Source organism: Paenibacillus sp. JSM ZJ436, from assembly GCF_044383795.1.
Taxonomy (GTDB): Bacteria; Bacillota; Bacilli; order Paenibacillales; family Paenibacillaceae; genus Paenibacillus_AQ; species Paenibacillus_AQ algicola.
In genome coordinates this window covers 1-48,428 of sequence record NZ_JBISEO010000022.1, presented here as the reverse complement: position 1 = coordinate 48,428, position 48,428 = coordinate 1, and the positions used below count along the sequence as shown (strand labels likewise).

44 protein-coding genes and 3 pseudogenes are annotated in these 48,428 nt (G+C 50.1%); 30 read left to right on the top strand and 17 right to left on the bottom strand.

Translation table 11 applies throughout. The annotated features are described in order from the left end of the window. The first annotated feature begins 923 nt into the window (after nucleotides 1–923). Nucleotides 924–1,820: a serine hydrolase domain-containing protein gene (locus ACH6EH_RS18755; RefSeq protein WP_397333393.1), complete on the top strand. Its 897-nt coding sequence runs from the start codon at nucleotides 924–926 to the stop codon at nucleotides 1,818–1,820. 197 nt (nucleotides 1,821–2,017) lie between these two features. Here ACH6EH_RS18755 and ACH6EH_RS18750 read toward each other — a convergent pair. Next, nucleotides 2,018–2,741: pseudogene (locus ACH6EH_RS18750) on the bottom strand (IS256 family transposase); the annotation flags it as partial. Between the two features lie 605 nt (nucleotides 2,742–3,346). Beyond that, the gene (locus tag ACH6EH_RS18745; RefSeq protein WP_397333389.1) at nucleotides 3,347–3,661 is read right to left on the bottom strand and encodes a hypothetical protein; all 315 of its coding nucleotides are present in this window, start codon (nucleotides 3,659–3,661) and stop codon (nucleotides 3,347–3,349) included. 549 nt (nucleotides 3,662–4,210) lie between these two features. Here ACH6EH_RS18745 and ACH6EH_RS18740 point away from each other — a divergent pair. Beyond that, nucleotides 4,211–4,375, top strand: coding sequence for a hypothetical protein (locus ACH6EH_RS18740; RefSeq protein ID WP_397333388.1), 165 nt, complete (start codon nucleotides 4,211–4,213; stop codon nucleotides 4,373–4,375). 112 nt (nucleotides 4,376–4,487) lie between these two features. Here ACH6EH_RS18740 and ACH6EH_RS18735 read toward each other — a convergent pair whose 3' ends face one another. Next, the gene (locus tag ACH6EH_RS18735; protein WP_397333387.1) at nucleotides 4,488–5,444 is read right to left on the bottom strand and encodes an SDR family oxidoreductase; all 957 of its coding nucleotides are present in this window, start codon (nucleotides 5,442–5,444) and stop codon (nucleotides 4,488–4,490) included. A 142-nt stretch (nucleotides 5,445–5,586) separates the two neighbouring features. Between ACH6EH_RS18735 and ACH6EH_RS18730 the strand changes: the two genes are divergently transcribed. From ACH6EH_RS18730 to ACH6EH_RS18720, 3 genes are all read left to right on the top strand, one after another. Continuing rightward, a complete protein-coding gene (locus ACH6EH_RS18730) occupies nucleotides 5,587–6,525 on the top strand; it encodes an AraC family transcriptional regulator (protein WP_397333386.1) in 939 nt (312 codons plus the stop codon). Nucleotides 6,526–6,620: 95 nt separating this feature from the next. Next, entirely contained in the window at nucleotides 6,621–6,923 is a 303-nt protein-coding gene (locus ACH6EH_RS18725; RefSeq protein ID WP_397333385.1) for a hypothetical protein, read from the top strand. 88 nt (nucleotides 6,924–7,011) lie between these two features. Then, entirely contained in the window at nucleotides 7,012–7,980 is a 969-nt protein-coding gene (locus ACH6EH_RS18720) for a Gfo/Idh/MocA family protein (protein WP_397333384.1), read from the top strand. 32 nt (nucleotides 7,981–8,012) lie between these two features. On the opposite strand, the gene ACH6EH_RS18715 is transcribed toward ACH6EH_RS18720, so the two are convergent. The 3 genes from ACH6EH_RS18715 to ACH6EH_RS18705 all read right to left on the bottom strand — a co-directional run bounded on the left by ACH6EH_RS18715 (nucleotide 8,013) and on the right by ACH6EH_RS18705 (nucleotide 10,473). Further along, complete coding sequence (locus tag ACH6EH_RS18715; protein WP_397333383.1) at nucleotides 8,013–8,435, bottom strand: YhjD family protein; 423 nt, start codon at nucleotides 8,433–8,435, stop codon at nucleotides 8,013–8,015. 95 nt (nucleotides 8,436–8,530) lie between these two features. Then, a complete protein-coding gene (locus ACH6EH_RS18710; RefSeq protein WP_397333382.1) occupies nucleotides 8,531–9,031 on the bottom strand; it encodes a FixH family protein in 501 nt (166 codons plus the stop codon). Nucleotides 9,032–9,057: 26 nt separating this feature from the next. Continuing rightward, nucleotides 9,058–10,473: a PepSY-associated TM helix domain-containing protein gene (locus tag ACH6EH_RS18705; protein WP_397333392.1), complete on the bottom strand. Its 1,416-nt coding sequence runs from the start codon at nucleotides 10,471–10,473 to the stop codon at nucleotides 9,058–9,060. 216 nt (nucleotides 10,474–10,689) lie between these two features. On the opposite strand from ACH6EH_RS18705, the gene ACH6EH_RS18700 reads away from it, so the two are divergent. The 7 genes from ACH6EH_RS18700 to ACH6EH_RS18670 all read left to right on the top strand — a co-directional run bounded on the left by ACH6EH_RS18700 (nucleotide 10,690) and on the right by ACH6EH_RS18670 (nucleotide 18,776). Continuing rightward, the gene (locus tag ACH6EH_RS18700; RefSeq protein WP_397333381.1) at nucleotides 10,690–11,442 is read left to right on the top strand and encodes a DeoR/GlpR family DNA-binding transcription regulator; all 753 of its coding nucleotides are present in this window, start codon (nucleotides 10,690–10,692) and stop codon (nucleotides 11,440–11,442) included. After that, nucleotides 11,439–12,353, top strand: coding sequence for a 1-phosphofructokinase (gene pfkB / locus ACH6EH_RS18695; RefSeq protein WP_397333380.1), 915 nt, complete (start codon nucleotides 11,439–11,441; stop codon nucleotides 12,351–12,353). Before ACH6EH_RS18700 ends, pfkB begins: the two co-directional genes overlap by 4 nt. Nucleotides 12,354–12,378: 25 nt before the next feature. Next, nucleotides 12,379–14,343, top strand: coding sequence for a PTS fructose transporter subunit IIABC (locus tag ACH6EH_RS18690; protein ID WP_397333379.1), 1,965 nt, complete (start codon nucleotides 12,379–12,381; stop codon nucleotides 14,341–14,343). 255 nt (nucleotides 14,344–14,598) lie between these two features. Further along, the gene (locus ACH6EH_RS18685) at nucleotides 14,599–15,594 is read left to right on the top strand and encodes a Gfo/Idh/MocA family protein (protein WP_397333391.1); all 996 of its coding nucleotides are present in this window, start codon (nucleotides 14,599–14,601) and stop codon (nucleotides 15,592–15,594) included. Nucleotides 15,595–15,600: 6 nt separating this feature from the next. Next, nucleotides 15,601–16,539 (top strand): helix-turn-helix domain-containing protein, encoded by a 939-nt coding sequence (locus tag ACH6EH_RS18680; protein WP_397333378.1) that lies wholly within the window; start codon nucleotides 15,601–15,603, stop codon nucleotides 16,537–16,539. A gap of 16 nt (nucleotides 16,540–16,555) precedes the next feature. Continuing rightward, nucleotides 16,556–17,644, top strand: a complete 1,089-nt coding sequence (locus ACH6EH_RS18675; RefSeq protein WP_208204010.1) for a Gfo/Idh/MocA family protein — start codon at nucleotides 16,556–16,558, stop codon at nucleotides 17,642–17,644. Nucleotides 17,645–17,693: 49 nt separating this feature from the next. Then, entirely contained in the window at nucleotides 17,694–18,776 is a 1,083-nt protein-coding gene (locus ACH6EH_RS18670; protein ID WP_397333377.1) for a Gfo/Idh/MocA family protein, read from the top strand. A gap of 109 nt (nucleotides 18,777–18,885) precedes the next feature. Here the strand turns inward: ACH6EH_RS18670 and ACH6EH_RS18665 are convergent, their stop codons facing one another. Then, a complete protein-coding gene (locus ACH6EH_RS18665; protein ID WP_397333376.1) occupies nucleotides 18,886–19,731 on the bottom strand; it encodes an IS3 family transposase in 846 nt (281 codons plus the stop codon). Nucleotides 19,732–19,753: 22 nt separating this feature from the next. On the opposite strand from ACH6EH_RS18665, the pseudogene ACH6EH_RS18660 reads away from it, so the two are divergent. Further along, a pseudogene (locus ACH6EH_RS18660) lies at nucleotides 19,754–20,642 on the top strand (transposase); the annotation flags it as partial. A 1,349-nt stretch (nucleotides 20,643–21,991) separates the two neighbouring features. Here the strand turns inward: ACH6EH_RS18660 and ACH6EH_RS18655 are convergent. Both ACH6EH_RS18655 and ACH6EH_RS18650 read right to left on the bottom strand, forming a co-directional pair. Next, nucleotides 21,992–22,861, bottom strand: coding sequence for a transposase (locus tag ACH6EH_RS18655; RefSeq protein ID WP_138225438.1), 870 nt, complete (start codon nucleotides 22,859–22,861; stop codon nucleotides 21,992–21,994). Nucleotides 22,862–23,011: 150 nt separating this feature from the next. Further along, entirely contained in the window at nucleotides 23,012–23,998 is a 987-nt protein-coding gene (locus tag ACH6EH_RS18650; protein WP_208204766.1) for a hypothetical protein, read from the bottom strand. Nucleotides 23,999–24,285: 287 nt separating this feature from the next. Between ACH6EH_RS18650 and ACH6EH_RS18645 the strand changes: the two are divergent. Next, nucleotides 24,286–25,486: pseudogene (locus ACH6EH_RS18645) on the top strand (transposase). 28 nt (nucleotides 25,487–25,514) lie between these two features. Here ACH6EH_RS18645 and ACH6EH_RS18640 read toward each other — a convergent pair. Both ACH6EH_RS18640 and ACH6EH_RS18635 read right to left on the bottom strand, forming a co-directional pair. Further along, on the bottom strand, nucleotides 25,515–25,667 hold the full coding sequence (locus ACH6EH_RS18640; protein ID WP_397333375.1) for a hypothetical protein: 153 nt from the start codon (nucleotides 25,665–25,667) through the stop codon (nucleotides 25,515–25,517). 78 nt (nucleotides 25,668–25,745) lie between these two features. Further along, on the bottom strand, nucleotides 25,746–26,231 hold the full coding sequence (locus tag ACH6EH_RS18635; RefSeq protein ID WP_138225441.1) for a class I SAM-dependent methyltransferase: 486 nt from the start codon (nucleotides 26,229–26,231) through the stop codon (nucleotides 25,746–25,748). A 261-nt stretch (nucleotides 26,232–26,492) separates the two neighbouring features. Between ACH6EH_RS18635 and ACH6EH_RS18630 the strand changes: the two genes are divergently transcribed. The 7 genes from ACH6EH_RS18630 to ACH6EH_RS18600 all read left to right on the top strand — a co-directional run bounded on the left by ACH6EH_RS18630 (nucleotide 26,493) and on the right by ACH6EH_RS18600 (nucleotide 36,396). Beyond that, nucleotides 26,493–27,512, top strand: coding sequence for a Gfo/Idh/MocA family protein (locus ACH6EH_RS18630; protein ID WP_138225442.1), 1,020 nt, complete (start codon nucleotides 26,493–26,495; stop codon nucleotides 27,510–27,512). Between the two features lie 792 nt (nucleotides 27,513–28,304). Beyond that, nucleotides 28,305–30,560, top strand: a complete 2,256-nt coding sequence (locus ACH6EH_RS18625; RefSeq protein ID WP_397333374.1) for a hypothetical protein — start codon at nucleotides 28,305–28,307, stop codon at nucleotides 30,558–30,560. Between the two features lie 18 nt (nucleotides 30,561–30,578). Continuing rightward, on the top strand, nucleotides 30,579–31,769 hold the full coding sequence (locus ACH6EH_RS18620) for a HEAT repeat domain-containing protein (protein WP_397333373.1): 1,191 nt from the start codon (nucleotides 30,579–30,581) through the stop codon (nucleotides 31,767–31,769). 43 nt (nucleotides 31,770–31,812) lie between these two features. After that, nucleotides 31,813–33,180: a glycosyltransferase family 2 protein gene (locus ACH6EH_RS18615; RefSeq protein WP_208204094.1), complete on the top strand. Its 1,368-nt coding sequence runs from the start codon at nucleotides 31,813–31,815 to the stop codon at nucleotides 33,178–33,180. Nucleotides 33,181–33,234: 54 nt separating this feature from the next. Then, entirely contained in the window at nucleotides 33,235–34,032 is a 798-nt protein-coding gene (locus ACH6EH_RS18610) for a response regulator transcription factor (protein ID WP_347880758.1), read from the top strand. A gap of 70 nt (nucleotides 34,033–34,102) precedes the next feature. Beyond that, a complete protein-coding gene (locus ACH6EH_RS18605) occupies nucleotides 34,103–35,464 on the top strand; it encodes a nucleotide sugar dehydrogenase (RefSeq protein ID WP_397333390.1) in 1,362 nt (453 codons plus the stop codon). A 14-nt stretch (nucleotides 35,465–35,478) separates the two neighbouring features. Next, nucleotides 35,479–36,396, top strand: coding sequence for a hypothetical protein (locus tag ACH6EH_RS18600; protein WP_397333372.1), 918 nt, complete (start codon nucleotides 35,479–35,481; stop codon nucleotides 36,394–36,396). 109 nt (nucleotides 36,397–36,505) lie between these two features. Here the strand turns inward: ACH6EH_RS18600 and ACH6EH_RS20255 are convergent, their stop codons facing one another. Continuing rightward, nucleotides 36,506–36,889: a YhjD family protein gene (locus ACH6EH_RS20255; RefSeq protein WP_483875086.1), complete on the bottom strand. Its 384-nt coding sequence runs from the start codon at nucleotides 36,887–36,889 to the stop codon at nucleotides 36,506–36,508. Nucleotides 36,890–37,411: 522 nt separating this feature from the next. Here ACH6EH_RS20255 and ACH6EH_RS18590 point away from each other — a divergent pair. Beyond that, nucleotides 37,412–38,083: a YitT family protein gene (locus tag ACH6EH_RS18590; RefSeq protein WP_138225446.1), complete on the top strand. Its 672-nt coding sequence runs from the start codon at nucleotides 37,412–37,414 to the stop codon at nucleotides 38,081–38,083. Nucleotides 38,084–38,181: 98 nt separating this feature from the next. On the opposite strand, the gene ACH6EH_RS18585 is transcribed toward ACH6EH_RS18590, so the two are convergent. The 3 genes from ACH6EH_RS18585 to ACH6EH_RS18575 all read right to left on the bottom strand — a co-directional run bounded on the left by ACH6EH_RS18585 (nucleotide 38,182) and on the right by ACH6EH_RS18575 (nucleotide 40,203). Then, entirely contained in the window at nucleotides 38,182–38,364 is a 183-nt protein-coding gene (locus tag ACH6EH_RS18585) for a DUF2188 domain-containing protein (protein ID WP_138225447.1), read from the bottom strand. Nucleotides 38,365–38,532: 168 nt separating this feature from the next. After that, the gene (msrA, locus tag ACH6EH_RS18580) at nucleotides 38,533–39,501 is read right to left on the bottom strand and encodes a peptide-methionine (S)-S-oxide reductase MsrA (protein ID WP_138225448.1); all 969 of its coding nucleotides are present in this window, start codon (nucleotides 39,499–39,501) and stop codon (nucleotides 38,533–38,535) included. A gap of 96 nt (nucleotides 39,502–39,597) precedes the next feature. Continuing rightward, nucleotides 39,598–40,203, bottom strand: a complete 606-nt coding sequence (locus ACH6EH_RS18575; protein ID WP_397333370.1) for a TVP38/TMEM64 family protein — start codon at nucleotides 40,201–40,203, stop codon at nucleotides 39,598–39,600. Nucleotides 40,204–40,384: 181 nt separating this feature from the next. Between ACH6EH_RS18575 and ACH6EH_RS18570 the strand changes: the two genes are divergently transcribed. The 3 genes from ACH6EH_RS18570 to ACH6EH_RS18560 all read left to right on the top strand — a co-directional run bounded on the left by ACH6EH_RS18570 (nucleotide 40,385) and on the right by ACH6EH_RS18560 (nucleotide 42,341). After that, entirely contained in the window at nucleotides 40,385–40,972 is a 588-nt protein-coding gene (locus tag ACH6EH_RS18570; protein ID WP_397333369.1) for a SurA N-terminal domain-containing protein, read from the top strand. A 305-nt stretch (nucleotides 40,973–41,277) separates the two neighbouring features. Next, nucleotides 41,278–41,979 carry a TerC family protein gene (locus ACH6EH_RS18565; protein WP_397333368.1) on the top strand — a complete coding sequence of 234 codons (702 nt, stop codon included), beginning with the start codon at nucleotides 41,278–41,280 and terminating at the stop codon, nucleotides 41,977–41,979. Between the two features lie 44 nt (nucleotides 41,980–42,023). After that, nucleotides 42,024–42,341 carry a hypothetical protein gene (locus ACH6EH_RS18560; protein ID WP_397333367.1) on the top strand — a complete coding sequence of 106 codons (318 nt, stop codon included), beginning with the start codon at nucleotides 42,024–42,026 and terminating at the stop codon, nucleotides 42,339–42,341. A gap of 78 nt (nucleotides 42,342–42,419) precedes the next feature. Here the strand turns inward: ACH6EH_RS18560 and ACH6EH_RS18555 are convergent, their stop codons facing one another. Continuing rightward, complete coding sequence (locus ACH6EH_RS18555; RefSeq protein ID WP_397333366.1) at nucleotides 42,420–43,238, bottom strand: AraC family transcriptional regulator; 819 nt, start codon at nucleotides 43,236–43,238, stop codon at nucleotides 42,420–42,422. Between the two features lie 138 nt (nucleotides 43,239–43,376). On the opposite strand from ACH6EH_RS18555, the gene ACH6EH_RS18550 reads away from it, so the two are divergent. The 5 genes from ACH6EH_RS18550 to ACH6EH_RS18530 all read left to right on the top strand — a co-directional run bounded on the left by ACH6EH_RS18550 (nucleotide 43,377) and on the right by ACH6EH_RS18530 (nucleotide 47,799). Further along, nucleotides 43,377–44,474, top strand: coding sequence for a Gfo/Idh/MocA family protein (locus ACH6EH_RS18550; protein ID WP_397333365.1), 1,098 nt, complete (start codon nucleotides 43,377–43,379; stop codon nucleotides 44,472–44,474). Nucleotides 44,475–44,669: 195 nt separating this feature from the next. Further along, entirely contained in the window at nucleotides 44,670–45,638 is a 969-nt protein-coding gene (locus ACH6EH_RS18545; RefSeq protein WP_138225454.1) for a sugar phosphate isomerase/epimerase family protein, read from the top strand. A 41-nt stretch (nucleotides 45,639–45,679) separates the two neighbouring features. After that, nucleotides 45,680–46,408 (top strand): ThuA domain-containing protein, encoded by a 729-nt coding sequence (locus tag ACH6EH_RS18540; RefSeq protein WP_208204081.1) that lies wholly within the window; start codon nucleotides 45,680–45,682, stop codon nucleotides 46,406–46,408. Between the two features lie 197 nt (nucleotides 46,409–46,605). Beyond that, the gene (locus ACH6EH_RS18535) at nucleotides 46,606–46,938 is read left to right on the top strand and encodes a winged helix-turn-helix transcriptional regulator (RefSeq protein WP_138225456.1); all 333 of its coding nucleotides are present in this window, start codon (nucleotides 46,606–46,608) and stop codon (nucleotides 46,936–46,938) included. 123 nt (nucleotides 46,939–47,061) lie between these two features. Further along, nucleotides 47,062–47,799 (top strand): hypothetical protein, encoded by a 738-nt coding sequence (locus ACH6EH_RS18530; protein ID WP_397333364.1) that lies wholly within the window; start codon nucleotides 47,062–47,064, stop codon nucleotides 47,797–47,799. Between the two features lie 34 nt (nucleotides 47,800–47,833). Here ACH6EH_RS18530 and ACH6EH_RS18525 read toward each other — a convergent pair. Beyond that, a partial coding sequence (locus tag ACH6EH_RS18525) for an IS4 family transposase (RefSeq protein ID WP_397333363.1) occupies nucleotides 47,834–48,428 on the bottom strand: 595 nt, incomplete at its 5' end.

Sequence of the window (48,428 nt, the reverse complement as noted above, 5' to 3'; positions counted from 1 at the left end):
CAGATCCTGCTTCAATTATCCGTCTTTTATCCTGAACGGATTGGCCAGCATCTGCCTTAAAGAGCATCTTCTTCTCTTAACAGGGGAACTCTTGATTTAGAGTTTACACAAACTTATTGACAGACCCGCTTGTTCCTGGTTTTAATCCCTTAACATATGTGCCAAATTCAATAACGATTGCATTCTGCGGATTATTAAGCATGAAGACAGCACCGTTAACATTGTAAACTTCACCTACGCGCAGAATCAAATTTTGGTTTGCATAAGGAGAAACGGAGTCGGTACTAACAGGGGAAGCACTCGCACTAATAGAGCCGAATATCATTGACACTCCCAACAATGTACCAATAGTTAAAGATTTGATTCTCACAAATTGAATCCCTACCTAAATTTGGTATATATTTACAACAACATATTATGGGGATAGCCTCCTGAGTATTGAGTATTGTTCTCTTACTGGGATTTCTTGTTTATTTCTGTAGAAATATGTTTAAATGGAAGAAAGCCCAAATGGTAGTTTCTCTTCTACTATAAAGTAGGCTCTTCGCTCTACTTCGTGGGAAGCATGCAGAATGTTAGTTTCATAACCCCTTCGGATTTCAGGAATCTGGAAACGTTCATACCACGTCAGAAATATCAGGTACTAGAAAGTGATTTTCTTCTGCTTCACGGCGACAAAGAAAAAATCCCTGTTCCAGCGGTGGAAGCGTGGGGCAGATATACATCCCGCTCTTATCGAATTGAGGTGTTCTCCGGTGGGCATTTCTTCATAAACGATTATACTGAGCAGATAACCAACACGATAAAGGATGCATTAGCTTGTATTGGTAGGTAGCGGTGGAACAAGCTTTCTAAGCTTGAAGAGTTAAAAATGCGGTGTACTGGTTCTGGACTTTAATTCTAAGCTGATTGGGATGTAAAATATTCTAGAAAGGGAGGTAGTTAGTATTAAGTTAGATCATTTATCTAAAGCAATTAAGAAGGATAAAATTTCAAGCTGTATTATATATAAAGATGACTTTACTGTCTTTGAGTATTATAGGAATCGAAAAATAAAGGACAAGCAGCATAAGGTGTATTCTATAACAAAAAGCATTATTTCTGCACTGTGTGGAATTGCAATTCAGCAGGGGTATGTTGAAAGTGAAAATGTTTCCGTCTCGAACTTTTTTTCAGATATTGAGGATTCAAAGAAAGATATTAAGATTAAGCACTTACTGATGATGGCTTCGGGGTTGAGCTGGCCAGGTAATGAAGCTATGATGTCAACAAAAAATTGGGTGAAATTCATTTTAGAACAACCCGTTGAATTAGAACCGGGAGTAGAAATGAAATATAGTTGTGGTAATTCCCATTTGGTAAGCGCTATCTTGCAGCAAACTACGAAAATGGATACTGTATCTTTTGCGACTAAATATTTGTTTTCACCTTTAGGAATTAAAGATTATCATTGGCATCGAGATGCGCAAGGGATTCCAATAGGTGGCTTTAGTATGACAATGAAGATAGAAGATATGCTGAAATTCGGGATATTGTATTTAAATCAAGGAAAGTGGAAAGGCAAACAACTTATTCCTGCAGAGTGGATTAAAGAATCAACGGATAGTAAGATCATTCTATCAGAAGACATTTCATATGGGTATCATTGGTGGATATTGAACAAAGACGACGAAAAGAGAAAAACATACTACGCAATGGGGATGAGAGGACAATATATTTTTGTTAATGAAGAAAATCGTTTAGTTACTGTTATTACAAGTAGTATGGAAGAGGATGCTTCAAGTCCAATTGAGTATTTTCGGAATTATATTTTGTGTTAATGGATCCCTTATTATTGGAGGCCAGTCATCGCAAAGGATAAGAATAGGAATGTGGAAATGGAATAACGTTACCTTTATTGTCTCAAGCCTGACATTAAGGCATCAGCAGCTGCAAGAGCATTTGTTGACTCGGGTCTGTCAATATGTTTGTGTAAACTCCAAATCAAGAGTACCCCCTGTTAAGAGAAGGTGGCTCTTTAAGGCAAGTGCTGACCAATCCGTTCAGGATAAAACACGGATCGTTGAAGCAGGTCTGGCCCCAGTTTTGGACACGACCTGTCCACTTGCGGGTAACATCGACCGTCACTAAATAGAGCATGTTGAGAAGAGATTCATCCGTAGAGAAGATGCTTTTCCCTTTCGTCACTTTACGGAGTTGGCGGTGGTAGCTCTCAATCATATTGGTCGTATAAATAAGCTTGCGAAGCTCAGGCGGGTACTTAAAGAACGTGGCAAGTTCTCCCCAATTATTGCGCCATGAACGGATAATAAATGGGTACTTGGTTCCCCAGATCTCCTCAAACCGGTCCAACTCCAGCAGAGCCATCTCCTCCGTCGTCGCCTTGTAGATCGGTTTTAAATCCGAGGTCACCTTCTTGAGATCTTTATAGGATACATAACGGGTGGAGTTGCGGATTGGGTGAATGATACATTTTTGGATTTCCGTGCTGGGATAGCAAGCTGAAATCGCTTGTGAGAAGCCTGTAAGGTTATCTACACAAGTAATGAGAATGTCCTGAACGCCGCGATTTTTCAATTCATTGAGCACACTGAGCCAGAACTTTGCAGACTCATTCTCACCAATCCACATGCCCAGGACGTCTTTGTTTCCATCGTCTGCCATTCTTTCACGAGAGGGATAATCTTGTTGGTCACGTTAGAGATGAAGGTCGGAGAGACATCGAGGCCGTATAGCTGCTGAGCATTATATCTCGCCTTCTCAAGATCAGTCCTCATCGGCCATATCTACGATTCAAGACACTGAATCACAACTACCATTTTCAAAATCAGTAGAGTCTACTGAGCCCGTAACTGGCACTCCTAAGAAACCATCTAGTTCTGTTAAGGACAACCCTTCAAGCACAGAAAATTTTTGTTACGATGAAGCAACACAAAAAACTCAACGAACAAATACATCAATTGAACCACTGAGAACATGTACTGGTACGAGTGGTACAGTGCGTATAGTATACACCGCTGGAGATCAATGGGACGATGGAACAATGCTTTGGTCGGTAAATCCTGGTCTAAGTTTCTTCTATTATTTTAACGGGAATATTGAGATCACAAATGCAAACACCGGCGCATACGTGAGCAACTGAGACATTTCCGCTTCGAACTTTGCTGGGATAACTAGTAGTGATACCTTCAATCCTAATTTGAGACCAAGTAGATATGAAGCATTAATAACAGGTTGGTGCTTTGATACGAATGGTACTATATCCCGAGTGTTGCCTGACTGTGATATCACCTTCACTGTATACTAAAGAAAAAGCATTCTGCTTTACAGCAGAATGCTTTTTCTTTTATCCATCTAAATCAAAATCAACATTCACTACTTCAAAGAACTTTTTTAATCCATTGTTGGGCCAAGTAAAGCCTATGCCTGTACGTTCTAAATGTTCTGATTTTTCAGGATCAAATATTTCAAATGCTTGGAGGTCACTGCATTCAAATACTCTTCCATTTATTATAAATTCTTCTATACTTGAAAAAGGACGTGGCAACAACCTGAAAGAATGAACATATCCTTTTTTATGAGGCGTAGGCTCAAAATAAACATATAAGTATTCTTCGTCTTTTCGATATTTAAACCCATTGTACTCCTTAACCGTCCTCAACTTTCACAACTCCTTTCGTTTCGATTCGATAGTTTCGATGTTAGCGATTAACTAGCGAGGGCTCGAATCTGATTTTTTCTACGCTGTTTCCTCAAAGTTACGACCAACAAAGCAACAAAAATTAACACAAAAAGTCCTAACTCAGAAAACGGAACTGAATCCACAATCATCACCACTTTCCCTATATTTATTATAATGCTCCCATAGATCCTCTTCCATGAAAGCTTCGTAAGCCGAGCGCCATCCGAGGTGTGACGGAAACCTCGTCCTACCTTACACGGCATGAACATCTACTTACCTAGTGTCTGCACGCTCTATTTCCCATTGTAGACGCTAAGGTAGGTATTCTATGCCCGTTTCCCGATCCAAACCATGCCAGGATTTGAATTTAACGCTTTCAAGTCAAGAGAAAATTAATTACAGGGCGGTGTGGTTTTGTAGGTAGATCACATAGCTGCCGAGCGAACCGAGGGGGGCAACCTGGTTTTGGTTGTCCACACCCTGAGACTTCACTCCAAACCAGCACCTACAGCCAAAGGAGTTGAAGTAATGAATATTAATGCGAGCAAACCAGATGTAGCAGCGACACCATTCACTGCAGCTTCAATTCGGGATGCAGTGGAATTGTTTTTCGCTTCCTGCCAAGCTACCCGAACCAATTCAGTTGCTTTGTTCAATTCTAGTTTTTATAGTAGTATGGATGTAAGACGATGATTCCTGCGCTGCAGGGATCATTTTTTATATTTACGGTACAGGCACGAGCAGGAAGATGCCTATGCACAATTAACATAAATATATTCTGCGATAGCAGAACCAACCTCGCCTGCTACAACGGCCAATGCAAAGAGGTGTTCTCCTCGGAGAGTGTCCATAATCGTTCTGCCATTTCGTGATCTAGGGCAAACGTCTCTAGCGAGCATTCACCGACCGGACCAACCATCTCAAACCTTGTCGGGCCATAATATTTGGCTTGCTCCAGTCCGTCTTCCGTTGCGCACATCACCTCAGGCCAAGCTCCTTTTTCTGCAGATTGGGCAAAAATAGATAGTACGGACCAAAGTGATTTCTGAAAGGTGCCGGCCGTATCCTGTAATAAATTTGTACGTGAGGCTCCTGGGTGACAAACATATACCTTGACATGCTTACCTGAAGCCTGAATTCGGCGCTGCAACTCGTAGGCAAACATCATTTGCGCCAGCTTGCTTTGAGCGTAGGAAGCCCAGGGAGAGTAATTTCTATCAAAATTGAGGTCTTCGAACAAAATCCTCTTTTCGCCCATCTTATAGCCATTGCTGCCTACGACAACAATTCGTCCCTCGGATTGTTCAATGCGTTCAAATAGCAAGCCGCATAACAGGAAGTGAGCAAAATGATTAACACCAAGCTGGCTTTCAAAACCATCCACAGTAAGCTCTTGTTTAGCGACTTGTGCAATAGCGGCGTTACAGATCAGAGCGTCGATGTGTGGGACCCTCTTCATGACCTCTGCAGCGGCTTTCCGCACAGAGTCTTGCACCGCCAAGTCCATCTGTATCAACGTCACATCAGCATGCTTGCCGAACTCCTGCTTTAAGGAGGTAATGATCTCCTTCGATTTTTTTGCATTCCTGTTCAGCATGACGACCTTTGCACCCTTGGAAAGAAACAATCGCGTTGCTTCGAGTCCCGTACCGCTGGAAGCGCCGGTGATGACATAGGTTTTCCCTGCCAGTGATCCTATCCGATCTGGTGTCCAGCCTTGAGCTCCAAATCGTTGTTTGTTCCCTTTTATATGATTGGCCATGAGATAAGCTCCTTTATTTGTGTCTGTTCTAAACTGATTATAAATCTCATAGAAGGACAGAACCAGGCGTATTTATCTTAAAAATATGCCTGATTGTATCAGGAGTATAATATTTAAGGGTGTAGCATGTTATACTTTTCTTATGGAAAAACAACAAATTAAGCAGCTTATTGATGAGAAAATGACGGAAAATGGCATGATGGAAACAGGGATCAAAGGGGTGCAGCTCTTCCGGGTCAGCACTCCGCTTCGCTGTGCTCCTGCGGTGTACAAGCCCACAGTGGTAGCCATCGTAAGCGGAGCTAAAGAAGCGATATTGGATGGGAAATCTCATGTGTACGACAGCAGTCAATATATGTGCTGCTCCATGTCGATGCCTGTGGAGGCAGGAACACCGACGGCTTCCCAGGACAATCCTCTGCTGGGCGTCTATATCTCTTTGAACACTAAAGTGATGACTGAACTAGCTATCCAAATGGAAAGCGTCTCGGCTGCAATTGGAACAACGAAAGGCGACCCTGTTCCGCAAGGCTTGACACTGGCGCATTGGGATGATGCATTTACTGAAGCCTTATTCCGTTTGCTGCAGTTGGGCGGCAGCTCTGCAGATACAGCCGTGCTTGGTGACAGCAGACTTCGGGAGCTATACTACACTGTGTTGAAGGGAGAGGCAGGAGAATCTGTCATGCGAGCCTTCGGAATCGGTAATGAAATTTCCCGCTCTATTGCGTATCTATCCGCCCACTTGGACCAAAGTTTCACCATTGATCATATGGCCGCACAGGTAGGGATGAGCCGGGCTGTATACCACCGTAAATTCAAGCAAGCGACTACGATGTCGCCCATCCAGTTTGTGAAGTCTATGCGTCTAAACCATGCGGCTATGAAGATGGCTGGAGGGATGAATGTCAACGATGCTGCTATGGAGGTAGGGTATGTCAGTTCCTCGCAGTTTAGCCGGGAATTCAAGCGCATGTATGGCCAGTCTCCTAAACAGTGGAGTCACTCCAAACAGCTCCCTTCGGAAATGATGAGACGGACGGCTCATTTTTTTGACCAGCTTCAGCGATCGTCCTGGTAAACTTCAATCCATCCAGCCACAAAAAACCAAACTTCCCTAGAGGAGCAGTGTTATACATATATAAGCTTTGAAAAAGGGGAATGGGAGGCAGGACGATGGAGCACAAAAGCAGCTCGAGAGTTTTAAAAGGGATTTTATTGTGTCTGATTGTGATTGCATTTAAGCCGTACCCGTCAGCTCCGAGTCATTCGAGTTATACGGTTCAGGGGCATGAGGGAAGTGAGGCCGTCGTGCAGCTGGCTGAGAACAGAATCGCTGTGGTGGATACAAGCCTGAATTCCGCCTTAAGAGGCGAAATTATGGTTTTTGAGTTTAATGTGGATTTAAAGATCTTTGAGCCTATTGGAAGATATAATTATATGGACTTTTTTTGGAATCCTGATAAATACAACTTTTAATAGTCTATGAAATGAATGGGGCTATATAATGAGGGAGAGAAATGTTTAAATGTGACGCAATCATCGACAGCAGCTAAAGGAGGCAGCTATGACTTTAAAAACAGCAATCATTGGTACCGGCTGGTTTAGTAAAACACACGGAGATATTTTGACCCGGATGGACGGGGTGGAGGTAGCGGCGTTCGTAGGCACCAGCATGGAGAAAGCGGAGAAAGCCGCCGGCCGATATGCATCCGCCGCAGCTTATGATCATGTAGAGCAGATGCTCGATGCTGTAAAGCCGGATGCCGTATATATTTGTGTGCCGCCGTTTGCCCATGGGTACATTGAGCATCAGCTCATCCGCCGTGGTATTCCGTTCCTGGTTGAGAAGCCGCTCGCTGCAGAGCTGGAAACGCCGCGCCAGATTGCGCACGAGGTAAGCCAGACAGGATTAATCACTTCTGTTGGATATCATTTCCGGTACACGGATGCAGCAGCACGGGCAGCGGAGCTGCTTCGGCACCGGAAAGCCGGCATGGCGCTGGGCTACTGGATGGGCGATATGCCGCAGGTATATTGGTGGAGAAAGCAGGATGGCTCGGGAGGACAGTTTATAGAGCAGACGACACATATTGTGGATCTGCTGCGCTGCCTCATGGGAGAGGTGGACGAAGTGTATGCTGCGTTTGCCCAGCGGGCGATACAGGAGCAGTATGAGGATGTAACGGTGCATGATGTAGGCACTGTAACCATGAAGCTGCGCAGCGGCGCGGTTGCGACAATCTCCAACACCTGTATCCTGCCGGAGACAGAGCGTGTGGGCCTGACGATCTATACGGAGCAGGGCAGCCTGGAGCTGCAGCACAATCAGCTTCGAGTGCGAGAGCTGGGAGAGTGGGTAGAGTATCCTAACACAGGCAATCCGTACGAACGTGAGAATGATGCCTTTATTCATGCCGTACGAACAGGCGATGCTTCGCGGATCTTGTCTTCGTATGAAGACGCCTTGAAAACCATGGCCATCACCGATGCGGCTCTGCGCTCGGCTCACACCGGCAATTCGATAAAGCTATAACCTGCAGCGCAGCTTCCTTCGGGAAGGCTGCGCTATGTTGGTTTATTGAGCCTTTCAGCAGCAGGTGTGCTGTGTACAGGTTCGCGGGAGTCCTCCTCCAAATTGATGCGGAGCACTCCTGCCAGGCGCCGTTCGAGATCGGCCTTGACGAAGTCCCACTGCAGCTCCATCTGATGACGGTATCCCCGGCAAAGATAAGAAACGTGAAGGGAGTGCTCCCGCCGTCGAGTGTGAATAATTGCAATGCTGCGGGAGCGGCTCTCGTGCTTGAGCAGGCTCAAGCGTGTCATGATCGAGCTCTGAATCTCCTTCACGCGCTGCACGTACAGCCTGGTCAGGCCAGAGCCTTCCATGCCGGCAAGATCCCGTTCCAGAACGTCCAGCAAGACAGGCAAGACAGCAGATTCCTTGACCAGCAGCAGCTCTTCCTGCGTCTGCAGCGGTGACTGCTTCATCTCCTTATCCCCTCCTGTCCGTTCTGCACGATTTGTACATATTATATACCGAACATAGGTTCTCTATGCAAGTGGGAATTCTGCCTAATCACAGCCTAATGATGATGGCCGCCAGCAGAGTTTTCTATTACGGGTGCGGCAGTATCCTGCTCCAGCTGAATCAGCCGGGTGACTGCGGCTTCCCCGATCGCAAAGCGCTGCGTCAGGGTAGACTCCAGCGAACCGGAGGATATTCGGGAGCGTACCTGATACAAGCCATCACGGTCCGGATTAAAGGAAACGGTATATCGTCCGGCATCGGCGGAAACTGCTGGAATGGAGAGGATCGAGTCCGGCTCGTCCTCTAGCCAGAACTCAAAGGTGACCAGAGCACCTGGCAGGGGGGCGCCCCCGGCTTCAACCTTTACTTCAAAAGAATGGTCCTGGCCCTGAACCAGCTCCGCCGGCAGCTGCAGATCTGCATTGAGATGTGGAAGCAGGCCGCCTGCACCCGCAGAGGGGCTGACGGTGCATCCGCTTAGCAGCAGGATAAGCAGCAAGGGAAGCGCAGCGGTCTTGAACCACAGCGAGGGATGAGGCGATAATGACAATTTCATAGAAATCTCCTTTTTACGTTATTCGTTTAAGCTGAGAACCAGTGCTTTAATGAAGGAATGCGCCGAATGATGAGCAGATCCAGAAGCAGGACGATGATCAGAGAAAGTCCGACGAGCGGCATCAGGAGGCCCAGAAGCATCATGATCAGCAGCAGGACCCGGGTTGTTCGGCGGTCCTCCGGCCTGCCCGGTGCCCCAAGCCTGCCCTGCGGCTTGCGTTTACGCCACATGACGTAAGAGCTGACAGCAATCAGTACAATTCCGATGCAGGTTATAAGGCCGAGCAGCTGGTTCACCCAGCCGAACAACCGGCCCTCATGCAAGGCGATGCCGAGCGTAATGGCCTTGCCCAGAATTCCGTAATCCGCAAACCGAACATCCGTCAGCACCGCACCACTGTATTGATCTATATGCAGGGTGGCATTATGCACGGGCCTGGTGTGGGCAGAGGATATGGTATAGACACCAGTCTCGCCTTGAGGGAGAGAAATCGTATACGGCAGCTCGATACGCTGCTTGTCGGCGATGTCTCGCACCTCCTGTAACGCCAGCGGAAGGTAGCGGCCCGCCGCTGATGCAGGAACGGGCAAGTTCTCTGTGGCCCAGGGAACATGCTCGGCAATCTCTTTTGTAACTGTGACCGATTCCGGCTTCCCCATAAAGCTGAAGGCATAGGGCGGATAGCTGGTATGAGTCGCATTCGCAAGCTTGCTGATTTGACCGCCCAGCACGCCGGACCAGGGAAGGCCGGTTGCTATCAGGATCAGCATACATATCGAGAGCCAAAAGGCGGGCACAGCGTGAAGATCACGCCAGAACCTGCGGCTTCCCGGCTTGCTCAGTCTCGGAAGAAGGGTGCCCCACACGGCTGATTTGCTTCGCGGCCACCATAAATACAAGCCGGTAATGACCAGGATTACGGCCCAGCAGGCGGCGAGCTCGACCAGCCGGTTTGCCCAGGTGCCGCCGATGAGAAGCTGGCTGTGCAGCTTTTTGAAGTAGCTGGTGAAGGTCTTGTCATTGTCCAGAATGCCGGTAATCTCGGCTGTGTATGGATTGGCATACATCGTGGACATCGTACCGCTGCGGATTGCGCTCATCTTGACAGCGGCTTTGCTGTCATCAGAAAAGGTGAACGAGGTTATGGCGGTGCCGGGATACTCCCGCTTCACGTAGTCCAGCAACTCATCCGCAGAAAGCCTTGGGGTCGCAGGCTGCTGAACCTGAAGCAGGTCCCTGTATAGATAGCCTTCAATCTGGGGCTTGAACAAGTATACAGCTCCGCTAAATGCGAGAATGACGAGAAACGGAGCGATAAGAATGCCGGCGTAAAAATGCCATCTCCAGACCGCCTGGTACAAATAAGGCGTCCGCTTGGCAGCGGAAGAGGCAACGCTTTTAGAAGCAGGTGAAGAGGAGGAGGGCGGGGTGTTATATTCCATTCGTTTCATGGGGTTAGCTCCTTTATAAGTTCGTACACATCGTAGTTACAATGATCCATGATAAGGGAGCTCTTGAAAGGAAGCTATAGCTCTTTAGAGTTAATCGTGCAGGATTTTATGTCCGCGTTATGAGCAGATGCTTTTGGATGATAATGAATATTTGTGATTGTTTTTGAATGAATTTGTGGTAGAATAACAGTGTGGAGGCGATGAAAAATGCTGACCGAGGAACGATATCGAATAATAATACAGCGCTTACAAGAGAGCGAAGTCGTAAAGCTCCAAGAGCTTGTCACTTTGCTAGAGGCCTCGGAATCCACGATTCGCCGCGATTTGGTGGATCTGGAGGAGCGCGGGCTGCTGAAGCGGATTCATGGTGGAGCTTCTCTTCCAGGACATAAGCTTCCGGAGCAGGGTCTGGAGGAGAAATCATCCAGAAACATTCATGAGAAGAGTAAGATTGCTTCCCTTGCGGCGATGCAAGTGAAGGATGGGGAATATATTTACATTGATGCCGGAACGACGACGCTGGCGATGATTCCGTTGATCTCCGCGCGCGGGGTCACGGTGGTGACCAACGGTCTGTCCCATATCGAGGCTTTGGCTGACCAGCAGATCGACAGTTATTTACTCGGGGGAAAAATGAAAACAAGGACCCGGGCAGTCATTGGCAGCATTGCGCTTCAAAACATGGAGCATTTTCGCTTTGACCGCTGCTTTCTGGGCACGAACGGGGCCGATGTTCAAATGGGATACACGACGCCCGATCCGGAGGAGGCGCTGATTAAACGCCGGGCACATCAGCTGTCGAGTGCAAGCTATGTGCTGGCCGATGCCAGCAAGTTTGGAGAGGTGTCTTTTGCCAAGGTGCTGGAGGTGCAGGATGCGGCACTGATTACGGACCGGATGCCGGAGGCCTGGCGCGAATCCTTCGCCAACAAAACTAAAATAATCGAGGGATCACAATGATATATACAATCACGCTAAACCCTTCTATTGACTATGTGGTAGAGCTGGAGGAGCTTGCACTTGGCGGGTTGAACCGAATGAAGCGGGATATGAAATATCCCGGCGGCAAGGGGATTAACGTGTCCCGAATTTTGAATGAGCTTGAAGCGGACAATGTCGCAATGGGCTTTGTAGGCGGATTCACCGGACAATTTATAGAGGAACGGCTGAAGGAGCATCGTATGGAGTCCAATTTCGTTCATATTCGTAAGGATACCCGGATCAACATCAAGCTGAAGCACGGAGAAGAAACAGAGATTAACGGTCAGGGGCCGGTCATTGAGCCTGCTGAAGCAGAAGAGCTGTTGACAAGGCTGGCAGCCAGCCTCCGGCAGGGAGACATTGTAGTTCTGTCCGGCAGCGTTCCTCCTTCGCTGGGCGAGGGGTATTACAACCGATGCATCCAGATTTGCAAGGAGCAGGGCGCAGAATTCGTCATCGATACGACGGGAGCGGCACTGCTTGAAGCGCTGCCCTCCAGGCCGCTGGTCATCAAGCCAAACCATCACGAGCTCGCAGAACTGTTTCAGGCCGAGATTCGTACCCGAGATGAGCTGATTAGCTATGGAAGACGGCTGCTTGGCATGGGCGCACAGCATGTGTTGATATCTATGGCTGGAGAAGGAGCTCTGCTGCTTCGTGAAGAGCAGGTGTACCATGCCAGCGTCCCTCCCGGACAGGTGAAAAATTCCGTCGGTGCCGGAGATTCCATGATCGGCGGCTTTGTGGGCACGTATGCGCGAACAGGAAATGCGGTGGAAGCGTTCAAGATGGGTACGGCCTGCGGCAGTGCTACGGCATTTGCAGATGACCTGGCTGATCAGGAGCACATTCAGCAACTATATGCCAAAGTACAGCTTCAAGAGCTGTAATCATAATCCTTAAGGAGTGACGACAATGAGAATTACAGATTTGATGATCAAGGAAACGATGATCATGGATTTGCAGGCCGTGACCAAGGACGCTGCTATAGATGAAATGATTAATAGTCTTGCCGCTAGCGGCCGCATCCATGATCCCGTGCTGTTTAAGGAAATGATCTGGAAGCGCGAGGGTGAATCGAGCACGGGCATTGGCGGAGGTATCGGGATGCCGCACGCCAAAACCTCGGCCGTCAAGGAGCCGACCGTCGTGTTTGCCAAGAGCCGCAAGGGTGTGGATTTTGAATCGCTGGATGGCGAGCCGGCGTATCTGTTTTTTATGATTGCGGCACCTGAAGGCGCTGGCAGCATGCATATGAAGACGCTTGCAGCGCTGTCCCGCCTGCTGATTGATGCCGATTTCATCCAGAAGCTGATGGATACGGAAACCCCGGAGAAGGTCACCGCCTTGTTTGATGTGAGACAAGACGAGGAAGAAGAGCAGAAACGCAGAAAAGAAGCTGCCAAGCCGGTGAAGGCGGCGCAGCAGCATGACCCTTCACCGGCTGCAGCGCTCAGCAGTGGGGAGAAGCCGTTCATTGTAGCGGTTACCGCCTGTCCGACCGGCATAGCTCATACCTTTATGGCAGAGGATGCACTGAAGAAGACCGCTCAAAGAATGGGCGTTGATATTCGAGTAGAAACGAACGGCTCGGAAGGGGCCAATCAGGTTCTGACGGAGGAGGAAATCCACCGGGCGGCCGGGGTTATTGTCGCTGCTGACAAGAATGTAGACATGGCCCGCTTCAATGGCAAGCCTGTGCTTCAGCGCCCTGTCAGTGACGGCATCCGGAAATCCGAGGAGCTGATCACCAAGGCTGTCGCTGGTGATGCACCGATTTATCGCAGCGAAGGCGTAGCTGCAGGGGCTTCCCGTTCTGGCTCGGATGCGCAGCAGGAAAACGTGAAGGGCGGCGGCAGAGGCATCGGCAGTAAGATCTATAAGGATCTGATGAACGGCATCTCTCATATGCTTCCTTTCGTGGTTGGCGGTGGCATTCTGCTCGCCATTTCCTTCCTGTTCGAGCAGCTGGCTGGCACAGAGCATCCCACTGTCCAGCTCCTGCAAACCATCGGCGGCGGCGGAGGAGCCTTTCACTTCCTCATTCCTGTGCTCGCCGGATTTATCGCGCTCAGTATTGGTGATCGTCCTGCTCTGATGCCGGGTATGGTCGGCGGTTTCCTGGCCCTGAATGCCAACTCCGGATTTCTCGGCGGTTTGGCGGCAGGCTTTCTGGCCGGATATGTCGTTCTCTTCCTGCGCCGGGGCCTGAAGGGGCTGCCGAAAGCGCTGGAGGGCTTGAAGCCGATCTTGCTGTATCCGGTGCTGGGACTGCTGATTACGGGCACGATCATGTACTATCTATTTGGACCGTTCTTCAGCTGGATCAACACGGGGCTGATTGATTTTCTGAACAATTTGGGCACCGGTAACGCGATTATCCTGGGTCTGGTGCTGGGCGGCATGATGGCGATTGACATGGGTGGGCCATTTAACAAAGCGGCATATACCTTTGCGATCGGGGTCTTTACCTCGAGCGGCAATACAGACGGCGCCTGGATGGCGGCGGTGATGGCGGGCGGCATGGTCCCTCCTCTGGCGATCGCGCTGTCAACCACTTTTTCCAAAAAGAAATATACCGAGCAGGAGCGCAAGTCCGGGGTGACCAACTACGTGATGGGCTTATCCTTCATTACCGAAGGTGCTATCCCATTTGCGGCGGCAGATCCGCTGCGGGTGCTCACCTCCTGCATACTCGGCTCGGCGGTTGCCGGCGGCCTGACCCAGCTGTGGAGCATTAATGTTCCGGCACCACATGGCGGCATTTTCGTCGCTGCGCTCGCGAACCATGCGCTGCTGTTCCTGCTGGCGGTTGTCATCGGCTCGGTAATCTCTGCATTGGTGCTGAGTCTGTGGAAAAAGCCGATTGAGGCAAAGTAATCCTATAACTATAGAGAGGCTGTTCCGGCACGAGGTGCTGGGGCGGCCTTCTTGCTATTAAGGACTGAGGCTCAGAAAAATGAGGAGTGAAAGGCTTTCACTGTTTTTTTGCTCCGTTTCATGTATAACATTCATTCATGTCGTAATATTGTATAGTCGATGTCGCATAGTTCTACTTAAAAAACGGTGAATGATGTGATACCTTTAGGTAGTGGTTGTCAGGAAATTATAGTGATGGAGGTTACGTCATTGACGATGAAAATCGGAAAAATCAGCTATTGGCACGTGCATGCCTGGGATTACACCAAGCAGGCGCAGGAGCACCCGGATACTGAAATTGCAGCGGTATGGGATGAAGAGCCGAGTCGCGGCCGCCAAGCTGCAGAGCAGCTGGGCGTTCCCTTTTACGAGCATTTGGAAGAGCTGCTGGCTTTGGAAGACATTGAAGGCGTGATTGTGGATGCGCCTACGAATATGCACCGTGAGGTGATGCTGGCGGCAGCCCGGGCGGGCAAGCATATTTTTACAGAGAAGGTCATCGCGCCGACGCTCGCCGAGGTTCATGAAATTGTCTCTGAATGTGAACGTCAGGGTGTGAAGCTGACTGTGTCGCTTCCGCGCCTGAATGATGGGTATACACTGGCGATGCAGGATATTTTGAACCAGGGACTGCTGGGCAAGATCACGTATGTCAGAACGCGTCTGTCCCATAATGGAGCCACGGCAGGATGGCTGCCGGAGCATTTCTACTCCGCAGAGCAGTGCGGCGGCGGTGCTTTGATCGATCTGGGCTGTCACCCGATGTATTTGACCCGGCTGTTTCTCGGCCAGGATATTACGGGAGTGAATGCGTCCTTTGGTTATGTCACCGGCCGGGAGGTCGAGGATAATGCTGTCGTCACCCTTCAGACTGCTTCGGGAGCGGTTGGAGTCGTAGAGGCCGGCTTTGTAAACAGCCATTCTCCGTTCGCGATTGAAGTGCATGGAACAGAGGGCACCCTGATGTACGGTACGCCGGAAGCCCGGCTGCTGCTGCGGAGCCAGCTGAACAGCGAGTACAGGGAGTGGAAGGAAGTCGCTATTCCGGACAATAGGGAAAGTGCATTCCACCAATGGGTTGGACATGTGCAGAACGACACAGAAGCGACGGATAATGTAGGAACAGCGGTAGAGCTGACAGCGCTGATGGAAGCCTCCAACCGATCGGTCCGCGAACGGCGCACGGTTGCGCCTGGCGAGCTGAAGTCTTAGGGCTTCGTGGAGACGCAGAAGCCGGCAGGAGGCTTTCCCTTTGGCGTCATGTTTGAGAAGCAGGATATGCTGGAGAGGCTGGATATCCGTATTCAGTGGGGACAATATGAAATCCATGTGCTGCGGTTTCATTTGACAGCCTTTCCTCCGGGCAGAATCATTGATTTTCATAACCATGCCGAATTCGAATTCCACTACGTCCCGCGGGGCAAAGGAAAGGTCATTCTGGAGGATCGGATGTATCTGTTGTCCGAAGGCATGATGTACCTGACAGGTCCCGGCGTAATGCACTACCAGGAGTCGGACGAACGGGAAGGCATGAATGAGCTCTGCCTGCATGTGGCGATTACGGCCCGGCCCTCGCCGAATGAAGATCCCTGGGAAGCGGCAGAAGCGGAGGAGTGTATCCAGAAGCTGAAGGAGCTGCCCTTGAAGCCAGCTTATGATACCGATTTTGCCATGCCCTGCTTCCTGGAGGCCTACCGGGTGTGCGATAGCAAGCCGACCGGCTATTACACATCCATCAAGCAGCAGGTAATCAGCATTCTGCTCCGTACTGTGCGGGCTTATGATACCGAGGGCATTCGGGTGGAGGCTCCCGTGAGGGACATGCTGTCCCATCGTTATGAATATGCAGTTCATTACATGAAAGCTAATTATGCCGCCAGCCTGACGCTGGACAATGTCGCCGAAAAGCTGAACATCAGTCCACGGCAGCTGCAGCGTGTGTTCAGGCAGATAGATCCAAGCCGCTCATTCAGCAAGGTGCTGGAGGAGATTCGGCTGGAGGAAGTATGCCAGCGGCTGCAAGAAGGCCAGATGCCGATCGAACAAATTGCGGTCCTGGCCGGGTTCACAAACGCAACGTATTTGCATGCGGTGTTTCGGAAGCGCTTCGGGATGACTCCCGGCGCTTACCGGCGTCAGCAAGCCCAATCCCTATAAAGCGAGGTAGATTAAGATGAGTAAAGTATATCGTATTGGTATTATTGGATGCGGCGGAATCGCCAACGGCAAGCACCTGCCGAGTCTTAGCAAGCTGGATCAAGTCGAGCTGGTTGCTTTTTGCGACATCGTGGAGAGCCGGGCCGAGGAGGCTGCTGCGAAGTATGGTACGGCTTCAGCCAAGGTTTACAGCGACTATCAGGAGCTGCTGAAGGATGCCAGCCTGGACATTATTCATGTCTTGACGCCGAATGATTCCCATGCGGAAATTTCAATTGCTTCTCTGGAGGCCGGCAAGCATGTGATGTGTGAGAAGCCGATGGCCAAAACCGCAGCGGATGCACGCAGCATGGTCGAAGCAGCCAAGCGTACCGGCAAGAAGCTGACCGTGGGCTACAACAACCGTTACAGACCGGACAGCCTGTACCTGAAGAAGATGTGTGAAGAGGGCGAGCTGGGTCATATTTATTATGCCAAAGCTCATGCGGTCCGCCGCCGCGCCGTACCAACCTGGGGTGTGTTCCTCGATGAGGAGAAGCAAGGTGGAGGCCCGCTGATTGACATCGGCACCCATGCACTGGACCTGACGCTGTGGATGATGGATAACTACAAGCCGAAGGTGGTTCTGGGAACGAAGTATCATGAACTGGGCAAAAAAGAAAATGCCGCCAATGCCTGGGGCCCATGGGACCCGGAGAAGTTTAACGTTGAGGACTCCGCATTTGGTATGATTGTGATGGAGAACGGCGCGACAGTTACGCTGGAAGCGAGCTGGGCGCTGAATACTCTCGAGGTGGATGAAGCGAAATGCAGCCTGAGCGGTACGGAAGCGGGTGCAGACATGAAGGGCGGCCTGCGTATTAATGGCGAGAAGTATAGCCGTCTCTACACGAATGAAGTGGACCTGAAGGCAGGCGGAGTTGCATTCTACGCCGGAACTGCCGAAGGTGACGCCGATGTGGAAATGAGAAAGTGGATCGAGGCGGTAGATCAGGATCTCGAGCCGGTCGTTACACCAGAGCAGGCCTGCGTAGTATCCGAAATTCTGGAGGCCATTTACGAATCATCCCGTACGGGCAAAGCGGTATATATGAACCAAGACTAACTTGGTTGCGCGCTGCGCGCCATAGATAAATTAAAGGAGCTGTATGAATATGACTGCGAGCAAGCACGCTGTCGTTATTGTGGGATACGGAGGCATGGGGAGCTATCATGCGAGGCTGATTCAGGGACACCCGAAGCTGGAAGTGACGGGCACCTTCGATTTGCTGGAAGGACGCCGCGAGGCTTCGCGGGAGGATGGCTACCCAGCCTACGATTCCTATGAAGCGGTGCTGCAGGATGCGGCGGTGGAGGTCATACTGATCGCAACCCCGAATGATGTGCACAAGGAGCTGGCGGTGCAAGCCTTAGAGGCCGGCAAGCATGTCATCTGTGAGAAGCCGGTGACGCTGTCGGTTGAAGATTTTCATATTATGGTATCTGCTGCCAAAGAGGCAGGCCGGACCCTCATGGTGCATCAGAATCGCCGCTGGGACGAGGATTTTCGGGTGGTAAGGCAGATGTACCGCGAGAACACCATTGGAGAGCTGTTCCGCATTGAATCCCGTGTTCACGGTGCGAACGGCATCCCGGGTGACTGGAGGCATTTGGAGGAGTTTGGCGGTGGAATGCTACTGGACTGGGGCGTTCATTTGCTAGACCAGCTTCTATATATGATCGACAGCCGGATTCTCCGTCTGAGCAGCCGTTTGAGCTTTATTCTTGGCAATGGTGTCGACGATGGTTTTGAAGCGATGCTGGAGTTCGAGAATGGGATTTCCGCTGTTGTCGAAGTGGGAACGACCAATTTTATTACACTCCCTCGCTGGTATGTCAAGGGCACCGAGGGCACTGGCGTGATCGAGGACTGGTCTCTGCAGGGCCGGACAGTTACGCGTAATTTGGACATGGCCCATGTGGAGCCGAAGCCGATTCAGGCAGGGGTGGGTCTGACCAAGACGATGGCGCCGCCATCGGAAGAGGCGACCATTACCGGTACACTGCCGGAGGCGTTTCATATGCCGTGCAGCTTCTTCGATAACTTTGCAGAGGTGATTGAAGGCAAGGCCGAGCCGATTGTCAAGAACGAAGAGGTGCTTCGGGTGCTTCATTTGATTGACGCGATATTCCAGGCGGCACGCACAGGAGAAACGCTCAAGGACTTCGATCTGTATCCGGCAGCCCCAACGGTCTAAGGCGACGGCAGCATAGATTGAGCTAAGAAATCCAAAAGATCAAAGACTCAGGTCTGCGTAATCTGGACCCCATGCCAAGGACACTTAAAGAAAGAGTGGTATTGAAGATTTACGAGGCGGACAATAGATGATTCCTGTATTGAACAGGGGTCATCTTTTTTAATCCCCATTGATATCTGTGGTTGTTGTAATAGCGGATGTAACGATTCATTTCTTGCTTTAGCTCTTGAAGGGAACGGCAACTACGATGATCGACATGGTCCTTCATGTGGCCGAAGAACGATTCTTGGGGAACATTGTCCCAACAGTTCCCGCGTCTGGACATTGACTGGCCTAACCCATTCTTTTTTAGCAACTCCTGATAGATGGGACTGGTATACTGGCTGCCTTGATCCGAGTGGATGAAAGCATTCTTTTGAAGCTTTAGACGTTTCTGTTTCTTGAGAACGTCAACAGTATCCGTGGCGATGTCTAATGTCAGCCGATTGGATATGTTGTGAGAGAGGATCTCACCCGTTGAGGCATCCAGTATGGTCGACAAATAGGCCATCTCGGAGCGGCCGTATGGAAGGTACGTGATATCCGTAAGCAGGGCCAGACCTGGTATGCCCTTCTTGAAGTCCCTCTGTAGGGGATTCGGTAAGGTTCGGTGTTCCAGCGTAGCTTTGGTCATGCGTTTATAAGGGTTGGGTTTTCTGTGCGTACATACGATGTTAAATTTCTTCATCAGTCTACGGATTTTCTTTAGGTTATAGATGACACCAAACTCGTGCTCAAGAATCATCTTAATGGAGCGTGAGCCCTTTTTGTAACCCCTTCGTTCGAAAGCCTTCTTAATCAGCTCCCCAGCCTCAGCATCCGAACGAATCCGCTCTAAGCGTGAATCTGCAGCTTGTAAGTAGCTGTAATACCCCGAACGAGATACGTTAAGCAATGAGCAGAGGTATCCCGTCATACCTATTTAGCCCCCAAATGGTTTTGCAGATCTGACGAAGAAAAACCTGGCTAAACAGCTGTTCGACGACTTGGTAAATCGTTGTAGGCAAGAAGGCGTCATTGATGGCAGTCACGTCGCGATCGACAGCGCTGCGATTCAAGCTTACGAGAAAAAGAACCCTGAAAGTAAGAGCGAGCAAACGGGCCATGCCAACTGGGGAGCGAAGTTCGACTCATTTGGCAACAAGGTCACTTGGTTCGGTTACAAGCTCCATTTGGCTGTGGATACGCAAAGTGAACTTCCGCTTGCTCTTGAAGTCACGCCTGCCGATGTCAATGACGGGGAGATGGCTCCAGATTAATCAATACCGTAACGGCCGAAAACGACGTGAAATTCTTTATGCTTGATGCGGGCTACGACCAAAAGAAGGTGTACGAAGCTGCACGGAACGTGAAGGCGCAAGCGATTGTGCCTCTTAATCCACGGGGAGAAAAAGAACCCCCTGCTGGCATATCGACAAACGGAACTCCATGCTGCTCCATGGGGTTTGCAATGACATATTGGGGTGCTAGTGGCGATGTTTTAAAATTTCGCTGCCCACATGCCACCGGTAAAGTCGATTGTCCGCTCGGGATGACTGCTTGCTCCTCTTCCAATTACGGTATGGTCGTAAAGATCGATGTAAAAGACGACCTGAGACGGTACAGCAGTCCACACCGAGATACCAAGCGTTGGAAGGAACTTTACAACGAACGGACCATCGTGGAACAATGTAACTCCAGAATGAAAACCCACCTTACCGCAGACAGATTGCATGTTCGGGGGATTCAAAAGTGACGACTTACCAGTGTCTCAATGCGATTGTGCTGCTAGTCTCTGCGCTTACTGTAGCAGGTAAGAAGAACAAAACAGCAGCTTTAAAAATGTGAACAGCAAACTCTGCAGGTCTGTCCATTTTTAGAATGAAGCCACCGGATCCGCTTTGATCCGAGTGAAGCCTGCTGTCTTTGCGTTGAAAATAAAATTATGCAAAATGCTCATACTAGCTTTGTGCTGTACACTTTTTCTTGATATCACAAAAAACAAACGGCACAGGAATTTTTCCTATGCCGTCTCAGATCTCTATTTTTGTTCTACTTAGCTTAATGACATTGCTTTAGCCTTAATAGGTCAATATTTTATTATTGATGGAGGTGTGGAGTCGAATTCTTATTCGAAAAACAACACGAGCTTCTATGGATGTAATCACTGAATTGGTTCAAGGTGATATCGTTAGCATTGATGCTAGTCCTGCAGCAGGTGAGATTATTATATAGGAGTTTAAACTGGTAAATACTTTAATCGTCTTTTCATAGGTCTCGGCCATCTGTTCTTAGTTGGGCAAGATGATTATAGTTTTTACAAGAGAAAGTTGTCACAATACCATATAGCAAATCCAATCCTCTATCTTAACGGAAGAGGTACATCTGATTAGCTATTTTTGATGCCTTTAAACATCAATCCATATGTGATCATGTAATGAATGAGACCAGCCAATGAAGTTAGAGAAATTAGCATGAATCTCATATTAACACTCCAGATATCATCAAAAATGACATATAACGAGTAATATGACATAGAATACAATACTGCACTTGTGCATAACTTTAAACCTGTTTTTTTTATGAACCACTGATTAATTATAAACGAAAAAATTGAAAAAAACAAAATAAAGAAACTCGGTAAAAACACCAATATCATCATAATATCAGAAAATAAAGGAAATTCATTGTCCACATATCTTGGCCAGAAAATTGCAATACTAAAAATTGAGATCAAGAAAGTAATAATAATCCAAACTTTCAATACACTTTTCAATCTCACACCTCCTTATATAACCATTATACATAATCAATAAAGAAACTGTACTTGCCAATAACAACTTCAATAATTTGTAAGTTTAAAGATCCGACAGGATCCCTATGCAGCTCTGAGCTCCGTTTTAATTTGAGCTAAGGTAGCCCCGGCTTGAGTTTGGTAGTAAATATACTCTATTATGCTCTGCCTTTTTTGTGAGCGATAGCGTTGTATGCCATGGATTAAACTCGTCTGCCCAGCATAGATGCAGCACATCGAAGCGAACATGAGTAACGTCAGATAACGATCCATCGCTTCGGTGGAACGAACTTGGTAGCGATCCATCGACAGTTGAACTTTGCGGTTCGGAAATAGGTTTCAATGGTCCAGCGCTTGCTGTAATAGCCTAGAATTTCTTCGTTTGTCAGTGCGACATCCGTGCTTAAAATGCCTTCATTCGTTTAGGATCCAGTTCATCACTTTCTTCCCAACATAGTAGCAGCACAGCATTCTCTATTAAGTTTAACTTCCCTTCATAACGATACACACGATAAGCGGAGGAGCCGATGGTCACTAGATCAGTATCCGATTTCGAGATATAGGAAGCAAAATTTTTGAGCGACTGCCGAATACCTTGAGGATAGAAGATGCGATTGGTTTTTAAACCACTAATGACATGAAAGCCCTGTTTTACGCTGCATTGAAGCACCGAAGACGACGGATACCAAGAATCCATCAGCACGTAGGTCGGCTGATTCGACGTCGGAACAGATTGGATGATGTCGCAGGCCAGATCAATTTTGCTCTTTCCTTCAGGATCGTAACGTTCCAAAGCAAATGGATATACCTTATCGCCTGTACGAAGTAGCGCTTGAACCACCGTATGGCCATAAACATTTCCGCCTTTAAGATGAGAATACTGGAACGAAGCTCCTTGTATGGTGTCCACAGCCTGTGACGAAGGCTTCGTTTTCTCACACAAGGTATCGTCCAGGATGACAAAAATGGGACTCTGGTCTTGCCTAGCAGTCTTGTTGATTTCTTGAAAAGCAACACGTTGAGTAATACGCTGGAGAAAAGACCTGTTCCCTTTGCCGTGAGACAAAAAATGGCTCAACGTTCTGCGGTCTCGTTCGTGTAAACTTTCCCGATGAATGTCGGTCAAGGTTCCAGTGAACCCCGCTGAAAGCATGCCATCCACAAAATGATGAATGTGACGAAGCGCTGGTTTAGTGAAATAAAGGGGGAGCTTCCACTGCTTAAAATAGTTGTTCCAATGGCCATGCTGTGATAACGTATTCGTATGAGACATATCTTTTCTCTCCTGCGTAGGTAGTTGGTGGTACTTCTATTTTACGCTTGAGAGTTAAGTATGTCTCTGTTTACATTTCATGGAATTGATTTTGAGCAAGTACAGTAAAGAAAGAGTACCCTCAAAGGTACTCTTAAGATTACTATTTACTTAATAATTGTACCAGTTATTGTTGTAAACCAGTTGGTAGTTAAAGTCTTTTACTGAGGCTTCGCTTAAGACAATATCTAGATTTACTCTTGCAGCGTTGTAGGCTGAATCTAAGCTAGTCGGGTGGGTGGAGGCATAGGCTCTACCATATACATTGTTATGAAAATCCATTATATTTGCAACAGAAAAAAATCCCTTAAAGAAACTATAACTATCCTCACATAAAAACATCAAATTTTGCTTTAAAAATGGAATCCAGATTGTTGTATCATTGAATGCATTGAATGCAATAGCTGAGGAACCTTTGTTTGTGTGATAAGCTACTCTCTGATCATAGTAATTCAAAACAGGATTTAATAGGGTTAATCCCCATTCGTGATTATTCGTAGCTATACGGGTAGGAATAGCACCCACATCTCTAGTGGATAAGTAGTTCCAACCAAAATGCCGATAGCCGTCTCTTAGCATGACATGATTCGAAGCAGGATATTTATTTAATGCTAGGTCTCTAGCTTTATTAGCATGTGTAATTCCAATCTTAGCAATTTGAAACTCTGTCAGTCCTTCATTAAGATCTAATATGGTTTCTATATAATTTGCCTTTCTCAATTCATTATAGAACTTATCGTAATCTACTACAGATTGTGATTTGATCGAATTTCCATATATCTTAGTATAAGATCTATATAAGTCTTGGCCTTTTTGTTGATCCTTTGCTGAAAGTTTTGAATTGAATTCTTCCGCGAGCCTATCTATTCTGGCTTGTATCTCTTCTTCTGATGCAGGTTTGATTGCAGCCATTTCTTCACTATATATCATTTTGTCTGGTGTGACTTTAAATTCGTGATAAGCCTCTAAGGCCTGAATGTTTACAGATTCAACCTTCTCTGGTGTCTCTTCTGCAAATGTTGTTGTCTCTGAAAAAACAGGGATTACACTTAAAAACATTGATGCCGATAAAAATGAACTTAGAACTTTGAACTTCATAAAAAACCCCTCCTAATAGAATTGTATGGATATTTATTTGGCATAAATACCCATTTAAATATTAGACGCAGAGTTCTTTTAAAAGTTACGGAAAAATTGGTTTTTTATTGTAAAAATATCATTTTCATAAATCATCTATATATAGCACTTAGATTTATTCGAGCATTTTGCATTAATCTGAGCCCTTGAACCAAAAGGATTTCCAGACATAAAAAAGGGACTTCACCCCAACTTGGCGAAGTTTTTCGGTGACCAAACCAAAAACCCCAAGAATGGAGGAAGTCACTTTGTATATTCTCCAAGAAAGTCTGTTTTCCTTTGAAGATCTGATAAAAATTCATTCGAAAGATCGATTGCCTATCTTTTTCAATGTCTTAGATCTTCGTCCGTACGCGAAAGAACTGAGAAGTCGTTCACCCCGATGTTCTGGTGGCCATTGCAGAGAAGGCATTTTACGTGCACTTTTGGCTGCTCCTCTTGAACGTATTCAGACCTTTACCGGCCTGCATCATCGGCTGGGCACCGATCTTCGGTTTCGCTATCAATGCGGACTTCCGCTCGACCGTGATGCACCATCTATCGCCACACTTAGCCGAGTTTTTGCAGATCTGACGAAGAAAAACCTGGCTAAACAGCTGTTCGACGACTTGGTAAATCGTTGTAGGCAAGAAGGCGTCATTGATGGCAGTCACGTCGCGATCGACAGCGCTGCGATTCAAGCTTACGAGAAAAAGAACCCTGAAAGTAAGAGCGAGCAAACGGGCCATGCCAACTGGGGAGCGAAGTTCGACTCATTTGGCAACAAGGTCACTTGGTTCGGTTACAAGCTCCATTTGGCTGTGGATACGCAAAGTGAACTTCCGCTTGCTCTTGAAGTCACGCCTGCCGATGTCAATGACGGGGAGATGGCTCCAGATTAATCAATACCGTAACGGCCGAAAACGACGTGAAATTCTTTATGCTTGATGCGGGCTACGACCAAAAGAAGGTGTACGAAGCTGCACGGAACGTGAAGGCGCAAGCGATTGTGCCTCTTAATCCACGGGGAGAAAAAGAACCCCCTGCTGGCATATCGACAAACGGAACTCCATGCTGCTCCATGGGGTTTGCAATGACATATTGGGGTGCTAGTGGCGATGTTTTAAAATTTCGCTGCCCACATGCCACCGGTAAAGTCGATTGTCCGCTCGGGATGACTGCTTGCTCCTCTTCCAATTACGGTATGGTCGTAAAGATCGATGTAAAAGACGACCTGAGACGGTACAGCAGTCCACACCGAGATACCAAGCGTTGGAAGGAACTTTACAACGAACGGACCATCGTGGAACAATGTAACTCCAGAATGAAAACCCACCTTACCGCAGACAGATTGCATGTTCGGGGGATTCAAAAGTGACGACTTACCAGTGTCTCAATGCGATTGTGCTGCTAGTCTCTGCGCTTACTGTAGCAGGTAAGAAGAACAAAACAGCAGCTTTAAAAATGTGAACAGCAAACTCTGCAGGTCTGTCCATTTTTAGAATGAAGCCACCGGATCCGCTTTGATCCGAGTGAAGCCTGCTGTCTTTGCGTTGAAAATAAATTTATGCAAAATGCTCAAATAAATGTGAAGCACGTCTCTGATCTCGGGATCGTCATCGGCAATTAATACGACGGGGATGCGGTTCATATTTGATTCCTGCCTTTTTTTTATTTAGGTATATGTGAATTATAGTATATGCCTGCCGCTGAATTAAACATGCGGTCCTCACTGTAGATGTACAGACTCCTTTTTTCTGCAAACATAAACAAAGGCTGGAGGGACGTTAAAGGGAGCCAGGCGAATCGAAATCAGCTCGAATTTGGACTCTAATATCTTCTTCATCTGCAGGGAATATTGAAAGGCGATAAAATATCCTCCGGGCGCCAGGGATTTATGGATCCCATCAAGGAGCGAGCTTCTCAGGGACTCGGTAAAGTTAAAGAAGGGCAGGCCGCTTATGACACAATCCACATGCGGCAAGCCTTCCCGCCGGATCGTTTGCTGAAGCTCAAGGGCATCCTCGTAGACGGGAAGCTGGGGGAAATGATGCTCAAGATGTGCTCGCAGCTCAGCGACGCTGGATATTTGCGGCCAAGGGGCGGCAGCGGTCATCACCTTAGCCAGATGGGTTGAGCTGGGGGTGATGCTTCCAATCTGTAACGGGGTTTGCAAAAAGGTTTTGGCCAGCAGCCATTGTTCGGAAAATGTCATGTTCAAGCCTCCAATATCGGTTAATGATAGCTATGGATCAAGCTAGACCCATTGTAAAAGCAAATGCTTTATGCCTCTTCTAGGGTAATTTGAAATAAATCTTTAGAAATGGAGGTATAGGGCGATTTCAAAACTCAAGCAGATTGTTCATGTTTCAAGCATTTAGGATATGTTCTTCAGCCTTGCTATTTGTGTATGATAGAATCCGATAAGGCAGGACATGAACTTTAAATACAGCAGATAAAGGAGAATCCTAATACGATGAGCAAAATTAAAGTAGCAGTATTTGGATGCGGTGCGATTGCCCAGCGCAGACATATTCCGGAGTACGCCGCGAATGGAGACGTAGAACTGGTGGCTTTTGCAGATCCTGTGAAGGAAAGAGCCGAGGAAATGGCTGCACAGTATGGCGGAACGGCATACACAGATTATGAAGAGCTGCTCAAGAATGAGAAGCTGGACGCGGTCAGTGTATGCTCGCCGAACTATCTTCATGCTCCAATGAGCATTGCAGCTGCCAATGCTGGCCTGCACGTTCTTGTTGAGAAGCCGATGGCTGTCAATGCAGAGGAAGGCCAACAGATGATCGAGGCGGCCGCGAAGAACCAGGTGTATCTGATGGTAGGTCATAACCAGCGCCTGATGCCTCCGCATGTGAAAGCCAAAGAAATTCTGGAATCCGGTCGATTGGGCAGAGTGCTGACGTTCCGCACATCCTTCGGACATCCTGGGCCAGAGTCATGGAGCCTGGACGGTCGCGACAGCTGGTTCTTCCGCAAGGAAGAAGCGCTGATGGGAGCCATGGGCGACCTCGGCGTGCATAAATCAGACTTTATCCGCTACCTGCTGAATGACGAAGTGGTGGAAGTGGCGGGCTTTATCAGCACGATTGACAAGAAGGATACCGATGTAGACGATAATGCCACCTGTATTGTCCGCATGAAGAGCGGAGCGATTGGCACGCTGATGGCGAGCTGGACGCACTACAAGGGCGGAGACAACGGTACGGTGCTTTGGTGTGAGCATGGCGTAATCAAGATTGGTACGGTCCAAGGCGACGAGGTTATTGTAGAGCTGACGAATGGTACCGTGGAAACCTACAAGGTCGGAGAGATGGCAACAAATGAGAAGCAAGTGCCAAGCGGTGTAATTGATGAGTTTGTCCGCTGCATCGTGACTCAAACGCCGCCGAGCATCTCTGGTGAAGAGGGTCTGCGTTCCCTGAACGTGATTCTGGGTGCATTCAAATCCCAGGAAACCGGCTCGATCGTGAAGCTGTAACCGGACATCCTGCCCTGCCAGGCTGTTCTTGAATGACAAAGCAGTTATTGGGAAGGGATCACTCTGTATGGCCAAGCGCCTGGGGTGGTCCCTTCTTCCTTTTTCTTGCAGGGCCGTGCTGAAGTGCGGGAGATCAGCGGGGGAGTGTTGCGTGTCGGGTTCACTTGGCAAGCGGAGGGCAGGTGGAAAGTAACATAAAGATAGTTATTTTCACCTGATTAATAGTGCAAACAGAATATGAAAGCACAGAGAGGGTCCTGCTGCGGGACTCTTTTCTTATTTTAGGTCGATGACTTTTTTTGACAAAGCGTGCAGTTGTTTGGGTTCCCGGTCATTTCCTCTGCTACTTTGGTTTCAATTTTGTAATAACTATGGATAACTATGTAAAAAGCAGAGAAACTTTAGCTCTTTATACGCGTTTAACCGTTCAGTTGCCACAAGATTTCAGAAAACATATTGAATTTCATGAATCCTTGCCTGTGTTGAATGACAATGAAACGAAGCTGTTTCAGGATCGTTCATCGCTGATTGCTGTGCAGACTTGCATGGATTCGGTCTGCTGGTTGGAGAGGAGGAATGCTGTTCTGTGCAAGCTGTGGACCTGCCAAGGAAGGGTATATGGTCTCGAATAGAGCGGGAAGCAACCAATGTACCCATGTTAAAAGTTGGTAAATATGGTGCATGGCGCAGGAGGAACTCCAAAGCTAGAATGACCTGTGTAAGGAGAGGAGGCGGGAAATCGGTCCTGTTTCGACAATGGCGACAATCTCAAGGAGTGAGAAGGAGAACGTGATGAAGCGAAAAAAAAGATGGCTTCTGGCGGGTGCAGCCCTGCTGGCCCTGTTTGGCGGGGCCGCCGCGATCCTCGGCTTCTCCCGGCCGGAGATGGCGGTGTATGAAAGCGGCAGCGGGATATCGATGAAATTCAAAGCCTCAGGGCCGCGCTTTGTTCAATATCGGGAGAATGAGGAGCCGGGCTGGCATGACATGTTTGTCAAGGGCGTGAATCTAGGGGCGACGGTTCCCGGTTATTTTCCGGGAGAGCTTCCAGCGACCGAGGAGGACTATCTGAGGTGGTTTCAGCAAATCGACGAGATGGGGGCCAATGTGATCCGGGTCTACACGATCCATCAGCCCCTCTTTTATTCTGCCCTGGTGAAGTACAATGAGGAACGGCCCGAGGATCCGCTGTACTTTATGCAGGGGATCTGGTCCCCGGAGGAGCAGCTGATTGAGGAGCAGGACGCCTATGCCGAGCATATCCATCAGGCCTTCAAGCAGGAAATTGGGAAGGCGGTAGGAGCCGTGTATGGCGACATTACCATTGAGCCAAGCCCCGGCGCTGCCAGCGGTACATACACCGATAACGCGGGACCGTATCTGATGGCCTGGCATATTGGAACGGAATGGGATCCGGCCATGGTCAAGAACACGAATGAAAAGCATAGCGACGTTCCGCTGTACCAGGGGGACTACTTCGCAGCAACCGAGGAGGCCAGTCCTTTTGAGAGCTGGCTGGCGGGGATCGTGGATCATACCGCTGCCCAGGAGATCAAATATGGCTGGCAGCATCCAATGGCATTTACGAATTGGGTCACGACGGACGTTTTGGAGCATCCTGGCGAGCCTCTTTTTGAAGAGGACATGGTGTCTGTAGACGCGCGGCATGTCGAGCCGGTGAACTGGGAGGCCGGATATTTCGCAGCCTTTCATGTGTACCCTTACTATCCTGACTTCTTCCGCACGGACAAGACGCTCCAAACGATCGAGGACGGAGAAGGCGGATTTAATACGTACCGGGCTTATCTGAGAAGGCTGAAGCAGGAAATCAAGGAACTGCCCGTTATGATTACGGAGTATGGCGTGCCATCCTCCAAGGGGCTGTCTCACCACGGCCCCGGCGGACGGGACCAAGGCGGCCATAACGAGCAGGAGCAGGGCGAGATTAACGTCTCGTTAACCCGGGATATTTACGAGGAAGGCTATGCGGGCGCCATTCTGTTCATGTGGCAGGATGAATGGTTCAAGAAGACGTGGAATACGATGCCGCTTGAACTGCCGGCTGATCGCCGGGCCTACTGGCTGAATGTGCTCACGAATGAAAAAATGTTCGGTGTGCTTGCCATGGAGCCGGGAAAAGCGTCACTGCTGCACGTTGACGGTAGCCTGGGCGATTGGGATCAGCTGGGCGAGGGGGAGGCTGTGGAATGGATAAGTCCCTCCTCAGGCGTCCAGCGAATGAAGGTGACGCATGATGAAGCGTATCTGTACGTTGGACTAGAGCTTGATCGCAGCTTCGATCCTCTGCAGCATACTCTGTGGATCGGAGCTGATACCCAGGCGGGCGGCGACATCCCCGTGAAGGAGCTGGACGGAAGAAGCCTGATCGGGGGCAAGCTGGAAACGCTGATTCAGCTTGCCGGGGACGAGGATTCCCAGGTAAAGATTGCTCCGTCCTACAACTTTCACAAGCGGCTGTACGGCAAAGAAGGCTACTGGATGCTGCCGGAGGAAGAATTGAAGGCTAAAGAGCCGCTTTCCTTCGACCCCTGGAAGCTCGGTATCAGCCTGATGATGTCACCGCCGGATACCCGCTTTGCGCATCCCTTCGTAGACGAAGTCGTTGGAGATTTAAAGCGCGGAAGCAGCAATCCCGACAATCCCGACTTTGACTCTCTGGCCGCCTGGCAGTATAAGGAGCAGGTGCTGGAGCTGCGCATTCCGTGGATGCTGCTCGGCTTCGCCGACCCCAGCTCCCACCAGGCTATTGATTATTCTCCAATGGAAAGCCGCAGAGCCTTTCCGACGTCAGCTGTTGAGGGCATTACGCTCATTCCGTGGCTGCAGGATCGCGGAGCAGGAAAGGCAACAAAGCCAAAGGACAGCAGCGGCGAAGTGCTGGATGTGAAGAGCGTGTCACCGTATGTGTGGAAGGGCTGGGAAGGGGTTGACGTAAAGTACAGTGAGCGGCTGAAGCAGAGCTATGCTGCGATGCAGGCTTACTTTACGAGTGTGCCCGATATTTATCCGAACGCCAATCCGGAATAAAGAGAGGAGAGGTCAGCTATGTTTTCCAATATGGAGCTGGCATATGGATTTATTTATGTATGCAGCGGTCTGATTGCAGCCGGGATCATCCTGCTGTTCACCATGAAGCTCCGGCACCAGGCGGAGCAGAAGCAGATGGAGGCCTTCAAAGAGAAGCACCGCGATTATTTCATCTACCTCCAGTCTCACCTGCATGATGATGTACAGCTGGCGCTGCCGCAAGGAAGGCTGGAGCCGCTGGAACGAAGAGTTGTCGAGGATAAATTGATACAATGGATTGAACGACTTAAGGGAGAGAGCCGCAGCAAGCTCGTTTCGCTGTGTCAGGAAGCCGGCTTTGTAGAGGCAGAAAAAAGAATGCTGTCTAGCCTGTTTCCCGGAAAAAGAGTGGAAGCAGCATACCGCCTGGGCGGCATGCGTGCCGCCGAAGCCGTACCGGAGATGCTGGAGCTGCTTCAGACAATGAGGTACGGCCCGGAGAGCATCATTGTGGCCAGGGCGATTGCGAAGAGCGCTGATCAGTATGAGTTCATCCGGGCAATGCTGAAGCAGCTGCTGGCATCCGGGAAGCCGGTGCAGCATCTGGCAGCAGATATGTTGCTGGAGACCCGGCTGGAATCTGCCGGGCTGCTTCGCAGGCTGCTGCAGGAGGAGGAGCTTGGAATACTCAAGGCCGCGCTGGCTGCAATGTGGGGACAGGCTGTGCCTGCCGTAGTTCCTGCGCTGGGACGTCTGGCCTTTAACGGGCAAGAGGACGTGCGGGCGGAGGCAGTCAAGCTGTATCTGGCCTCCAACCCGGTCCTGAAGGACGATACCATTTCCCAGCTGATGAGCGATCCGGAATGGGAGGTTCGAGCTGTGACCGCCAAAGCCCTCGGGCGCATCCACGCCGCCGGCAGCATTCCGCTGCTCCAGGCCGCACTGGCCGACGACAGCTGGCATGTGCGGCATAACAGCGCTGAGAGCCTGTCTCTGCTCGGAGAGCAGGGGTTTGAGGCGCTGTGTCAGGCGGCGCTGGGAACGGGTGCTGCCCGCGAGATTGCACTGTCCCGGATTGAGCAGGTCATGGGATCAGAGCGGTCGACTCAGGCCGTGGATCAGATTGTTGCCTTTAACAAGATCAAGCTCGTTTACGAAAGCTACTTCGGCATATCTTCGAAAAAAGCAGCCGTGCAGATGGCCGGCGTAGGAGGCGATTATTCTGCTTAGAGACATGCTGCTGACCTATGGCACGATGGCTGTGTACTATGTCATGCTGGTCAATGCGCTGTATTTTGCAATCATGCTGTTCTCTTTCGGACACATTCGGAATATTTACCGGCGGGCTGCATTTTCCCAATATAATACGCTGTCCGGCTCCGAGCTGGTGCCGCCGGTTTCGCTGCTCGTCCCTTCCTATAACGAGGAGTTGACGATTATCGAGAATGTGCGCTGCCTCATGACACTGAACTATCCGTCCTACGAAGTCATTGTCATTAATGACGGGTCTGCTGACCGTACCCTGGAGGTGCTCATCGAAGAGTATGAGCTGGTGCGGCTTGTCAATCCGGAGTTTCGGGGCACCATTCCCACCCAATCCATCCGCGGGGTGTACCATAACGACAAATACCCGCACCTTCTGGTGATCGACAAGGAGAACGGCGGCAAGGCCGACTCTCTCAATGCGGGCATTAACCTGTCGCAATACCCGCTCATTTCGTCGATTGATGCAGATTCTCTGTTGGAGAAGGACGCGCTGATTCGGATGGCAAGAATGTATATGGAAAATCCGGAGGAAACCGTCGCGATTGGCGGAGATGTACGGATTGCGAACGGCTGCACGATTGAGAACGGGACGGTCAAAGAGGTGTCGCTGCCGCGTCAAATGTGGCCGATGTTTCAATCCATCGAGTACCTGAAGGCCTTTCTTGGCGGCCGAATCGGCTGGAGCCGAATGAACGGACTGATTATCGTCTCTGGAGCCTTCGGCTTGTTCCGAAAAGATTACGTCATTGCGGTAGGAGGCTATCGCGGCGGCTATCCCGGCGAGGACATGAACATCATTATCAAGCTTCACCGCTATATGCTGGAGAACAAGCTGAAATATCGGATTGCGTTCTGTCCGGAGGCGGTGTGCTGGACCCAGGCGCCGGACAGCTATCATATTTTGTCTAATCAACGCAAGCGCTGGGGCCGCGGCAATCTGAAAAATATGATTGAAAACAAGGATATGGTGTTCAATCCGCGCTATAAAATTATGGGTCTGCTGACCATGCCGTACAATGTTATTTTCGAAGCGCTCAATCCCTATTTCAAAATTACCGGGCTTCTCGCGCTGATCGGCTACGTCATGATGGATATGACCCACTGGCATGTGCTGGTGGTGTTCGGGCTGGTTAACGTGCTGAGCGGATATTTGCTGAGTGTGGGCGCTTTGCTGCTGGAGGAAATGGCGTTCCGCCGTTACCCCAAGCTTTCAGATCTTTCCAAAATGCTGCTGTTCTCCGCTTTGAAGTTCCTCGGCTATCACCAGCTGGGCGGCTTATGGAGAATTCAAGGACATATCCAGTACTTGCAAAATAATAATACGTGGGGAACCATGACCCGCCAGAGCTGGAAGGACAAGAATACAGCGGCGTAATGCCGTGTCCAGGCCGTGATGGGGATAAAAAAACAATGGTGAAGGGTGGAGGAAATGATGTCGCATACCGCAACGTTACCGAAGGAACAGCAAGGCAGTCTGCTTGATTTGCTCAAGGAGGAGGTGCCGAAGGCGCCGAATCATAGCTGCGGTCTCTTGTTTCTGCACTGTGCCGGAGGAATGTCCGGGACGCCGGGATATGTGGAGGCGTTTATCCAGTCCATTCCGGGTGCAGGCCGCGTCTACAGGGATCGGGAATCCGGCATTGTGGCGCTGCTGCTGCCTGGACTTACACTTTCTGCTGCCCACTATCAGGCACTGCTGCTGAAGCAGCACTTGCTGCGCATCAAGCCAGATGCAGATCCCCGCATGGCGCTGACTGCCCTCACAGATATTCCTGCTGTTCACATGCTGAACAGCATGGCAGAGTCAGTGCGCCTGAGCATCACCTCGGACATTCAGATTTTTACAGAGCACAGTCCATCCGGAGCCAGTAAAATTCTGATCGTCGATCATGATGATGCGGTCAGGGAATTTCTGCAGATCCGCCTGGAGCTGCAGGGCTATCATACGCTGGAGGCTCATGACGGGCTGAAGGCGCTGGAGCTCATTCCCCAATGGAAGCCGGATCTGGTGCTGACGGAGCTGAATTTATCCGGCATTGATGGGCTGCCATTCATCCATCATATTCATCAGCTGGAGGTGGATGCTCCGCCCAAGATCGTCATTTTGACTGAAAAACGTGTTGAACAGACCATCAGTCAATGCTTTCAGCATGGGGTGGACGACTATGTGACCAAGCCCTTCTCTCCGATCGAGCTGGATGCGCGCATTCGGCGTTGCTTGCACTAAGCTGGAGCGGGATGCGCTTTCTGGCGCGCTGTCATAGAAGGATAAATTCAAAAACGAAAGGTAGATGACGATGAACCAGGATTATGAAACATTATTGCAGGCCATTCAAGAGAAAAAAGCGGTATTGGGAGTGGTCGGACTGGGGTATGTAGGTCTGCCTTTGGCTGTAGAAATGGTGAAGCAGGGCTTTACGGTCGTGGGCATCGACCTGGACCCCGCCAAAATCGACGCTATTTACCGCGGGGAGTCTTACATCTCGGACATTGCGGATGCAGATCTGGCGGAGGTTATGTCCTCCGGCCGCTTCAAGCCGACAACAGACTACAGTATGATGGCCGTCATTGATGCAGTCAGCATCTGCGTCCCGACTCCCCTTAGCGAGAATCAGGACCCCGATACCTCATACATTACGATGGTTGTCAATCAGCTGAAGCGGTTTATGAAGCCGCGCCTTCTTATTACCCTGGAGAGCACAACCTATCCGGGAACGACAGAGGAGCTGATCCAGTCCGAGATTGAGAAGCTGGGCTATACGGCTGGTAAGGATTTCTTTCTATGCTTCTCGCCGGAGCGCGTAGACCCGTCCAATATCCGCTTTAATACAAGGAATACACCGAAGGTGATTGGGGGCACGACGGAAGCCTGCCTGAGCCTGGGGCAAGCGCTGTATAGTCAATATGTAGATACCGTGGTGCCGGTGAGCTCGCCTAAGGTGGCGGAAATGTCAAAGCTGCTGGAAAATACATTTCGCAGCGTAAACATTGCTTTCGTGAACGAGATGGCCATGATGTGTGACCGGATGGGCATTGATGTGTGGGAGGTGATCGACGCTGCGGCTACGAAGCCGTTCGGGTTTATGCCTTTTTATCCCGGACCAGGTATTGGGGGTCACTGTATTCCGCTGGATCCCATGTATCTGTCCTGGAAAGCCAAGGGCTTCCGCTTCTACAGCAAATTCATTGAGCTGGCCCAGTCCACGAATGACAATATGCCTTACTATGTCATTAACAAAACAGCGGCGATTCTCAACGAGTACGCCAAGTCGATTAAACGCTCTAGCATTCTCATTCTCGGCATGTCCTACAAGCCGGACATCAGCGATCTTCGGGAATCACCGGGACTGGAAATCTACGAGCTGTTTAAGGAAAATGGCGCCCGCGTAGATTACTACGATCCTCACGCCCGCAGCTTCAAGGATAAGCAGGGGGTCACGGTAAGCAGCGTTGACTATGATGTGAACCGCTTCAGCCAATATGACTGCATGGTGCTGATCACGAATCATAGCTCCCTGGATTACAGTCTGCTGGCTGCGTTGCATGTGCCCATCCTGGATACGCGCAATGCGTTCCGTGCTTACGCCGGACCGCATATCCATAAGCTGGGCCACTCCGTGCAGCATGTGAAGGAGCCGGGCGAAGCGCTTCTGGTGTAGCTGCAGCCTCCTTTATGAAAAGACTAGCGTGGATGCGGCGGCGCGGCGTGCCAGGCTCTCTTGCGGCGGTGCTCCTGGTCGTGGCTGCGTTGCTGCTGTGGTCTCTACTGCAGCGTTCGGACCATGTGCAGCAGGACAAGGCCACTTGGCTGTGGGACGCTGCAGGGATTGCGCAAAAGGGCGATGAGATCATTTCCTTCTGTGCGCAGGAGGGAGTGAAGGTCATCTTTGTACAGATCCAGTCGGAGGTTCGAAAGGAGGATTACCGCCGCTTTGCAGCAAGAGCGTACGCTGCAGGCATCGCCGTCCATGCACTGGATGGTCAGCCGGAATGGGCGTATGAAGAGCACCGGGGAGAAGTAAGCCAGATGCTATCCTGGCTTGCACAGTATAATGCCGAATCCCAGCCGGAGGAACGGTTTCAGGGAATTCAGCTGGATATAGAGCCTTATGTGCTAAAACGGTGGGAGCGGGAGCGAGATCAGGTTGTGCTGGAGTGGGCGGGGAATATGGAGGCCTGGGCTGCCGATGCGGCAGCCTCGGGGATTCCGCTCAGTGTGGCCGTGCCGTTCTGGCTGGACGACATTCCGGCCCCGGATGACACGGACAATTTCTGTCTCTGGCTCCAGCAGCGGACGGCCGCCATCGCGGTGATGTCCTACCGGGATCAGGGCGAGCAGATGTACGGGCTGGCCCGCCAGGAGCTGGAGCAGGGAGAACAGCTCGGAACCTCGGTCTGGATCGGCATGGAGCTGGCCGATACCGATGAGGGCGATCATCTGACGTTCCACGACCAGACCTTATCTCAGATGGAGCTGGAAGCGCAGCGAGCCTCTTCCCTGGGGAGGTCTCACCGCTCTTATGCCGGTCTGGCCGTGCACCATTTCGAAGCCTGGCATCATAAATGGAAGGGGACGGGACCCCTGGAATAAGACGGACAGTCCCTATCTGCCCGCCTTGGTCCTATGGAGCCGCTGTATTAAAGCATCCGCAAGGCTTTTGTCGTTAATGGCGATGAAGCTTGTGCGGATGCTTTTGCGGTCAGGTCTGTGGTGGTGCAGGAGAAAAGGAGAACAGCGATGACAGCTCCTGCTGCATATCGTCCCAAGCCACCACGAGCTCGCCCTGGTAACCACGGCATTGGTATTGAACTCTGACGCCTCCTTCCGTTCGCTGATGCTTCAGCATGCGGATGCCGCGCAGCCTGAGCTCCTCGCGGATGCTAAACAGCTGCTCACGCATGGTATCATCCAGCGCGCCGAAATCGCGGAGGTACAGCTCTGACATTTTTAACGGGAGGGTACGGAGGATTGACATATTTCGCCGGAGAGTTCGCTGAATCACCATATAGATGGTGCAAAGGGTAATCAGCTGCTGGTCCCTCTCAGTGGGCGGGGGAGGGGAAGACAGGCGCCGTGTGCTCATAGATTTCACGTCCTTATAAAATAGAAACACATGTTCTTATAATTACCCATCATAAAGAGAAGGATTCTATATGGCAAGCAAGAATTTCAGGAAATTCAGGCTGGCGGAAAGAAGTGCCTGGAATACTCTGTAAATCTCATCATATATATTTGTGAAAAGCACGGCGCTTGGATGGGGACAGGAGGCTTCTTTTTTGAAGTGGGAGGAGGGAAATACATATAATTCCAATTTGCTGTTTAGCTAACAAGGTAAGTGTGTTATAATATAGGCAGAATATAAATTAGACAGAAAGGATCAGGATACCATGAGTCCCCGAAGGACGAACCCCCAAAGGACGATTTGGAAACGTTATGATCTCTCATACACTTAGCTCCTTTCGCTGAAACGTCATGATGTCGGAAGACATAGACCGTCTCTAGCGAAAGGATGGAAGTCTGATGCGAAGGATGAACTCCTCCAGGCTGCCTGACGTAGAGAATGGGTCTTGGTTTTACCAATTCACTACGACTAGAGGGAGCCTGTATGAGGAACAAACAAGAACGATTATCAACGCTTTACACCATGTCGGCAATGCTGCTAGGAACGTTACTGCTTGCGTTTGCGTATTATCACATTAATTTTCAGAATCATTTATCGGAGGGTGGATTTGTAGGGCTGGCTTTGCTGGGGAAATATATACTGGATGTGCCGCCGGCGGTCAGCATGCTGCTGCTGGATATTCCAATATTGATTCTCGCCTGGTTCATGAAAGGCCGCAAATTCATTATTAATACCGTCATTTCGGTCGCCATGTTCACGTTATTCTACGCGATGATGGAGAACTATTCTCCGATTGTGATTGATTTAAGCCATAACTTACTGCTTGCAGCTATTTTATCCGGAGTGGCTACCGGTTTAGGTGCTGGGATCGTGCTTCGCTTTGGTGGAGCAACCGGAGGGGACGACGCCATTTCTGTGCTTATCAGTGAGTGGAGCGGCCTGAAGATTGGTACGGTATTCTTTCTGATGGATGCCGTGGTGCTGCTGCTGTCATTGTTCTATCTGCCAATGGCTGAGACGCTGTATACGATTTTAGCCGTGTCGATTGCAGGACAGATTATTACGTTTACGACCAGCTACCGCAAGACCGTCAAGCCTGTCCGGGTACCCGTCGGCAATATGGCCCGCAGTCCCCGGCCTGCCGTTAAAGGATAATGGCTGAAATACAAGAAGCTCGCCCGTGTCAGGGCGAGCTTCTATTTAGGTTGTGGTTGCTGTGAAGGAGATGTCAGTGCGTTAGCCCTAGCAATAAACTACTTCTCCTCCGGATGGTTCTCGGCCCATTCCTCAGCTTTCGCAGTAGCAATCGCGATGGCACGGCCTTCCTCATAGTGCTGCTCCTCCAGCAGAGCGTTAGCAATTTCGATGGCTTTGTTTCGAACCCGGGGTTCTAGATTTTTCATGGATTGCGGGTAATCCTCTTTGGACCATGGCATAGAGCCATCCCTCCTGTCATCTGATTTAGCCGTACTACCTCCTTCTTAACCCCGCTGCCAAGTCTTTAATCTGAAAAAGCCCCCAAACCAACTGCAGCAGCACGTGCCGCAGTGGTCGGGGGCATTTTTTATGACACTGATTCCTTACATGGTTAAAAGAGCGTCTGCTTACGAAAACAGCTGTAAAAACTCGCCGTAGCCTTCCTGCTCCATATCTTCTTTCGGGATAAAACGGAGCGCGGCCGAGTTGATGCAGTAACGCAGGCCGTCCGGTCCCGGACCGTCATTAAACACATGGCCGAGATGGGAGTCGCCTTCCTTGCTGCGGACCTCCGTGCGGATCATCATATGACTGAGATCTGTTTTCTCCTGAATATGATATTCACGGATCGGGCGAGTAAAGCTGGGCCAGCCGCAGCCAGCATCGTATTTGTCTCGGGAGCTGAACAGCGGTTCGCCGGAAACAATATCTACATAAATGCCCTCTCCTTCGTGATTCCAGAATTCATTCTGGAAAGGGCGCTCTGTGGCATTATTCTGCGTCACCTCATATTGAATGGGGGTCAATCGGCGCTTGAGCTCCTCCTGATCCGGCTTGGCCTTCCAGTTGGCCTGGATGAAATCTTCCCGCCCCGAGCCTTTACGGTACCGTTTGTAGTGACCGGGATTCTTCTTGTAGTAGCCTTGATGATATTCCTCGGCCTCATAAAAAGGAGCAGCAGGAAGCACCTCTGTCACGATTGGCTTATCGAATCTTCCGCTTGCTGCAAGCTCCTGCTTTGATTGCTCAGCGAGCTCACGCTGCTGCTCCGTGTGATAGAACACAGCGGTCCGATAGGATTCCCCGCGGTCATGAAACTGGCCGCCAGGATCGGTAGGGTCGATTTGCTGCCAGAACAGGGTCAGCAGCTTCTCATAGGGGAAAATATCCGGCTGAAACGTAATCTGCACAGCCTCGTAGTGACCCGTAGTCTCTGAGCATACTTCCTCGTAAGTCGGGTTTGCTTTATGTCCGCCGGTATATCCGGAAACTACCTTTTCAATGCCGGGCATTTCATCAAACGGAGAAACCATGCACCAGAAGCATCCTCCAGCGAAGGTAGCAAGCTCTGTCTTCTTTGATTGTGATTGATTCATAGGATCCCTCCATAGTCAGGGTAAATTCGGTACTGCAGGTTCTATTATAAAGCATTTGAACCTTGATATAAAATGGACGCGCTGCTTCGCAAGGCGTTACTGTTTAAACTTATGGCGCCAGAGCCACCAGGCAGCGGGGAGAACGATCATTAAAAACAGAGCAAGCACCGCTGCCGCCGTCCAAGGCTGTTCCACAAACAGGCTGCCCAGGTAGGCATACAGAAACAACACGGGAATTTTGCCCAGTGCCGATGCCGCTAGATACGTCCAGAACGGAATGCCTGCCGCTCCGGCATATATATTCACAGCCATCTGGGGCACGACCGGAAGCATGCGGTACAACAGAATGACTTTAAAAGGGTTGCGGCGGGTTAGATCTGTTAACGTTTGCAGCTGTGGATAGCGGGATAGCAGCCGTTCTCCCATGCTTGTATAAAGTGAAGCTGCAGCGTAGATGAGAACCGCTGCCGCTGTCGTCCCAAACCAGGCAGCCGCAGCCCCTCCAACCGTTCCAAAGGCATAGCCGAGCACGCCAATCACTGCTTTATAAGGAAGAATCGGAAACACCGCAAGCAGTGTACTGAGCAATAGAACAGGGCCGAGCGAGGTCTCGCCTTGCAGCCAGCCCAGAAGATCTTGTCTGTAGTAGTACATAACGAGCAGGGCCAACACGTAAGCGGCCGGAGTCCACCAGTTTTTCATATCCATTCCTTTCGCTGCCAGCATATAATCAAGACAGGATCATTATACCAGGGCTATGCTAAACTTTCTTACTCTGCTGCGAATCCCCCAAAAAAGGAATACAGCGGGCCATGTTGAATAACTGTTTTATGGCATATTTTCCAATCAACTTATCTTATCAAGGTGCAAGGAGGCTAATCCATTGAATAAGCATTGGCGGAATGCCGGGCTTGCTGTGCTGATTGTACCGCTGCTGATATGGGTTTGGGGCAGTGTCCAAGAGAACGGGGATATCGCCGCCCGGGCAGGTGACATTACCATCACCCATGCAGAGCTGAAACGTTACAAGACTTTCGCTGAGACCATGTACACATTACATGGAATCCATGAGAGACAGCCGGATGACCGCGAAATTCTGGATGAACTCATCCTGAATAAGCATGTAAGCCTGAAAGCTGCAGCGGCGGGCTGTGTCGTGAGCGAGGAGGAGCTGCTTGCTGCCATTACAGCATTGAGAAGCAGGGTGGAGGAACGGGATGAAGAAGCCCTCTTAAAGGATCCGTACGGGATGGCGATGGTGCAGCGTCAGGGAGATTCCGGGCTTAGTCCCGAGACGTTTTGGAGCAGCAGTGAGGTGCGGGAGGAGGTTTCCGCGACGATGCTGCAGGTCAAATGGATGGAGAAGCTGGAGGCCGAGGGTGCATTGGGTAAGGAGCTGAGCTTTGGAGAATACAAGAATAGACTGCTGCAGGACATAAAAAAGAAGATCACTTATGATTTAAACCCCTGAGCAAGAGGGTAAAAAAAGTTAGGCAATCGGAAAAGCGTGTGATATAATGTCACCAACCGAATAGTTCCCAAAGGGGAGTAGCTACAGCGCAGTAAAGTCGTCATTACGGGATTCGTTATTTCGGTCCCCGGCTCTATTGGCAACGTGAAGATGTTGTTAGCGAGACCTTTGCCTGTGTCATCCAAGGTAAAGGTCTGTTTATGTTCCCATGGAATAAACGCCGTTACCTGTTTTCAGGTGCGGCGATTTTTTATGTGATCAGGAGAACATCGGGGACAAATTTATAAGGGGAAGGCGGAAACAAGATGGAGTTTATGTCACCAGAATTTTGGGCGGCCCTGCTGTCCATTATTGTGATTGATCTGGTTCTGGCGGGCGATAACGCAATCGTGATCGGACTTGCGGCCCGTAATGTACAGAAGGAGGACCAGAAGAAAGTCATTCTGTGGGGTACGGTGGGTGCGATTATAATTCGCGTAGTCGCTACGCTGCTCGTAGTGAAGCTGCTCATGATCCCGGGTCTGAGGCTGATTGGAGGATTGGCTCTGCTCTGGATTGCCTACAAGCTGCTGGTAGACAACAAGGATCATGAGATTTCAGCAGGCAGCCAGATGTGGGCAGCGATTCGTACCATTATTATTGCGGATGCCATGATGGGCCTGGACAATGTGCTGGCGGTTGCCGGTGCAGCAGGTGAGGATTTCACGCTGGTTATTATCGGCCTTGCGATCTCGATTCCTATCATGGTATGGGGGAGCACAATTATTCTCAAGCTGACCGACAGATTCCCGCTCGTGATTACGTTCGGTGCGGCGATTCTGGCTTGGACCGCGACCAAGATGCTGGTGGAAGAGCCCATCATTCACGACTGGTTCGCCAATTCTATCGTCAAGTACGCTTTTGAAGCCATTGTCGTAGTCGCTGTGATTGGCTTCGGCACATGGATGAAGAAGAAGATGGAAGAAAAGGCAAAGCAAAATTCTGTTCATATTAATATGAGCGAATAGCTGCGCTGCAGCATGCTGTACGGGTTAAATAAGGAGGGCTGACGATGTCGTCTGCAGACAAAACGATGGAGGACCGCATCGTGGACAGCTACAGGCAGGACGAGGATATGATGATTCTCGTATTTGCCCAGTGGTGTGTGAATCAGGGACTGGATCCTCTCAGTTTGTACAAAAAGGCATACCCCGATCAGGCGGGAAATGAGCGCTTGAGCCGCGGGCTGGCGCTGACGGTGCCGAAGGAGGAAGCGGGAGAAATTCCGGATTCCACCGTGATGGGCGTGCTGTCATTGTTCGGCAATGATGATCTCGCTGCCGTCGTTGCGGAAGCAATCATGCTAAGGGACCGGCTCGACAAGAGCTGATTGGACATTTTTATTTCATGAGGTCAAAGGGCCCGGCTGCAAGAGCAATATCTTGCGGCCGGGCCCTTTGTATGTGCTTTAGCTGGAAGGCATGTGATCTTGCCGGAACTGTTTTGGAGAAACGCCGAATCGGGAACGGAAAACCCGGTGAAAATAAGTGTAGCTGGCAAAGCCGGACGTTTCGGCTACATCCTCCAGGGACATGGGACTGAAAATGATCCGTTCCCGCGCCATATCCAGACGAACCTCCAGAGTATATTGCATGATGGTCGTGCCAAACGCTTCCTTGAATAAATGGACCGCCCGGGACACGCTGATATCCACATGGGAAGCGACATCCTCCAGCTTGAACATGGAGGAGGCGTTCTCTTCAATGTAATTTTTCATGCGGTGAGCGAGGTAAGCTTTAGGCGTAGTGGAGGGCTGCTCGGACAGCAGACGGTCGATCTCCAGACAGAGAATGCGAAGCGTGTACACGGAGATTTCCGGATATGTATTTGAAAGCCGGCGCTGCTCAAGCACGAGCTGTCGGAACAAGCCCAGGTATCGATCGTCCAGCGGGATCCGCATTCGTGTTGGCCGTTTGCGGGCTTGATACCAGTCGTCTACCCAGTCGCCTTTAAAAAAAATGTTGTAGTCTCCGCTCTCCACCAGGGAATCTCCCTGCGGGTTCAGCTCGTCCTCAATGCGCAGCTCGTAAGGCTGCCCCGGCTTATACAGCAGCAGGTCGCCGGGCTGGAGCAGGGACAGCTTGCCGTCAATGACCGCCCGGCAGCGGCCGTCGGTCTGAAGGCGAAGTAAGTAATGCTCAAAGCCGTCTGGCATGGTCATGACAAACGGCTTGCGATGAAATGAAAAGTTCGTGGAGAGCACTCGGGTCGACAAAACTTCCTGCATGTAAAGAACTCCTTTATGGATTTGAAAATAATGACCAGATTGTTCATGTTTTAATCATATAATTCATTTTAAATGAAAACAATTCCGAATACCATGTTTCTAGATGGTTCAGCAAAGGTCTTTGAGGGGTGACAACGAGTGGCTAGAATGAGAACAGGCATTATCGGCTGCGGTAATATCAGCGGCATTTATTTTCAGAATCTGAAGAACAGTGACTGGGTGGAGGTTGTAGCCTGTGCCGACCTTGTGGTGGACAGGGCCAAAGAGCGTGCTCAAGAGTATAATATTCCACATGTGTTCACCGTGGAGGAGATGCTGGCTCACCCGGACATTGAGCTCATCATTAATTTGACCATTCCTGCAAGCCACGCCAGTGTCGATGTGGCTGCGCTGGAAGCAGGCAAGCATGTATATAGTGAAAAGCCTCTCGCGGTCACCCTGGAGGAAGGGCGACTCGTCCTGGAGACAGCTGGCAAGAAAGGACTCCGTGCCGGCTGCGCACCGGACACTTTTCTGGGGTCTGCGATACAGACCGCCAGGGCGGCCATGGAGCAGGGCTTGATCGGAAGGCCGGTCGCAGCGTGTGCATTCAATCTGGGTGCGGGACCGGAGACCTGGCATCACAATCCGGAATTTTTCTACGCCGCCGGCGGTGGACCGATGATGGATATGGGTCCTTACTATTTAACAGCGCTTGTAGAGCTGCTGGGACCAGCAAGTAGGGTCAGCGCCTCGGCGGGTATTCAAATTCCGGATCGCTTTGTCGGCTCCGGGCCTAACAGCGGTCAGGCAATTCCGGTTCAGACACCGACGCATCTGGCGGGGACGATTGATTTCGAAAGCGGAGCCATCGTCAGTATGATTACAAGCTTTGACATCCCGGCTGGCTCTGAGCTGCCATGGATCGAAATTTATGGCACGAGCGGAACGCTTAGCCTGTCGGACCCGAACTTTTTTAATGGCGATGTACGCATCCGCCGTCACGGCTCTGAGGCATGGGAGACACTTCCGCCTGCTTTTGAGTGCGGGAGAAATGAAAGAGGGCTCGGCGTGAATGATATGGTTCAGAGCATTCGGGAGCAGCGGGATCACCGTGCCAGTGCCCGTCTGGCCTATCACGTCCTGGAAATTATGCAGTCGTTTCAGCAGTCCTCTCTGGAAGCGCGTCATATTGTCCTGCAGAGCACCTACCGCAAGGAACCGCTGCCTTCCTTCACTGCACAGCTAAAGGGCTGAGGCAAGGATTCGTTTATTGGCTGCTGGAAGAATGCTACAATAAGTGAGATCCGGACTGCAGCATGGAATGATGCTGCACAAAGTGGTCAAACTGTACCTAAGTTATTTTGCGGAGTACGGCTAAATGTTTTAGAACATGACGAACTAGTGTATGAATCAACGTACGTACTAAATTACGAATCAGGAGGTTTCAGTATGAAGCTGGGAGTATTTATGGTGCTGCTGGGCGGGCGCAAGCTGGAGGACGCCCTGGATTATGTAGCTTCGAAGGGCTTGAAGGCCGTAGAGATTGGAACGGGAGGATATCCTGGCAATTCGCATTGCAATCCGGCTGAGCTGCTGGAGAATGAAGCCGCACTCAAGGCATTCAAGCAAGCGGTGGAGTCCCGTGGCCTGATGATCAGTGCGCTGAGCTGCCACGGCAATCCGCTGCATCCGCAGAAGGATATCGCTAAGGGCTTTCATGACGATTTTGTCAAAACGGTGGAGCTGGCTCAGAAGCTGGAGGTACCTGTTGTGAACACGTTCTCTGGTTGTCCGGGTGACCATGAGGACGCGAAATATCCGAACTGGCCGGTAGCTCCATGGCCGAATGATTATCAGGAGATTCTGAAATGGCAATGGGAGAACAAGGTGATTCCGTATTGGACAGAGTGGGGCCAATTCGCAGCGGACCGCAATGTGAAGATCGGCTTGGAGCTGCACGGCGGCTTCTCGGTGCACACTCCAGGTACACTGCTGCGCCTTCGCGAAGCGACAGGTGAAGTCATTGGAGCTAACCTGGATCCGAGCCATATGTGGTGGCAGGGCATTGATCCGGTGCAGGCGATTCATATTCTGGGCCGCGAGAACGCCATTCATCACTTCCATGCGAAGGATACGACGATTGATCCGGTAAATGTGAACAAGCATGGCCTGACAGACATGCAGTCCTATGCCAATATGATGGACCGTGCATGGCAGTTCCGCAGTGTTGGCTACGGTCATGATGTCAAGGTTTGGGCAGATATGATGAGCGCTCTGCGTCTGGTGGGCTATGATTATGTGGTCAGCATTGAGCATGAAGATGGCCTGATGTCCATTGAAGAAGGCTTCTCCAAGGCGGTATCTAATCTTCAGCAGGTGCTGATTGAGGAACCGCTGGGCGAGATGTGGTGGGTCTAACCGCGATCTAGCGGATTTGGAATATAGGGGGATTTGGCAGCATGCTAAACGTAACGATCTGGAACGAATTTGTACATGAGAATATTCACGATGAAGTCAAAGCGGTATATCCTGAAGGCATTCACAAAGCGCTTGCCGACGGCCTCCAGAATCCGGATTTTCATATCCGGACAGCGACGCTAAATGAGCCGGAGCACGGCTTAAGTGATGAAGTGCTGAACCTGACCGATGTGCTGCTGTGGTGGGGCCATATGGCTCATGACCGTGTCGATGATGCGGTAGTCAGCAAGGTGGTCGAGCGGGTTCGGAACGGGATGGGCCTGATCGTGCTGCATTCTGGACATTTTTCCAAGCCGTTTAAGGCACTGATGGGGACCAGCTGCGATTTGAAATGGCGTGAAGCGGGGGAGCAGGAGATTTTGTGGACTGTGAATCCATCTCATCCCATTTGTTCCGGCGTGAACAGCCAAATCATCCTGGAGCATGAAGAAATGTACGGGGAATTCTTCGATATTCCGGCGCCGGAGGAGCTGATCTTTGTCAGCAATTTTGCCGGAGGAGAGGTGTTCCGCAGCGGCTGCACCTTCAAGCGCGGCCAAGGGAATATTTTTTATTTCCGTCCGGGGCATGAAACGTATCCGACTTACTACAATCCTGAAATTTTAAAGGTCATTACAAACGGTATTTATTGGTCGGCTATGAACAGCTATGCGCTGAAGCCGGTCTTCGGAAACAGCCAGCCGCTGCGTCCGCTCGGAGTTCTCGTCTAGTCATAGCATTTAAGGGTACGGCTGCCTTCGGGGCAGCCGTATTTGTTTCAGGGAATGACGGTCACAGCCAAATTTTCATAAGAATATACAGGGAAAGGTTTTCAGTTTCCTAAAAATGTGCTAGAATATAATTCACTAACTTATCGTAAGCTATCAAGGATTGCAAGGTTTGTGACTCTGTGAAGAGGTGGAATAACATGGATGATGTAACAACCGGTTTGTGTCCCCGTTTTGAATGCGCCTTTGCCTTGCTGGGTAAACGCTGGAACGGACTGATTATTCAGTCTCTCATGAGCGGACCGAAACGATTTAAGGATATTTCAAATCTAATTCCTGCCATGAGCGATAAAATGCTATCCGAACGGATGAAGGATCTGGAGAGCGAAGGCATTCTGGTCCGGCATGTGTATCCGGAAACCCCGGTGCGGATCGAATACGAGCTGACGGATAAAGGAAGAGCGCTGAAGCCGGTTATGGCGGAGGTAGGGGCCTGGGCTGAGCAATGGGTCCGTGTCGAAATGAATACATGAAGCCAAGAGAAGGCCCTGAATTACATCTGCTGTAATGTCAGGGCTGTTTCTTTACACCCAGGCTCACTCACCTTCGGAAGCGGCTGCTAATATAATGAATCGAAGCTAAGGAGGCGAGTCAAGATGAATCCATTTGCAAATCTGCCGCATATTCGTTACTGCAAGAAGGAAGCTGCCGAGCTGGAGCAGGCCGCAGTTGTGCTGCAACGCATTTTTGACAAGACACTGCACCTGCTTCATCTATACCTGCCAGAGTCTCTATGGTGTGCTGCCACGGGGTTGACGAGGAAGACGGAGAAGGATGTGTTCTCTGAGCAGCTGAACAATCAGGTCATTTTACAGAAATGGATTCAGAGCCCGAAAGGCTGGAAATGTGTCGGTATGGAGCCGCTGGAAGGGGGGAAGGGGCAATCCGAGTCCATATTGCCTTCAGCAGACCCTCAGGAACAAGAGACTGCTTTCGGAGGACTGGAGGGCCGGGCAACCGGGCGGCTATTGCAAATGGTAATCTGGTCACAGTATGAAAAGATAGCGCTGCTGCATCCGTTTCTGGGAGGTGAGGCGTTCTATACGGCTGAGGAGCTGGATACTGTATCAGCTTACCTGGCCCCGACTTATCTAAGCCCGCAGCCGCTTCAAGAGGTGGGGAAGGAATACAAAGTGAAATCCTTATCGGCTGGCGTACCGATCTATCAGGAGAAAATCCCTGCTCCGACCTTGGTGATGGATGCCGGCGGGCGCAGGCTGGCTGGGCTGTGGATGACAGGGGTACACCTGTCTGCCGGCGGCTTTGCAGGCATTAAGCCGTATTTGAAGGTCCCGCAGGGCGAACGGACCTATATGAATGCGAGTTTTACATAACCTACAATGTTTTGTTAGAGGGCAGGCGTGTTGATTAACCAGATATTGGGTCAGGCGTTTTATTGCACTTATCCAGTAGCATGGAAATGGCGACCTTCCACTCGGGAGATAGCTTATCCAACAGGAACAAGCGGACGAAAGACACTAACGCGAGCGATTTGCACTTTATGATGGATGGCTTGGTGCTGCTATGCAACCATTGGAGAAGAATAAAGGCGATTAAGGCAGCGAATAATTGTCCGTATACAGCATTTTCAGTCGTGCCAAATAAGGTGGGGACATTGAGAGGTTGTTTGATCCATCGAAAGAAAACCTCTATGCCCCACCGCGCTTTATAGATCGCTGCGATTTGTTCAGCCGACACATGGAGCAAATTGGTTGCCACACGAATCTCGTTTCCATGGTCATCTTGAAAAAATACCACGCGATGTCGTTTTTCAGATCGACATTGTTCGGTACCCAGCTTGCACGTGATGTCCCTAGTTACATTAGAGCCTTTCACAACTTGGCGTTGCAGAGAACGCGGGGTCACCAAGGTCATGTTTTCTTTGATACGAATCACAAAATATTGATGTTGCTCTACGTCATTATCGAAACGCTCAATCTTTCCGTAAGCGCGGTCCTCAACC

Coding starts and splice junctions, on each gene's coding strand:
- ACH6EH_RS18740 (WP_397333388.1), top strand. CDS start 4,211: ATGAATATTAATGCGAGCAAACCAGATGTAGCAGCGACACCATTCACT.
- ACH6EH_RS18735 (WP_397333387.1), bottom strand. CDS start 5,444: ATGGCCAATCATATAAAAGGGAACAAACAACGATTTGGAGCTCAAGGC.
- ACH6EH_RS18730 (WP_397333386.1), top strand. CDS start 5,587: ATGGAAAAACAACAAATTAAGCAGCTTATTGATGAGAAAATGACGGAA.
- ACH6EH_RS18725 (WP_397333385.1), top strand. CDS start 6,621: ATGGAGCACAAAAGCAGCTCGAGAGTTTTAAAAGGGATTTTATTGTGT.
- ACH6EH_RS18720 (WP_397333384.1), top strand. CDS start 7,012: ATGACTTTAAAAACAGCAATCATTGGTACCGGCTGGTTTAGTAAAACA.
- ACH6EH_RS18715 (WP_397333383.1), bottom strand. CDS start 8,435: ATGAAGCAGTCACCGCTGCAGACGCAGGAAGAGCTGCTGCTGGTCAAG.
- ACH6EH_RS18710 (WP_397333382.1), bottom strand. CDS start 9,031: ATGAAATTGTCATTATCGCCTCATCCCTCGCTGTGGTTCAAGACCGCT.
- ACH6EH_RS18705 (WP_397333392.1), bottom strand. CDS start 10,473: ATGGAATATAACACCCCGCCCTCCTCCTCTTCACCTGCTTCTAAAAGC.
- ACH6EH_RS18700 (WP_397333381.1), top strand. CDS start 10,690: ATGCTGACCGAGGAACGATATCGAATAATAATACAGCGCTTACAAGAG.
- pfkB (WP_397333380.1), top strand. CDS start 11,439: ATGATATATACAATCACGCTAAACCCTTCTATTGACTATGTGGTAGAG.
- ACH6EH_RS18690 (WP_397333379.1), top strand. CDS start 12,379: ATGAGAATTACAGATTTGATGATCAAGGAAACGATGATCATGGATTTG.
- ACH6EH_RS18685 (WP_397333391.1), top strand. CDS start 14,599: ATGAAAATCGGAAAAATCAGCTATTGGCACGTGCATGCCTGGGATTAC.
- ACH6EH_RS18675 (WP_208204010.1), top strand. CDS start 16,556: ATGAGTAAAGTATATCGTATTGGTATTATTGGATGCGGCGGAATCGCC.
- ACH6EH_RS18670 (WP_397333377.1), top strand. CDS start 17,694: ATGACTGCGAGCAAGCACGCTGTCGTTATTGTGGGATACGGAGGCATG.
- ACH6EH_RS18665 (WP_397333376.1), bottom strand. CDS start 19,731: ATGACGGGATACCTCTGCTCATTGCTTAACGTATCTCGTTCGGGGTAT.
- ACH6EH_RS18655 (WP_138225438.1), bottom strand. CDS start 22,861: ATGTCTCATACGAATACGTTATCACAGCATGGCCATTGGAACAACTAT.
- ACH6EH_RS18650 (WP_208204766.1), bottom strand. CDS start 23,998: ATGAAGTTCAAAGTTCTAAGTTCATTTTTATCGGCATCAATGTTTTTA.
- ACH6EH_RS18640 (WP_397333375.1), bottom strand. CDS start 25,667: ATGAACCGCATCCCCGTCGTATTAATTGCCGATGACGATCCCGAGATC.
- ACH6EH_RS18635 (WP_138225441.1), bottom strand. CDS start 26,231: ATGACATTTTCCGAACAATGGCTGCTGGCCAAAACCTTTTTGCAAACC.
- ACH6EH_RS18630 (WP_138225442.1), top strand. CDS start 26,493: ATGAGCAAAATTAAAGTAGCAGTATTTGGATGCGGTGCGATTGCCCAG.
- ACH6EH_RS18625 (WP_397333374.1), top strand. CDS start 28,305: ATGAAGCGAAAAAAAAGATGGCTTCTGGCGGGTGCAGCCCTGCTGGCC.
- ACH6EH_RS18620 (WP_397333373.1), top strand. CDS start 30,579: ATGTTTTCCAATATGGAGCTGGCATATGGATTTATTTATGTATGCAGC.
- ACH6EH_RS18615 (WP_208204094.1), top strand. CDS start 31,813: ATGCTGGTCAATGCGCTGTATTTTGCAATCATGCTGTTCTCTTTCGGA.
- ACH6EH_RS18610 (WP_347880758.1), top strand. CDS start 33,235: ATGATGTCGCATACCGCAACGTTACCGAAGGAACAGCAAGGCAGTCTG.
- ACH6EH_RS18605 (WP_397333390.1), top strand. CDS start 34,103: ATGAACCAGGATTATGAAACATTATTGCAGGCCATTCAAGAGAAAAAA.
- ACH6EH_RS18600 (WP_397333372.1), top strand. CDS start 35,479: ATGAAAAGACTAGCGTGGATGCGGCGGCGCGGCGTGCCAGGCTCTCTT.
- ACH6EH_RS20255 (WP_483875086.1), bottom strand. CDS start 36,889: ATGAGCACACGGCGCCTGTCTTCCCCTCCCCCGCCCACTGAGAGGGAC.
- ACH6EH_RS18590 (WP_138225446.1), top strand. CDS start 37,412: ATGAGGAACAAACAAGAACGATTATCAACGCTTTACACCATGTCGGCA.
- ACH6EH_RS18585 (WP_138225447.1), bottom strand. CDS start 38,364: ATGCCATGGTCCAAAGAGGATTACCCGCAATCCATGAAAAATCTAGAA.
- msrA (WP_138225448.1), bottom strand. CDS start 39,501: ATGAATCAATCACAATCAAAGAAGACAGAGCTTGCTACCTTCGCTGGA.
- ACH6EH_RS18575 (WP_397333370.1), bottom strand. CDS start 40,203: ATGAAAAACTGGTGGACTCCGGCCGCTTACGTGTTGGCCCTGCTCGTT.
- ACH6EH_RS18565 (WP_397333368.1), top strand. CDS start 41,278: ATGGAGTTTATGTCACCAGAATTTTGGGCGGCCCTGCTGTCCATTATT.
- ACH6EH_RS18560 (WP_397333367.1), top strand. CDS start 42,024: ATGTCGTCTGCAGACAAAACGATGGAGGACCGCATCGTGGACAGCTAC.
- ACH6EH_RS18555 (WP_397333366.1), bottom strand. CDS start 43,238: ATGCAGGAAGTTTTGTCGACCCGAGTGCTCTCCACGAACTTTTCATTT.
- ACH6EH_RS18545 (WP_138225454.1), top strand. CDS start 44,670: ATGAAGCTGGGAGTATTTATGGTGCTGCTGGGCGGGCGCAAGCTGGAG.
- ACH6EH_RS18540 (WP_208204081.1), top strand. CDS start 45,680: ATGCTAAACGTAACGATCTGGAACGAATTTGTACATGAGAATATTCAC.
- ACH6EH_RS18535 (WP_138225456.1), top strand. CDS start 46,606: ATGGATGATGTAACAACCGGTTTGTGTCCCCGTTTTGAATGCGCCTTT.
- ACH6EH_RS18530 (WP_397333364.1), top strand. CDS start 47,062: ATGAATCCATTTGCAAATCTGCCGCATATTCGTTACTGCAAGAAGGAA.